The organism is Prevotella sp. OH937_COT-195 (assembly GCF_003932845.1).
Classification (GTDB): Bacteria; Bacteroidota; Bacteroidia; order Bacteroidales; family Bacteroidaceae; genus Prevotella.
This window is the reverse complement of sequence record NZ_RQZH01000022.1, coordinates 1-48,770: the sequence shown is the minus strand read 5'-3', so window position 1 is coordinate 48,770 and position 48,770 is coordinate 1. Positions and strand designations below refer to the sequence as shown.

Here is a 48,770-nt window from a genome sequence, read left to right as displayed (position 1 = left end):
CGTCGGGATGAAACGGCTGCGCAGATGTCAGCAAGCGGGCTAAAGCAGTCGGGAAGCGTAACGGCAATGGCAAATCTAAGCAAATGCGGTCTAATGACAGATTGGGGGTTAAGCATTCCGGTGGAATGACAAACACTCCTTCTTTTCTATTATAAGCATACTTTCCCAACGAGATAATAGCTGCCATGAATGAAAGAAGAGTCTTTTTTCCCGTATCAATATTATTTGCAAGTGCCGGCATGACGGCAGCATTTTTATTGATATAGTCTGCAACCGTGTTTTCGTCCAATGCACTTACATCATTAAAAAGCATATCTTTACGAATGATGGTGTATGAAACCTGTTGCTTCTCATATCAAGTTCACGTTAAATAAAGACACTTCTTATTTCTTGTTCGATTTTAATTGTCAATAATAATTGTGTGTTTACAGGATACGTCCCGAAACCCGTATTGTCATTACGGGATACACAGTTACTTTTGAGAGTGTTTTTATGAGTCCGCCATCGTGCCCGTTCAGATCTTGACTTTTCAATTTTACGTCTTCTCCGCTCTGTTTCTTGTAAACTGCAGGCTCCCCCCAGAACTGCATTCCGAGATCGCCGCTCACGCAAAAACGTCCTCGTGGCACGGCGCGCCCGATACCGATTCCCAAGTAAGGTTTGAACGATGCCACTTTTATCGAAGCCTTTGCTATGCCGTTTTCATCGGGTGATATGATGTAGTCGGCAATCTCGAGACCTTCGCCCGGGTCAAGACCTGTTATGGGAGTGTTGTTCTGTGCCGTGACAATCCCGTCTGTGCCGATATATGCACCTATTGTGGCGTGTAACGAACTGTTTTTGAACGGATATACGTCAACCAGCAACTTGGCGTTGCCCCAACTCAGTTTGCCTTCAATCTCGGTTTGATGCGAAGTGCCTTTCATTTTGTATCCGACATCTGTTTTGTAAGTGAATTTTGGAATAAAAGAATATCCCGCCCTCACTTGAACATGTTCTGTGACAGATGTCGCGATGTCTATTCCTATCCCCGAAGTACCAAGTGTCAATCCTGCCGAGAGATGGTCGAAGATACCGAATTTCGTTACTTGCTCTTGTGATTTTGCTCCGTGGAGGCAAAACATAAATGTCAAGAAGACTAAAAATATTTTTTTCATCATTAATATATTATATGTGAGTAATGCCGTGTATCAATTTTCTTTACTACGTTGTTTTCAACTTTATGTCAATATATTGCTTTGGGAAATGTTTTTTTTGCATCATGAGGCAGCCTTTAACTGCAAACAATACCCGAAACATATCAAACAACAAAGCGATTTCGCCGATTTTACATCGTAATTTCGGCGGAATTGCTTTACAATATCGCCGAAATTGTGACACGAAAGGATATCGGATGCGGACAAGTTGATACTTAAATCCAAATCGGTCATTATACCGCATTTGCTTAGATTTGCTATTGCGCGTTACGCTTCCCGACTGCTTTGGTCCGCTTGCTGACATCTGCGCAGCCATTACATCTCGACGCAGCCCGCTACGCCCTTGATGAAACGGCTGCACATCTGCTCAACAATCGAACAAAATAGGTTGAGGGTTCTAATGACCGGTTTGGGTTAAACAGAGAGCGAAAAGATATTTCCCGATGTCGTCGTTGGTCAATATCTTTTTTCAATATTGAACTCAGCACCTCGCTGTTGTTTATCATGCCCGTCCTCCCGACAATATCTCGTAGAACTTTTTCATGTCGATGTTGCGGCGTGCCGCCTCTGCGAGTTTGTCGTACTGAATGTTGTTGTATTCTGCCACGGTAAGATTTTCGTGTTCCCCTCCGCCGTTTTCCGGTGTCGCGAACGGTGCGAGCAGATGTTCGATAACCGCTGCGTTGTCGAGTATTCCGTGTATGTACGTCCCCCAGCAGTTGTCTTCGGCAAAGAAGGAGCGGTGCGGTGTGCCTTGCTTGTCAGTTGTCACTCCCATGTGAATTTCGTATCCGCGGCATTCTTTCCCTTTGAAATCGAATATTGTCTGCACCGTGGTTTTCTCTCCGCCCATTACAGTGGTGAGCGGCAGCAGTCCCAGTCCTGGCATTCGTTCCACGTTCCCCTCAACTCCCTCGGGATCTGCCACTTCCGTTCCCATCATCTGATAACCTCCGCAGATGCCTATTACCGTTGTTCCTTCTCGTTTTGCTCTCATTACAGCCTGTGCCACTCCGTTCCGTCTAAGTTCGATAAGGTCTGCCAGAGTACTTTTCGTTCCGGGCAGAATGATTACATCTGCCTTCATAATCTCCTCATTGTTGTTGGTGTAGAACAGATGTACCCGCGGGTCTCGTTCGAGTGTGTCGAAGTCGGTAAAGTTCGATATGTGCCTGAGCATAACCACTGCCACGTTGACTTTACCTTCCATTGCTTCTCGGTTTTTCAGTTCGAGCGACACCGAGTCCTCCTCTTCTATATGTATATCTTTCATGTACGGCAATACTCCGAGTACCGGAATCCCGCACAAACGTTCAATCATCTTGCGCCCCTCTTCGAATAGTGACATGTCTCCCCTGAACTTGTTTATTATAATTCCCTTCACCCTGCGCCTGTCCTCCTCCGGCAACAACATTATTGTTCCGTACACCGAAGCGAACACTCCTCCGCGGTCAATGTCGGAAACGAGTATCACGTCGGCATCGGCATGTCGCGCCATTGACATGTTCACGATGTCTATGTCGCGCAGGTTTATCTCGGCAATGCTTCCCGCTCCCTCCATGACGATAGGGTTGTGATGTGCCGCAAGTCGGTCGAAAGCCTCGCACACGGCATTTCGCAACTCCCCGCGTCCCTCTTTTCGGAAATATTCCGTGGCATGTTGGTTTCCCACGGGTTTCCCGTTGAGTACCACCTGCGATGTATGGTCGCTGTTTGGTTTCAGCAGCAAGGGGTTCATGTCGGTATGACATTCCAATCCTGCCGCCTCCGCCTGAACCGCTTGTGCCCGCCCTATCTCGAGTCCGTCGGCCGTGGCGTATGAGTTGAGAGCCATGTTTTGTGCCTTGAACGGAGCCGGCGAGTATCCGTCTTGTTTCAGTATCCGGCAGAAAGCCGTTGCCACCATGCTTTTGCCCACGTCGCTTCCCGTACCGGCGAACATCACGTTATGCAGTCTTCCGTCAACATGCTCCGTCTTTTCCGTCTCCTTTCTCTTCTCTCCCCAATAGTAGTGCATGTATCCCGCCACGGTATTCTTATATATATAAAAAGGTGTAATCTCGTTTTCGTTCTCCTCCTTTATCTCCGAATAATGGAACTCGTGTCCCCTCCAGCCGTTTATTTCGCGGTATCCGAGATGCAGTCGCGCTCCCTTCATCGTTGCATCTTTCTGCAATACTCCAACCATCGGGTATGCCTTTCCGTCTGTATCAATGATGTTTCGGCACAGATACATCATTCCTCCGCATTCGGCAAGGCATCGCCCCTCGTCTTCTATATATTTCTTTACGGCATTGCGCATGTTGTCGTTTCGGTTCAGTTCTTCAAGGAAGAACTCGGGGTATCCTCCCGGAAGATATAGCAGTGTGGTACCCCCGGGCAGTGATTTGTCTGCAATCGGCGAGAAAAACTCTATGTTCCCGAGTGTTCGCAGGCGGTCGATGTTCTCACGATACATGAACGAGAAAGCCTCGTCGCGTGCCACGGCAATCTTGTCATGGCATGCCTCGCCCCACGGGAACGACTCTTCTTGTGTCCACAGCGGTTCGGTCTGCCAATCCCGCCTGACGATTACCTCTGTCTCGGCGAGCATCCCTTCAATATCCACGGCGGCTCGAACAGCCTCGGCGGCATTCTCTATGAGCCGTTCCATGTCATTGCGTTTGTCGAGTGTCAGACCAAGATGTCGCGACGGAATTTCCATGTCCTTCACCCTCGGCACACACCCGAAGCATGTCATTCCGGCATCGCGGCACGCCTCGCGTAGCATTTTTTCATGTCGCGGCGAACCAACCTGATTGAATATCACGCCGGCAATGCGTGGTGCTTCCGGCATATCCAAGGGCATGAAGCGTCGGTATCCATCGACAAGTGCAGCCGCACTATATGCCATGCTGCGTGCATTTACGACAAGCACCACGGGTAGTGAGAGCAGCGATGCCACCTCTGCGGTGCTTCCGTGCCACCGTTCCTTGCCGTCCCATAGTCCCATTACGCCTTCCACCACATTTATTTCTCCGGCATAATGGGCAAATACTCTTCTCAAGTGTGACGGCGACATGAAGAATGTGTCCAAGTTGACACTCTCCGCGCTTGCCGCCATGCGGTGATACTGTGTGTCTATGTAGTCGGGTCCGCACTTGAAAGGCTGCACTCCGCCGCCGTTTTGCGACAACGCGCGCAGCAGTCCCACGGTAAGCGTTGTCTTGCCGCAACCGGAATTGGTTGCCGCAATCACGAACGCATGTACCTTTCTTTCGTGCGGAAACATGTTTTTACCCATAAAAAAAGAAGAATTTGTATTTTCGTGCAAAAATACGAAATAATTTTTATTTACTTATTCCTTATTAATAAATATTTGCTATCTTTGCAGCCGATAGGTGATGCCGTACTTTTCAAGAAACGGCATAAAAGGGAATCAGGTTAAACGCCTGAGCAGTACCCGCTACTGTGGACTCCGTTGGTTGGGAATGTCATTAGAGGCAAAGTCACTGTGGTACGAAACCATGGGAAGACGAGACATTCCGGGAGTAAGCCAGGAAACCTGCCGTCAGAACATACTGATTACGGTTGTCTCCGGGAATAGAGACATCGGCAAAATGCTTTTTTAAAACTAAAAAATAATATCTTAAATGAAAAAGATTGCAACAAGCATCATTTTCGCTGTCGCTTGTGCGGGTGCATGGGGACAGACAACCGTCTGTGGAATCGTTACCGATGCCGAGACAGGTCGTCCGGTTATGGACGCTTATATCCGTGTGGACAATAGTTTGGCAAAAGGAGTTACAAACTCGGAAGGGCGGTTTCACATAACAAATCTTCCCGACAAGAAGCATCAGTTGAGCATAACTCACGTCAATTATACTCCGGTGTCAATACCTGTAAGCACCACGGACGAGGTTAGAATAGACATGGTGCCGAGTGCGCAGAACATCGGTCAAGTTGTGGTTACGGGAACCGGAACACATCACAGACTGAAAGACAGTCCCGTGCCGGTGCAGGTAATAACGGCGAGCGAAATAGCATCGACAAACGCAACATCGCTTGTAGATGCATTGCAGAAACTTTCGCCATCGTTCACTACCATGATAAACGGAATGGGAACGACCGTTTCCATGAACGGAATGTCAAACGATTACTACATATTACTTGTCAACGGAAGACGCAGCACGGGAAATGACAAGTGGGAGCGGGTAAACGTAGGCAACATAAAGCGTGTCGAGATACTCAACGGAGCCGCATCGACATTGTACGGAACGAATGCCATAGGAGGCGTGATAAACATCATTACCAACGACTCCAAGAACTCCGTCGAGGTACAGAACGACTTTATGATAAAGAACAACGGGCGCATAAGCGAGTCTGCCAACCTCGACATTCAGAAAGGAAAGTTGGGCTCGTTTACTTCATACAAACATCAAGAGGCAGACACTTGGCAGTTGTCGCCATACGAGGAGAATAAAAAAGGCGAACTCGTAGAGACAAAGAAAATCGCATCGGCTGGCTTCCACGACGACGGGGTTACACAGAGATTTACGCTCGATGTCAACGACCGCTTGTCGTTCTATGCCGAGGGAAACTATTACCGTCATAAGACAGACCGTCCGGCAGAGGTATATAATTACGACATAAAGCATGAGTCATACGGATATGCTTTCGGAATGAAGATGATGGCTGCGAAGAAATCATACATTACTTTCGACTACAACACCGACATCTTCAACTCGAAATACGACTATTTCTCGGATGTAAAGAACAAGAAGGGCAAGATAACGATACCCAAGGGAACATCGCTGACGAGAAAGCGCACACGCTTCCACGAGGCGACATTCAAGGGAGTGTTTACACTTTCAGACCGGAACAAACTGTCGGTGGGCATAGAATACCAGATTGACGCGCTGAAAAGCGCAAGCAACAACATAAGGAAAGAGATGGCAAGCACGTTTGCCACATTCGTGCAAGACGAAATTACGATGACTCGCGGACTCAGTGCACTGCTCGGAGTGAGGTACATATATCACCAAAATTTCCACAGTTATGCTACACCGAACGCGGCACTGATGTACCGAATAGGCGGTCTGAACCTCAGGGCAAACTACTCAATGGGCTACAAAGCACCGACACTGAGCCAAATCTTTGCCACCGAAATTTCGAAATTGGTTGACAGAATCACAATAGGGAACAAGGCTCTTAAACCGGAAAAAAACAACTATTTCGGCTTCAATGCAGAATACCGAAACCAGTGGTTCACGCTATCTGGCAATGTGTTCCTTAACAAGATTCGCGACATGATTGACTATGTCACGATAGCACAGGGAGATGCTGCAATCGCACAATACGGTCATCAGACAGTAAGGCAGCGTCAGAACATAAACCGGGCATCCATACTCGGAAGCACGTTGGCAATGAACGCGAACTTCGGATACGGCTTCTCGCTAAATGCCGCATACACACATCTCAGGGCAAAGAACGACGAAACCGGTAAACCTGTCGACAAAACGGTAAAGAATTCGTGGACAATGGGGGCGCAGTATATGAAATCCTGTGGCTTCTATACGCTGTATGCCAATGTCAACGGGCGCATATACAGCCGCCGTTTCAGCGAAAGTTACGGCTATGCACCACACTATAACATGTGGGATATATCTACACGTCACACATTCAACCTCAAGAAAATTACCGTGGAACCGGGTCTTGGCGTGGAGAACGTATTCGATTGGACAGACGACCGGCCGTACAACAGCAATTATGCGACACTCAGTCCGGGACGCACTTTCTATGTCAGTTGTGCCATTAAGTTCAAATACTGACAAAACCACGGTTGCGGCACTGCAACATTCCGGAAAATTCCGGCAATCCGCAATAATCAAAGAAAAAAGAAAAATAACATGCGCAAGCAACTATCAATAATATTCCTCGCCTTGGCAATCACGGCAACGGCACAGGTGGAGAGCGACAAGGAGGTCGCACTCGACGAAGTGGTGGTTACCGGGACGGGAACGCAACATCTCTTGAAGAACGCTCCCGTGCAGACAGAGGTGATAAGCGGAAAACAACTTCGAAACTACGGAGCACGCAGCATATCCGACATACTCGGAATGCTGTCGGCTTCGTTCGATTTCAATGACAACGACATGGGGGCGAGAATGCAGATGAACGGATTGGGGAATTCGTACATTCTGATTCTCATAGACGGCAAGCGAATGCACGGCGACAACGGAGGAGAGAACGACCTCGGAATGATAGACCCGCATAACATTGACCGTATCGAAATAGTAAAAGGTGCGTCGTCGGCTCTGTATGGCAGCGATGCAATAGCCGGAGTGATAAACATAATCACTAAGAAACACGATGAAGGACTGCTGTTGGAGAACTCTACGAGGGTGGGGAGTTACGGCGATGTGCGACAGCATAACGGACTGGGAATAACACTTGGCAAACTGCAGTCGTTCACGAATTTCCACTGGCAGCACAGTGACGGTTGGCAAAACACCTCGGTAGAAGACATAAACCAGACCGAATTCTTGATAACAGATTCGCGAAACAAAACCGTCAACCGCCACACCAATTGGCAGATTGCCGAGCGTCTCACATATCAGGCGGCAAATAACGTGCAACTTTATGCCGAAGGTAGTTTCTATTGGAAACGTATCTTCAGACCGTCCGGAAAATACGCATCGACAGACGTGCATACATTCGACATGATGTACCGAAACGTATCGGCTGCCACGGGAGGGAAATGGAACATCTCAAAGACAGACTACATAACGTTGGATTTGAGTTGGAACAGGCATGCTTACTACTATCTGTTTACCGACACTACTCTGACAGACGGCTACCATAACGGGAAACTGACCCACTATTACCCGTATTTCCCCACACAACAACTGCTGCAAAGCGACCAGCAACGTACCATTGCCGAGGCGAAAGGAGTGTTCTCGCTGCCACACAACAACCGAATCTATGCCGGTATAGAATACCGCTACGACTGGTTGAAGGCACCGGCGAGAGTTATAGACGGCAAGGCAAGAGACTATAATCAGGCGGTGTTCGTACAGGACGAGTTCGACATGCTGCCGTGGTTGAACATCAACGCGGGACTGCGCCTGAACCATAATAGTAAGTTCGGCTTCAGACTCACGCCGAAACTGTCGGTAATGATGCGCACAGGCGAACATTTCAAATGGCGTGCGACATGGAGTCGGGGCTTCAAGGTTCCCACACCGAAAGAACTGTACTACCGATATGTGAGACAGATGCTCGGTGCGTACCTGTATCTCGGAAACAGTAATCTGAAACCACAGAGCAGCAACTATTTCTCGCTCGGAGGCGAGTATAACGGCAACGGTCTTTCGGTAACACTAACGGCATACCACAACAAGGTGGATAACATGATAACATTGGTAACAATACCAAAATCGGAAGCACCCGGAGAATATGTCGTGCAGTATGACCCCGTTGCAGTAAGACAGTTCCGTAACGTGGAAGATGCGAGGACAATGGGAATCGACTTTACCGCACGATACCGCATAAAGGAGTTCGGCATGGGTATAGGATACAGTTATCTCGACACTCGGGCAAACATGTACAACATCGATGACAATACACTTGTGCGTGTTATAATAGACGGAATGGCACACCACAAAGGCAACTTGTTCGCCACATGGAACCATACTTTCTCACGCAACTATGCACTCGGCGTGGGGCTGTATGCCAAAATGTCGTCAAAGAGATTCTATCAACTCAACGGCAACGGCAAGGGATACAACATCTGGAGACTGAACACTACCCACGATTTCGGGCATGGCAAGACGATGAAATATCGTCTCGAGGCAGGTATTGACAACATATTCAACTTTGTCGATCGCACACCTCACGGACTGCATCTCGGCACAACGACACCCGGAACGACAATATACGCCACGTTCACAATCAAATTTTCGAAAGGAAAGAAAGCCTCAAATAAGTTTAATACAAATTTAAAACAAAGAAACTATGAAGAAGATTAAGTTTTTGATTATTGCCATCATGGCAATAATCGGTTCCGTTTCCTTCACATCTTGTGGAGACGACGAAGAAACATGGGGTGGCATGTCTAATTACGACCGCTATCAGAAAGTAGTAAACGAAACAGTGAACAGCCATAAGAAGAACGACAAGGTTATCCTTCTCGTGGCATTCGGATCTACATGGCAACAGGCATTCGACACGTTCGACAGAACAAAGAAGGAGTACGAGAAAGAGTTTAAGGACTATGACGTGTACCTTTCGTTCTCTTCGGCAATCTGTATCAATAATGCCCGTGCCGGCGAACATAAGGCCGACGGTGCGGAGGTTCGCGAATATTTCGATCCGGAGCACTGGCTCACGGCAATCGGACTTGCTGGGTACAAAGAAATCGTGGTGCAGTCGCTGCAGATTATCCCCGGAGAAGAATACCGCCGTGTGCGTGACTCTTATGTAAAAGACTTTATGAACAACCACAACAACGACTTCACGGATAAGTACATGAAGAGCATCGATAAGAAAGTCATTGTGGGCACACCGCTCCTCGCAGAAGAAAGTGACGTTAATACGCTTGCAAACATTCTTATTAAGGAAAAAGACATTATAGAGGCACTCAACAATGGTATCGTGGCATTCATGGGACACGGTAACCCTGAAAACTATGATTATTTTGGAGCAAATGTACGCTACACCGACCTTGAGAAGGCACTTCTAATTCTGAAACCCGGCAAAATGTTCGTTGGTACGGTAGATATGCCTGACAACTACATTTCAGATGTTTACAACCGTATGTTAGCAGCCGGTATTAAGAAAGGCACTCGCGTACAACTCTATCCGTTGATGTTCATCGCCGGCGATCATGCTCACAACGACATGGCAGACCCGAAGGACGATGAGAGTTGGTTCAGTTTCCTCAATGCAAAAGGTTTGAAGGCTTTCGCATACGAGAAGAACTACCCGAAAGAATATGCTTGCTGGAAGGCTTACAAGCAAGGCGATGATTATATCCCGGCACTCGGAGAACGTCCGGCCGTACTCAAAATGTATATGGATCACACACGTGATGCCATAAAGAAAATTGCCGATGGCGAAGGTCTCTCCACTCCTACCACCGAAACCGGGGAATAACTTGACAAAAACTGCCGCCAAAATATTATACAAGCGGCAATGACATATAGTAAGACAATCCGTGCCATGACTTTTTGGCACGGACTGTCTTTTTTTGCAATTGGGCATTCAAAAAACAGTGGAAATAAATATTTGAGGTTTTTCTTGGTTGTTGTTTCGAAAAACATTAATTTTGCAAATGATATGCAGGTTCTCACATGTTGAGATTAATAGGGAACAGGGTGCAAATCCCTGACAGTCCCGCTGCTGTGAGCCGAACTTAGCATGGAGCGAACAAGAAAGTCACTGCTGTTATTGGGAAGACGTTCGTTGCCGTCGGCAAAGTCAGAAGACCTGCCTGCATAATTATGTCCTCGTAAATGCCCCCGGGGATGGGCTGCGACGGATAAAAGTCATGACAACAGTAACTACGCGTAAGGATTAGTGAAAAAAACACTGTGCTTGGGCTTCGTATGCCTGCTATGCTTCGTGTCCTCCGTTGCTGGCGGACAAACGGAGAGAAATCGCTTTGACAGCATTCAGAGTGTCGGCGAGGTAATAGTGTTGTCGCGTCTCACTTTCCGGGAAGTCATTCCGTCGCACTCTTTGAAAGGTAAACAGTTGCAACGTCTCAACTCTCACAGTGTTGCCGATGCACTGCGATATTTTGCCGGACTGCAACTCAAAGACTATGGCGGTGTGGGCGGCATAAAAACTGCCAACATAAGGTCTATGGGAACCAATCATCTCGGCATATTCTACGATGGCATCGAACTCGGAAACGCACAGAACGGGCAGGTGGATTTGGGACAGTTCTCGCTCGACAACGTTGAAGAGATAACGCTTTACAACGGGCAGAAGAGTGCCATATTTCAACCCGCGAGCGAGTTCGGCAATGCCGGTTCGGTATATATACGCACACGCCGTCCGCGTTTTGCCGTGGGCGAGAGAACCCACCTGAGGTTTAAAACAATGTACGGGTCGAGCGACATGGTGCGTCTCTCTGCTCTCTGGGAGCAGAAAATATCAGACGCGGTGAGTTCATCCGTCAGTGTGGGTTTTCTCTCTTCGAGCGGCAAGTACGATTTCCGATACCGACGGCTCACCCCCGACGGAACCGTGGCTTACGACACCACTGCCACTCGTAGTAACGGAGACATCTGGGCATTGCGTGCCGAGGCGAACATCAACGGAGTGTTCGGTCAGGGCGCATGGAATTTTAAGGCATACACATACAATTCGGGACGAGGCATTCCCGGAGCGATAGTTAACAATGTATGGCGGCGCGGAGAGCATCAGTGGGATCACAACACCTTTGCACAAGCATCTGTACAGAAAAGCATTGGGAATGTTTTCAGTACCCGGTTGCTTGCCAAGTATGCCTACTACAACACACACTACATCAACCGCGACACCACCAAGATGATTATCGACAACCGATACAGGCAGCAAGAGTTGTATATCTCATCATCGAACGTGTTCGAGATACTGCCTTCATGGAGTGCAAGTGCAGCTTACGATTTCCGTTGGAACAAACTCGACTCCGACATGAGGCAATTCGTTCACCCGCACCGCTTTACCAATGCCGTTAGTATTGCCACGGCATACAACCGCCCTTTGTTCAACATTCAAGGCTCGCTTCTTGCCACTTGGGTAAAAGACCATACCCGGCGAATGGTATCACGCACACACCGCACAACGTTGATACCGGCTGTCTTTGCAAATGTATTCCCCCTTGGCAACAAGACTCTGTCGGTAAGGGCATACGCCAAGCGCAGTTTCCGCATGCCTACGTTCAACGACTTGTTCTACACCGACATCGGCAATGCCGACCTGAAACCCGAATCTGCATTGCAATACAACATCGGCTTAGTATTTGAGCGACATTTTGAGAAAGGTCTTTTCAGGCATGTACGCTGGCAGACCGATGCCTATTACAACTCCGTACACGACAAAATCGTGGCATATCCTAAAGGACAGCAGTTCAGGTGGACTATGCTCAATCTCGGCAGAGTACACATAAAAGGTATTGACATCGAGGGAGAGACCACCGTTAAGGTTATTCCCGACATGATGCTTACCGCCCGCGTGCAATACACCTACCAAGATGCTCGCGACGTTACCGATGCCGGCGATACCTACTATCGTGATCAGATACCGTATATCCCGTGGCACAGCGGTTCGGCAATTGTCGGCATAGCCTACCGCAACTGGACACTGAACTACAGTTTCATCTATGCCGGAAAACGGTATAACCAGCAGGAGAACACGCGTTACAACTACATGCAGCCGTGGTACACCAACGACCTCTCTGCCTCGTATGCATTTCGTATCGGCACTGCCAACTGCCGACTGAATGCCGAAATAAACAATATCCTCTCGCAAGACTATGAAGTTATACTTAATTATCCAATGCCGAAAATAAACTTTCGGATGGGAGCAACTGTGGAGATATAGACAAATATGAAAGAGAATATATATTATAATGTGGTAAAAATGCTGATGGCATTCCTCTTCCTTACAACCGAACTTGCGGGAGGAGGATTGCTCGTGTCATGCCGTGATGGCGACTACATAATATATCCCGAGGAGGAAAAACCTGATGTGAATGTCTCAAAGACATGTATCGCGGGAATGTATGTGCTAAACGAGGGCAACATGGGAAGCAACAAATGCACGATAGACTATCTTGACCTCTCGGCAGAAGACGGTAAGGTACACTACCTGCGAAACATCTATCCATCACGAAACCCGTCGGTGGTGCGCGAACTTGGCGATGTGGGTAACGACGTTAAGATATATGGCAGCAAGATGTGGATCGTGGTGAATTGCAGCGACAAGGTGGAAGTTGTGAATGCCGACGATTGCCGGCGCATCGGACAGGTTAACATTCCCAACTGCCGCAATGTGGTATTCGACGGCAGATACGCATACATAAGCAATTTCGCGGGTCCCGTGGATCCCGGTGCCGGAGCGCAATTAGGCAGAATTTACAAGGTAGATACGCTTTCGCTGAAAATTGTGGAAGACATCGCCGTGGGTTATCAACCGGAAGAGATGGCAATCATCGGAAACAAGATGTACGTCGCAAATAGCGGAGGTTATATTTCTCCGATATACGACCATCGGCTGAGTGTCATCGACTTGCCGTCGTTCAGTGAACAGAGTAAGGTGACAATAGCCAAAAACCTGCATCACTGCCGTGCCGACAAGTACGGGCAACTGTGGGTAACGAGTCGTGGGAACTACGAAGACATTGCCCCGAAGATTTTCTGCCTGACACCCGACGGAGACGGGAAGATAAAAGCCAAGGACAGTCTCGACATCACCGTGTCAGGACTGTCGATAGTGGGAGATTCGCTTTATTTCTATGGCTCGCGATGGTACAACGATACGCATACCAGTACGTTTACCTATGGCATAATAGACATAAGGACACACAAGGTGCTATCGACGAAACTGTTCGATGCGCCGGAGATTGCCGCCATAAAACAACCCTATGGCATAATGGTGAATCCCCAAGACAAGGACTTTTATCTCATGGATGCAAAAAACTATGTTTCGAGCGGCGAACTGTTGCACTTCCTGCCCGACGGCACTTTCCTTTGGAAGGTTAAGACAGGAGATATTCCCGGACATGCAGAATTCTTATATAGGAAAAAGAAGACCGTAAAGGAAGGTAAATAACACCTTTCGCAAAACAATGAATAACAAATTATAAAACAAGGACTATGATTAATTTTTTTACTCACAATTTACGCATATCCGTTCGTGGAGCATTGCTGTTGACAATGATTCTGCCGAACCTCAACGTATATGCACAACAAATGACGGAAGGAGACACACACAGTCCTTACATATTGGCTGTGGATGAGTATTGTCCCGCTCCCGGACAGTTCGTTAACGAAATCCCGGAATATGCTCCGGGCGACGATGCTGCCACCATGGTACAGAAATGTACGGAGCTAATCGCTGGCAAGGATTTCGAGAGGATGATAACACTCGGTGCGTGGGGAGGATACGTCACGTTCCATTTCGATCACTCCATTGCAAACATTCCCGGCAAGCGCGATTTTTTGGTACACGGCAACGCATTTAAGTCGAAACAGTTCAACATAATGGGTGGAAGCAGCGAGTCAGGAATAATCATGGTATCGAAAGACATCAACCGTAACGGACTCCCCGACGACCCATGGTATGAGATTTCCGGTTCGTGCGACACCGACAGTGCCGACAAGGTGGTGTTCGACTACAGCGTTACATACACTCGTGCCGACATGCAAGACATTCCGTGGACAGACAACAAGGGAGGCAGTGGCAGTGTGTTACGCAACAAATATCACAAACAGGAGTATTACCCTCTGTGGGTAACCGACAACAGTCTGACGTTCGAGGGAATCAGACTGCCTGACAATGCCGTACTTATGAAACGCATTATACCGAATTTCGGGGAAATAGAAGAGTGGTGCCTGATGTTCTTCAGGTACGGATATACCGACAACCAGCCTGTCGATTTAGTTCCGCAAGACGGTGACGACCGCGACAACATAGACGCTTGCAGCATAGACATAGCGTGGGCGGTGGATAAAAATCGTCAATCGGTGAGTCTCGATTTCATCGACTTTGTGCGTGTATATAGCGGACTGAACCAAACCGTAAAATTGCTCGGAGAGACAAGCACGGAGGTGTCCGGAGCCGAAGACCTTCACCTCGAAGAGTCTCTCGCTGCCATCATTGCAGCCGGAATCGATGATGTCAACGACGCATACGAGGTAACAGAGGTGGCTCGCCACACTGCCGACGGCGTACGAATAACCACACCGCGACGCGGACTGAACATCGTGAAAATGAGTAACGGAGAAGTGAGAAAGATATTAATACCATAAAACAATAATATTTTTATACATTAATTAAACATCAATTTTTTATGAAACAGCAATTCTTAAAGTTATCGCTGTTGCTTCTGACTGTATTGTTAGGGGTGCCGTTAGAGATTATGGCAGACCGAGATGTCAATCAGTTGCAATTCGGAAAGCAAACCATCGAGGTGGCTTCCGATGAGGTAATCACGTTCTATGACCCTTGGGGTACGGAGAAAATCAAAGGAGAAAATAGTTACAACTGTCAGTCTTTGACAGTGTTTAAACCGGCAGAAGCAGGAAAGTCGATTCAAATCACATTCGAGAAAATCGACTTGAAGCAGCATAGTGATTCTTATTTCATGTATTTGAACATATATGACGGCATAGCCGATGCCGACAATACGTTCGATTTTGCACAGTCTGCTTACAGTGTAACTTCATCTTCAAGTTTCAACGGCATGAGCGGAACATTGCTCGAAGATAAACTGACCGGCAGTCATACGAATAAGATTTACTATTCTTCCACCGGTGACGGTGCTCTCTCGGTGGGCTTCATGCACCGTTATTCCAAGACTTGTGAAGGCTGGGTGGCAAAGGTTAAGTGCATTACACTGGAAAACCAAACCACTACCGGTGCAGGCTCAAACTACGACAACGTTACGGAAACGGTAACAAACAAAACCAATGTAAACCTTGCGAGAGCCTTTGTCACGACAACAGGCATATTGAACCCTGACAAAGTCACTTCCATCGTGTTCAATCTTGCCGAGAACGAAGGCGTGGTTGAACCTACGGCTCTGAAACTTTTTTATAACGACAATGCTGTCAATGCAACCGTAACACCGGACGGCAGCGGTTATAAATTCACTCTCGAACATGCTCTTACCACGGGAACCAACAACTTCGACATCAAGGGCGACATTCTCGGGACTGCCGCGGTAGGTGCAAAAGTTAGGCTTGATGTCACTAAGATAACAACAACGGCACATCCCGACGGAGTAAATCCATTCACTGCGGGTACATCGGTAGCGGTTAAAAATCCTGCCATAGTCATAATGACATCTACCCCGCAGACAGTTACCGTGGGCGAGACATCCATGCTGTTCTACGACGAAGGAGGAAAAGACGGCGGTATAGTGTCGAAGACCAACGGTCAAGTAACATTCCTGCCGGGTGTGTCCGGCAAAAAAGTAAAGGTAAAATTCAATGTCAACAAGATTTGGCATGGTACCCTTTACAATCAAGAATTGCGCATATACAACGGTAGTGAAGTAAAACCGGAGAATCTTATTCAGACTTTGCAGAAGGGTGAGTTGGGCGAGTTCAGTTCAACCTCCGTCGACGGTTCACTGACAGTGGCTCTGTTCAGTGATGCGAGCAACGATGTGCCCGCCGATGGTTTCGAGGCAGAAGTTTCGTTGTTCACACCGCAGGCAATGGTGGCAGGTGATGCCGAGACGGCAACTGCATCCGGAGAAACGGTATGTGCCGGCGACATGTCGCAGCCGATTATGAGTGTGAACATAAAGACACAAAACACCGATCCGGCTCTTGTGGCTCAGAAATTCGCGTTCACGACAAATGCCACAAATGCCAACGTGACACATGCTACGCTTTACTACACAAGTCGCAGCAATAAATTTTCCAATTCCGATAAATACAAGGTTGGTGAGACAGAAGTAACTTCCGATGCTTTCGAGATTACCACCACCGGAAAGACCGTAACCCTTAACGAGGGCGACAACTATTTCTGGCTTGCATACAACATCGGTGATGGGGCGCAAAACGGTCAGAAAGTGGCTGCCAAATTCGTAAGTGCAACGTTTACCAACAATACCACGGCAACAGCCACAACAAGCAATGTCGCGGAACGTACCGTGGAGAACATCGTCTATTCCTACAAGGATATGGGAACACAGACAAAAACCGTGAACGGCTCTCTGATGTTCAAGACGAAGAAGAACTCATACAACAATTACTGTGAGGGAGGTAACGACAATCGTATAAACATATTCAAGCCAAAGCACGAGGGCCACATTGTTCAGATAGACATTACCGAGTTTGATGTCTTGTATGCTCCAAATTCTTACGGAGTACGTTCTACTTTTAAGATCATAAGCGGCAACGGCACTTCCGGAGAAGTACTCTACGAACTCAAGTCGAGCAACGAACAGACAACAGGACCCGGCAAGATAATACGCTCCACAAGTCCTGATGGTGCTCTGACAGTGGTTTTCAACCCTAACAATACTTCTTATTACAAGAAAGGTTGGAAATCAATCGTAAGCGAATACAAGAGCAAGCCGATTGCATATTCATCGACTGACGTCACACAGACCAACACCGGTATAGTGTCGGTTGGCAACAAAGCACAGGAACTGCTCACGCTGAACGTAAAGGCCGAAGGCGATATGGGTACGTTGAACCTCGGAGAGATTGCACTCGACCTTAAAGGCACACAAGCCAACATCAGCAAGATAGAGGTGTTCTCTGTGGGTAAAACCGACCGCGCTGTCACCGAGACCGACGTTGCCGTAGCCACGGCGGCAACAGACGGAACGGCATCTGCTGTCAACATGGCAGCCGGAACACCGGTGGCACTTTCCGAAGGAGACAACTTCTTCCGCATACTCGTAGATGTGTCCGACAATGCAAACGTGGGACAGAGCATTGATGCAAAGGTAACATCTGTGAAAGTGAACGGTGAGACGAAAGCCGTGGCAAACGGCGACCCGGAAGGAGCACGTGAGATAAAGAACATCTATATCCTAAAGAAAGGGAATAACGGAGAAATAAAGGTTAAGCAAGGAGCCGCAATGATGTTCTACGATGACGGCGGTGCCGACGGTACTGTATCTAAGAATTTCGAGGGAACGGTAACATTCGTTCCGGAGTCTCCTGCCGACAACATCAAGTTAGATTTCAAGGAATGGAAACTTGTATATACGACGAAATTTTATCTTTATCATGGAGGCGAGGTCAAAGAAAAACCGGACGCAGTGTACGGAATGTATGACAAACCGCATGAGGAAGAACCTGTAACATCACAGTCGGAAGACGGCAAGATAACGATTAAATTCACTAACAAGACAAGCACTCCCGACGGTTTTGCCATCGAGGTTACTGCATATAAGAAGTCTGACGTACACGTTACAAGCGTTACAACCGAGGCAGTGGCAGTTCCCGAGGCAATGAAAGGAGAGACTGACGTGAAGATGCTGAAAGTCGTTGTAACAGCCGACGGCGAGAAATCAAGCACCGACATCACCGGATTCACAATCACGGGAACCGACGGTGCGGCGGTGAAAGCACATCACATCTATCAGACAGGCAATGTCGATGCGTTCTCGGCAAACGAGGAGTTCAAAGAGAAATACACCCTGAAACGTTTCGGAACATACTATTTCTGGTTGACCTACGACATCAAGGACGATGCAGAGGCAGGTCAGGCGGCAACGGCAACGGTGTCTGCAATTACCGTTGGCGGACAGACTGTCAACATAAATACACCGGCAACTGCCACTACCACCGTAAAGAGTGGAAAACACGGAACATTCACCGTGGGTAAGACCGATGCCGACTTCCAAACAATCAAGGCTGCAATCGACGACATCGCAGCCGTGGGTATCGACGGTCCGGTGGTACTTAACATCAACGCAGGCGAGTATAACGAACGCGTACTCATTGCAGGAATAAAGGGACTGAGCGCAAACAACACTCTCACACTGCAGACGACAAGCGGGAAGCGCGATGTTAAGATATTCGACAACAAATACACCACCGTCGGCGGATACGATCCCGATCAGTACAAGAATGGATATGGTGTGGTAACACTTTTTGGCGCAAGTTATGTCACACTCAAGAACCTCGAAGTCTCTACGGAAGATGTGTTTTACGATGCCGTGGTAATGGTAAAGAACGAGAGTCGCCATGTCACGATAGACAACTGTTGGCTGCATGCTCCAACCGAAACGGCAGATGGCAACTACAAGAAGTCAATAAACATTGTAGGTCATTTCGTGGAAGACTTGGCAAACAGAAACAATGACTTCCTTACTCTCAAAAACTCGATAATAGAAGGCGGCTACATAGGTATCCACATGGGTGGAACAATTTATGTTAAACTGCCAAAGGAAGTTGGCGGAGTAATTGAGAACAACGTTTTCAAAAACCAAGGATACAAGAGTATATATAGTTACGACGAACTCGGAGTGAAGATTCTCAACAACAAGATAGAGAACACTGTCACAAACAAGAAAGGTGCACAGGGCATGGACATCACGCTGAGGGTGGCAAGCGACCGCCAGACCGTTATCAGCGGCAACCGCATCTATATGGCACCGCAAGCATATTGCGACGGTATATATTTGCGCGAGCTCGCGGGAACGGCAGAAACACCGGTGCTAATCACCAACAACGAGATAATAATCAAACAGGCTTCTTCGTTAAGTTATGGTTTCGACATTGTTGATCCGGGAGAATATGTCAACATCGCACACAATTCTGTCAAAATGATGGAGGGTAGCGGACCGGCAGTTATGTTTACAAAGATAATGCACGGCAATTTCAACATCACGAACAACGTGTTGCAAAGCATGTCGAAAGGTTTTGTTTACGATTTAAAGAATGCGAAAAATTTCGGCAAGGTATTGTTGTCACACAACATCATCTACACCAATTCCACATCGCAGGAGATTGCACGATGCGGCTCTGCCAACAAGTACAAGTTTGACGATTGGGTTGCTGCAAGCGGTGAGACGGAAAGCATCAACAAGATGGTGAATTTCCTTACCGAGGAGGTGTTGGAACCCGAGAACGACCTCGGAGGCGACTTGCTGAAAGCTGTAAAACTCGACTATGTTACAACAGACATCAACGGAAAGTCCAGACCGACCGAGAATATATCAATCGGCGCATACGAGTACGATCCCAATGCAATGTCTGCACCGCATTTCGTCGAGGGGTATCCTGAAGTGAAATCATCGATAGACGGCAAGGCAAGTATAGCCGTAAAAGCCGATCTCGCATCCACCGCTTACTATATTCTGAAGAAAGCGGACGAGGAAGCGCCTACAACAGAACAACTGAAAGAAAGCGACAAGAAGGTGACATTGGTGGCTAACACCGAGGCCGCCGTCAATTTCGAGGGATTGGAAAATGAGACCAAATATAAGGTTTACTTCCAACTCGTGAGTCTGCGCAACATCGATGGTGACGCAAAGAACGCAGAGTTCACAATGACCGCCACACCACCGGAACCCGAATCTCCGGTAATAGTGGCTGCAGAGGACAAAACCATCAACGAGGGAGGTACGGCAAAACTCGAGGCAACACTTACTTCGGGAACCGCTCCTTACACTGTGACATGGATGAACGGCAAGCATAACACGCTGAAGACAGAAAATCTCAACGAACTGCCGACCGCCGCACTGACATGCGATGTTACTCCTACCGAGTGCGACGACTACTTTGTTACGGTAACGGATGCCAACGATCTCAAAGCGACAGACACCGTGCGAGTAATAGTAAAGGGTACTGCACAGACTGCAACATTTGAGAACCTGTATCTCGCCGAGAACAGTTTCTGGATGGGCGATTTTTCAAAAGGAATTGCCGGAAGCTCGTTCGTGAGTGGCTCGTACAAGTTCGACAACTATGCAAGCAACACGTGGGATGGCGCACCGTCGGCTCCTTACTGGGGCAATTTTGCCTATGCCAACAGTACTTCTAACATTTTTGATAATGCCGACTATTTCATTCACCAGTGGAACAATGCTGCCGGTGGAGGATTCGACGGCTCTGAGAATTACATGGTGGCATTTCCGCAGGGCGGAAAGATAACGGTGATGAACAACGACGAGGGCGACAAACTGCGCGGATTCTACATCATCAACGACGCATGGAACGTATATGCTTATACCGTGACAGACGGTTTTACGAAAAACAAGACAACCGGAAATGCCGAGTTTGGCATAGGCGACTGGTGCAAAGTCACAATAAAAGCAGACAACGGGAAAGAGAAAGAGTTCTATCTTGCCGACTACCGCGATGCCAATGCAGAGAACCACTACTACATAGACACATGGCAGTGGGTTGACCTGCGTGAACTCGGAACGGTAAAAAATCTGTCGTTCGTCATAACAAGTTCGCGCACAAACCAGTGGGGCATGACAACACCGGGATATTTCTGTGCGGATAACTTCAACGGCAAACGCACAGAGAAAGTTGCAGAGACGGTAAACGTGGAAGGCAGCAAGGAGATAAACCTTCCTGAACTCTTCACGCTCGTAGCATCGGGCAGTGCGGTATATACCATGCCCGACGGAATGCCGGAGGGCATCAAGGCAGAAGTAAACTTCGATGCAGCCAACGCCAAACTTACCATAAGCGGCAGCGAGGAAGAGATGTTCGACATAATCGTGGCGGTTACACAAAAGGGTAAGACGCAATATGTGAAGATGCCTGTAAACGTAATATTAGTTAACGGTATCGAGAACATTGACGGCAACGATGAGAATGTAGAGGCTCGCTACGGCGTGAGCGGACAACGTATTTCCGGAAAGCAGCGCGGTGTTCAACTGCAACGCATGAAGGATGGAACTGTCCGCAAGGTCGTGGTGAAATAATCTGCCACACACTGCAATAGAAAAAGGGGTTGCGGAGTCTGCAAAGGCTTCGCCGCCCCTTTCTCTTGTAATACGGGAAAAAGCATGATGCGGCGACATCAATTTTTCCGCTTGTCGCTTGTACGTTGTTAAATATATTTCGTATCTTTGCGCTCAACGAATGCTTCCCAAGTGCAATATCGGCGTATTTGCATACCAATATCGGCAGAATTGCAAAACAAATTCGGCAGGATTGCAATGCAAAACAGGCGGTTTCGAATGCACAGGCACATCGTATAAAAAAATAAAAGGAATATATCAGTATGAGAAAACTACTTGTCGCGGTATCAATAGTGGTCTTGGCATTGGTTGCAGGCACCGGTTGCACAGGTGTGATGACCGGTGGCAGTGCGGGAGACACATTGCAGATGAAATATGCCGAACGCATAAAAATAGTGGAACACGATGGATACAGCACGGTAATAATTGCCGACCCGTGGGAAGAGGGGCGCACGCTTCACACCTATCTGTTGGTGCCGAGTACTTCGAAAGAACTCACGGACGACAGTCTGGCGGGAATTAATCCGAACGCGACAATAGTGCGCACACCGCTGCGAAAAGCCCTCATAACGACAAGTGTGCACTGTGCCCTTGTGGAAGAATTGGGCTGTGCCGGTGCGCTTGGGGGTGTATGCGACCTGCAATACATAAACCTTCAGTGGGTAAAAGAGGGCGTGAAAGCGGGCAGAATACGCGACTGCGGAAGTGCGATGGAACCCACAATAGAGACTGTTATCGATCTTGCACCCGATGCCGTGTTCTTATCACCGTTCCAGAACAGCGGCGGATACGGGCGCATAGAGAACCTCGGCATTCCAATAATAGAGATGGCAGATTATATGGAAACTTCTGCCATGGGGCGTGCCGAATGGATGAAGTTTTACGGAATGTTGTTCGGTGCGGAACAGAAGGCACGGACAACCTTCGACAAAGTGGAGAAAGAATACGGCGAACTGAAAGAGAAAGGCGCTTCCGCCGAAAGCAAAACAGAGAGCGGCAAAGCAGCAGTAAAAGGTAAATCGGTAATAATGGACAAACTCGTGGGACCGGTATGGTATGTGCCGGGCGGAGGAAGTACCATAGGGAAAATGCTGAAAGATGCCGGATATGTGTACCCGTGGCAGGACGATGTCAGTGCCGGCTCGCTGTCGCTGTCGTTCGAAACGGTACTCGAAAAGGGCTTGGAAACCGATATATGGCTGTTCCGATACAACTCTCCGCAGACAATCACACGCAGTATTCTACTGTCCGAAAATGCCGGATACGCACAGTTCAAGGCTTACAAAACCGCACAACTCTACGGGTGTAACACTGCCACGAACACTTTCTATGAGGATACTCCGTTCCATCCGGAGAGATTGTTGCGCGATTTCCTCACCATACTGCGCCCCGAATTGGGTCTGGGCGAACCGAAATATTTCATTAAGGTAAAATGAAAAAAGGGCTTACCATAGGTCTGTTAATGCTTCTGCTGATAGCGGTTCTCTTCGTAGTCAACCTCTTCGTGGGGGCAGTAGATATTCCGGCAGTCGATGTTTTGTCGATTCTCTTCGGCTCCGACGACAGTTCGGGCGTATCCTCGTCCGTCCCCTTGTCATGGAGGTATATCGTTATGCAGAACCGCCTGCCGCAGGCACTTACGGCCATGTTGTGCGGCGCATCGCTCGCAGTGAGCGGACTGATGTTGCAGACGGCATTTCGCAATCCGCTTGCGGGTCCCGGCATCTTCGGCATCAACAGCGGTGCTTCGCTCGGTGTGGCACTTGTCATGCTGTTGCTCGGCGGCAGCATAACAACCGGTGCATTCTCGCTTACGGGCTTCGTCGCAATACTTGCCGCCGCATTTGTGGGGGCAATGACGGTCATGGCAATTATAATGTTATTCTCGACATTGGTGAAAAGCAACATAATGCTGCTCATAATCGGCATTATGATAGGTTATGTCACGTCGTCGGTAATATCGTTGCTGAATTTTTTCGCCACAGAAGAAGGGGTGCAGTCGTACATGGTTTGGGGATTGGGCAATTTCGGAGGCGTTACCATGCAACAGATGCCGGCATTCGCATCGGTCACCATTCTCGGTCTCGTGGCGGCACTGCTGCTGATAAAGCCGCTCAATGCCATGCTTCTTGGCGAACAATATGCAGAGAACCTCGGTGTCAACACAAGGCGCATACGCAACTACCTGCTCTTCGTGACGGGGATACTTACGGCAGTAAGTACGGCTTTCTGCGGGCCGGTGGCATTTATCGGACTTGCCGTACCGCATGCCGCACGAATGATTCTCGGCACCGAGAATCACCGCCGTCTGCTGCCTGCCACGCTCTTTTGCGGTGCCGCCACAGCCCTGCTGTGCAACATAGCATGCGTACTTCCCGGCAGTCGCGGCATAATTCCGCTCAACGCAGTTACCCCGATAATGGGCGTGCCGGTAATAATCTATGTCTTACTGAAACAACGTGCGTGATGACATATAAAGAGATTTGCAACATGTTGCGCAGCCGTTACGACGACGGTGAGGCGCGCGCCGTGGCGCGATACCTGTTGGAAATGAGTTTCGGATTGCAGATGACAGACATTCTTTGCGGCGCAACGGAACAACTTCCAGATGACAAACTGCAATCGAAAATAAACCGATTGCTCGACGGAGAGCCTGTGCAATATGTTACAGGAACGGCAGAGTTCTGCGGACGATGTTTCAATGTGGCCCCCGGAGTGTTGATTCCGCGCCCCGAGACAGAGGAACTTTGCCGACTTGTGGAAGAGGACGAAAGAGCGAACGGAGAAAGAAACCGGCATATTCTTGACATCGGCACCGGCTCGGGGTGTATCGCAATCACCCTTGCGTTGGACATACCGGGTACACAAGTGGAGGCATGGGACATAAGCGACGAGGCATTGGCAATTGCACGGAAAAACGCAATGGAACACAAAGCCGTGGTTAAATTCGAGAATGTGGATATACTTAAGATGCCGCCGAACCACCCGAATGTTGAGACAAACAGTATGAGGGGAGCATGTGTGACATACGACAAAATAGTATCAAACCCTCCGTACATCGTACCGTCGGAGGCGTCTGAAATGGAACATCACGTACTATGCCGTGAGCCGGGCATTGCACTATTTGCCCCGGAGAACAATCCGCTACTGTTTTATGATGCCATCGCCGTATATGCGATGCAGGCTCTGCGACCGCTCGGAAAACTTTTTTTCGAGATAAACCCGTTGTTTGCAGAGCGACTCGGGGAAATGCTTGCAGGGCGTGGATTTACGGATATAACTTTCGGGGACGACCGATTCGGACGCAGAAGATTTGCCATTGCCACAAAACCGGAATGAAAATGAGAAAACAATCATCAACATACAAACAATCGCCGAGTGTGAGCGAGGAGCAGGCTCTTTCCCGGCTTACCGCTCTTTGTGCCCGTGCAGAGCATTGTTCGGGCGAGATGCTCGACAAAATGTCACGTTGGGAAATACCCGCCGAGGCTCAGGCGCGCATAATGGAACATCTTGTTGATAACAAGTATATAGACGACGAACGATTTTGTCGTGCTTTCGTGCGCGACAAAATGGAATATAACCAATGGGGGCGGCGCAAAATAGAGCAGGCCCTTTACGCCAAGCGCATCGACCGCGAAATGCGAAATGCGGTATTGGACGAGATTGACGATGACGATTTCGTTGCCATATTGCGCCCGCTGATTGCCGAGAAACGCCGTCGGACACAAGCCAAATCGGACTATGAAATGAATATGAAACTAATGCGTTTTGCCGCTTCGCGCGGCTTTACTTTCGACCAGATACATCGCTGCATGGATGTTCCCGACGAGTTTTAGTTGGCAAACGGACAAAAAACAGCCCGGAGATGGTGACTGAAATTGCCTTGTCGCCATCTCCGGACATTTGATAATAGTCAAAGTTTAATATGTTTTTTTGTTAATAAGCAGGTGTTCGCAATTAATTTTATATATCGAGTGTTTGGTTCTTTATTTTTTACTTTGCCGGTATATTTACGTTTATATTCCGTAATTATGCTGTCCGTAATAAATCGTGCAGTCTGCCGCACTCTTTCTTTCGTTCAACTAACAGACTTGAAAACAAACGTAGATACCCCGGCGATTGATTTTGAACACACACTTAAAATTTTCATTTCACGTGGGAAAGCCTTGTAAGGCATTCCCACGGAAACATTTATTTCTGTTCCAATTTTATGGAAGTCTTGTCCTTTCTGATTTTTCCCATGTCGAACTTGGCAACACCGTTGGTTACGCCAAAGTTGATGCGCTTGCCGAATTTGCCGACCGGTGCGCCCGGAGTTGTTCCAGCCGGGGTGGTAAATGCTTTCTTAACGAATTCGCCCCATTCGTCTTTCGCGTTCTTTGCTATGCTGCAAGCATAATAGCCTGTTGATGGTTTCACTATCCAATAGGCATCGTCAACACCGTATTGGTTCCAATTAGGATCGTTGGGATTGTCGGTTTTCAGCATTGCTATCACGCCGGTTTCACCCATATCGGGCTTTTCGTAAGCCTCTTTTTCAATAATAATGTCGCGGTGTAATGAAGCCTGATCGTTCGGGGTATATATCACTCTTTGGAGGTATAAATCTTCTTCTTCCATTTTAAAATCCTTTATCTCTATGGTTACGGTTGCAAGTCCGTTGCCTCCGAGTTTCTTTGTCGTAACATAGAAGAACTGTGGTTCGGCGTAAGTACCGTCATTGTCCCATGCTTGTACCACAACTTCGTAATCTGTTCCCGGTGTCATTTTGAGCCATTCGTTTGTATGTTCAAAGTTGTATTCTTTCTGACAAAATCCTTTTATCATGTCACCGAAAGTGGTATATCCGAACATTGCTCCCCACTGTTCGAATTGTTGTATTGCAGTTCCTTTCTCAAAGGAGCAGAAAGCGTAACCTTTGACATCGTTGTTTGGAGTGAATTTCATCGTGAATCGGTCTGTTCCCACATTTAATATTTCGCAATCTACTTGCGGATTACCGATGAGTGGTTTTGCAGGAGTTTTGAAATCGGCTTTCGACATGCTGCAAGCGATGCCGTACTTGTCGTATCCGAGTGTCAATATGGTATATTCTGCATTTGCGGGGAAAGGTTTGTCAAAGCCTGTTATTTGTCCGTTCTCAAAATCTTCACCATAGGATGTCCCTCCGATTCGCTCGAAATACCTCTCTGCTATTTCGTCGCTCGTGATATTATTTGCAACAACTTTCGGTATTACGTTTAGTTGAAAAAGTTTGCATTCGGGAGTTCTTTTTACGTTTACCCATATAGTGTCGCCACTGGAACCGTTGTTGTATTTTAAGAAAGTGACATCTGCGGCAACTCTGCCTTCTACTGTCGTGAAGAAAACCGAGTCTATGCGTTCTACAAGGAAACCCTTGTGCAAGTTCGGCTTCTTCATAACTATCATTCGGTTTGGTTGTGTCTGTGCGAGTGCAGAGAGACTGATTAGTGCCATAAGGCACAATGTTATTATTTTTTTCATTGTCTTACGAATTTGAATGTTGCATTGTTAACTTTGATAATATAAATTCCTTGGCGTAGTTCCGCGATGTCTATCGGCTGTCTTTTGGCTGTTTTTGTGCGCAGCAATGTTTTACCGCTAATGTCGAAGATGGCAGCATTGGCATTCGTTTCCGCCTCCAATCCGTGTACATAGAGCATGTCGCCGTTTTGCGAGATGCTCATTTTGCTCATCGAGTTGTCATTTACTTGACTGATGTCCGTTACGACATTTGCGAACGTGATGGTTTTGATTTCCGACAGGCTCCACACCGGTTCCGGCACGATATTTGCGCCGATGATATGCATTCCATCTGCTCCGAAAACGATTTTGCTGATGTCCTGCAGTGCGTATTCACTCGCTTTACTTCCATTTTGCGGAGTAACAACGAGTTTTACCTGAGCCTGCAACGGAGAGACTGTCATTGTCATTATAACCGTTAAGACTTTGATAAATTGTCTTTTCTTCATAATGTGTGATGATGATATAGATTTTAATTAATTTTAAATTTGACGGCAAATGTACGAAAAAAGATGCTTTTGTTGCCGAAAAGCATCTTTTTTCTGATTTCTAATTCGTGAAATAGTAATTGATTTCGGTGTGGAAACATGTTTTTTGCTGTGCGGTTTAATCGTTGTCGATTGCCGCCATATCTTTTTCGCGCGATATTTTTTGGAACACCGATGGCTTTATTCCTGTTTGTCGGGTAAATACATTTATGAAATTGGACTGCGACTTATAACCCACACTCTCTGCAATCGCCTTGATGGTGTATTTCCCATAATTCTCGGTGTCATTCATTCTTGTCATTGCTTTTTTTACTCTAAACTCGTTTAGGAATGTCCGGAAGTTTTTGGAATATACGTCATTAATGACCTGCGAGACGTATTTCGAGTTTGAACCGACCAATGTCGCAAGTCTTTCGATGCCGAAATCACTGTCGCAGAATTCCTCTCCGTGTTCCATTACATGCATTATGGAATCGAGCAATGAGTTTCTTAGCTCTTCCGGAATCTTTGTCTGTGAGCGTGTTTCGTCTGTGTTCGGTTCTTCGCAGGGCATCTCTTGGACTTTACGTCCTTCCTCGTTGTCGCTTGTAGGTTTGCCGACTTCCTTTACGAGTGTCTGCAATGGTTTTTCATCGGATGCCTTCTCATTGTTTTGCAACCGATCCATTCGCTCTTTCATTTCTCTTATTCTGCGTGCGTATATCTTGTCGGTGGCAAGTTCTTCTTGATTTTTATGGAAAAGATGGCGGTAAGACCGGCTCAGACGTCGGTTCTGTATATATGCCAGAATGACGAGAAATACAACGATGACGCAGAAAATCGCAAGTGTTAAAAGCCATCGCCGCTGCATTATAATCTCATGTATACTTGCGCGATTGGTCTCCGACAGCGAACTGATTGTTTTCAGTTTTTCGTCCATCTCGTAATAGTACAAGGCATTTCTTATTCCGTTAAACTCGTTCATGTTGAATATAGAGTCGCTCAGTGCAAGGTATTCCGATTTGTATTCGAGTGATTTTCGTTCGTCAATGTTTCTGTATATTTCTGACAATTTGCGCAACGTGATAATCATGAGCGCCGGATTTTTTATTTGTTCGGCAATCTCCTTGTTCTTGTACATGTAGAAGAGTGCCGAGTCTCGGTTTCCCATTGCCTGATAGGTGTTAGCAAGACTTATATATACAGATGCGATGCTTAGTGGCGACATTTCGTGTTTGTTGACGAAATCCAACGTCTTCTTGAAATACGTTATTGCTTCCTCGTTCTTTTTCTCATAACTGAGTATCATTCCCTTGTCCATCAACAGGTCGTACTTATATCGCATGCGGTCTTCCTTGTAACTGCACATCTCATTGTAGTATTCCCAATATTTCTTTATTGGTGTTTGTGGTGTGTATGCGCATATAAGGTTGCTTAGCAATTTGTTCACGAATACCCGATCGCCCTTTTTTCGTGCAAGGTCGAGAGCTTTGGCATACAGTGTGCTGCTGCGCTGGTAGTCATTGAACATGCTGTATATGTTACCGATGTCTTTGTAGATTTCCGGCAGAAGGTCGTTGATGCCGTTCTCTTCGCATACATGCAGGCTCTCCATGTAACTTTCCATGGCTTTGGCATACGAACTGCGGGTATAATAAGCCTTGCCGGTAAAGTGCAGGCTCTTTGCATAGATATTCTTGTCGGCGGGTTCTCGTTTGTTTATCAGTCCGAAGCACAGCAACGCACTGTCGGAGTTTCCCTCTGCCATTAACTTCTCTCCATGTTTCAGAAGTTCGGTATCGCTCATATTGCCGAGTTCCACACCGTTCATTTCTTTTTTTTCGGCACCGGCATCTGTTGTCGCCAGTGAAAAAAAGAAGGTAAATATTATAATTATAGAATAATGTCTGTTCATCTTCATCACACAATGCTGTCATAAATTGCCCGCACCTTGGCAATATGGCTCAAATCACTTGCAAATATACATAAATTTACTTGTGTGGCAAAACGCGTGGCAAGATTTTTTGGAAAGAACGTTTTTTGATGTCATCAGACATGAAAAAATATATATAATTTCATGTTTTTTGCGATTATCCGTTATTGGAATAATGTTTTGCAAACGGTAAAAAGCGGCTTTATGCTGTATGACAACGATTTTTTTAGGCTGTTGCCGGTGTTGTTTTTTCGTATTACGGGTGTGTGGGCAATTCGTAATATCCTGCTTGTCGGTTGATGATTTGTTTTTTATACGAGACATTTTTTTATGCATGATTAACTTGTGTTTTCGGAAATCATTCACTATCTTTGCCGACAATACGGCAACAGCCATAATATATCAAGAAACAAAAAACATTCAAGACATGGATAAAATGAAGAAGGCTTTTGCCTCGAAACTATTGGAAATAAAAGCTGTAAAGTTGCAACCGAACAATCCGCTCACATGGGCTTCGGGCTGGAAATCACCGTTCTACTGCGACAATCGCAAGACTCTCTCATACCCTGGGTTGCGCAATTATGTAAAACTCGAACTCACGCATGCCGTACTCGAACATTTCCCCGAGGCAGAGGCTGTGGCAGGAGTGGCAACGGGGGCAATAGCACAAGGAGCGTTGGTGGCGGACGCGCTTAACCTGCCGTTCGTATATGTGCGCTCAAAACCAAAGGATCACGGCATGGAAAACCTCATAGAGGGAGAACTTAAGCCGGGAACTAAGGTGGTGGTGGTGGAAGACCTGATATCGACCGGAGGCAGTTCGTTGAAAGCGGTAGAGGCAATACGCCGTGCAGGAAGCGAGGTGATAGGCATGGTTGCGAGTTATACCTATGGTTTCCCCGTGGCAAAAAAGGCGTTCGAGGATGCGAAAGTGCAACTCGTGACGCTGACAGACTACGAACATGTCGTGGCAGAAGCACGCGACACGGACTATATTGCAGACAGCGATGTGGAAGTGTTGGACGAGTGGCGCAAATCGCCCGCAGAATGGAAAAAGTGAATGTCGGGAATTAACAATAAACAATGGGAAATTGACAAATCATAGAAATGAGCAAATTTGAAAGTAAAATAAAGCAAGTGCCGTACCCGCAGAAGAACGTGTTCGACATGTTGAGCGACCTGTCAAATATAGAACGCGTGCGCGACCGTATTCCGGAGGACAAGATAAAAAACCTTACATTCGACCGTGACAGTGTGTCGATTTCTTCGCCAATGGGACTTGTGACACTGCGGGTGGTGGAGCGCGATGAACCGAAATGCGTGAAGTTCGAGACAGAGAAGTCGCCGGTGCCAATGAACCTTTGGATACAGATGCTGCCCACGAGCGACAACGAGTCGAAACTGAAAGTGACTATAAGTGCCGACCTGCCTTTCTTCATGGCCGCAATGGCAAAGAAACCGTTAGAAGAAGCCGTGGAAAAAATCGCGGAGGCATTGGCCATTATACCATACGACAAAACAAACATCTGATTGGTAAGACCTATGGGGAAAATCAAAATAACGACCATCTTTGCGGTATTGTTGCTCATGCTGCTTACGGCATGCAGCAACGCCGAGTTCGAATTCAGCAAGCAACAGTGCTATTTTGTATTCGACAATGCCGAGCATAACGATCCGGCATTGACGAGTGCACTGATAGCGGCATCGCCCGGAACATTCTGTCGCATTTACCTGAAAGGTTCGAGGAAATTCGGTTTCCGCACAAACAGAGGACTTGAGAGTGAAACCACGATGAACGCAAATGACGCAAAGCGTACCTGCATACTCGGAGTGTATAACGAAAGCGGAATAATCGTGGGATACGGTACGTTCGGCGGTACGCTGTATGCGTACGATGCGCAGTGTCCCAACTGTTACGCCGAGACCGGAATGCCGCGTTACATGCTGACAATGACAGATGGGGGGCATGCCAAGTGCAAAACATGCAGTAGAACGTACGACATGAACAACGGAGGCATTGTCATTGCTAATGGTCGCGGGAACGATAAGAAACTGATACGTTATCGCGCCACATACAACGACTCCGGTACTCACCGCGTGCTAAGCGTAAACAACTGAAAACCGAGAACAACGCTATGTGGAGTTTCAAACATATACGATTACAATTTCCCACGGTGTTTTTGCATAGGCAGAAAATATTCCGTCTTTTACTTACGTCAACCTTTGAGGCGGGAATATATCCGTGCCGGGTAGTATCAACAGACTGTGTCGAATGTTCCAAATAAGAAAAATGATATTGGCAACACACAATTTTTCCACGTTCAATAAGGAGTTTCTCAAATATCGTTCGTGATGTTACAATCAGCGGTTGACTATTTAAAAAAATAAAAAATCAAACATTGAAGACAAAAAATCTGTGTTTTACTTGCATATTTCACGGAAAAGAATTACCTTTACACCCGAATTAATGCACAAGTGTATAATATTCGCCGGACTTGTAGCTCAGTTGGTTAGAGCAACAGACTCATAATCTGGAGGTCCCAGGTTCAAGCCCTGTCTGGTCCACAATGAAAATCAGTAACTTGCAGACATCTCAAGTTGCAGATTTTTCTTTTTGTTGAAATATAATTCGAAAACATTTTCTTTCCATTATAATTAAATGTCAATTTCTTGAATACTATTGTTTGTTCCATTATTATTAATGTGTGTGGCAGTATTCATCATAATCATTTCGGTTGCATTTCAACTTGTGACTTACAATGTAGTTGGCTTCCTTCATGAATTTTGTCACATATATTTTCTCTCGGAATTTTGAACTTTTGATTATTTTCCATATATTTGCAAACGGAAACAATAAGTAATTGATTTAAGCATTCAAACGTATTAAACCAACGAAGTATTATGAAAAGGGAATTTACCTTTGCAGCAGTTTTGGCAATAATGTTGCTTGCTGTTACTGCGGCATGCTCACAGCCTAAAAAATATCCGGCAAAGGAGAACGCCGAGGAAGTTGCCAAAACATTGTCACGCAAAAAGAAAACAGACATTAACGCGGCTCGGATAATGCAGATGTATATAGATCAAGATTACACTGCTTTGGCAAAGACAGCCAAACATCTCGGAATGGAATGTCTGGGAAAAGACATAAAGGTGAGAGAAGACTTGTTGATTACAATCTTTGCACGCGGCATTGACTACGATGCCAAAACCGACAAGTACAAAATAATTCGGAAAGACGGGGCGGCAATAGCCGTTTGCAGAAATACCGTAGATGGTGTGTCGTGGGAACTCATACTCGCGGATAATGCCGAATACAAAGAGATAATGAAAAATATGGAAAGCGAAGATGAATACAAGTTGGACACCGATATGATGGATTTGTTTAAAGACGATCCGGAATCCAAAATTGACAAAATCTTCTGTAAAGGCGTATGTAATGAAGAACTGAGCAAGAGAGAAGGCATGAGGTTAGGCACTATTTATGACATTTTTTTTGATGGAGAAAGAGACGGCTACTATGTTGTGTCTTTCTTACATGGTAACGGAGACACGAATATTTAGTATGAGCATGAATTACAAGACTTCACACACCGATATCCGGAAAACTTTCTGTATCGTATTTCCCTATTTACATTAATTTTATTATCTTTGCACCAAGGATTTTCTTTAAATTAAATTTACTATGGCATATACACGTATTACGGCAGCAGAAGCCGCCGCACTTATCAAAAACAACGAGAACATCGGCATGAGCGGATTTACGCCTGCCGGCACTGCAAAGGCAGTGACACGCGAACTCGCAAAGAAAGCCGAGGCCGAACATGCCGCAGGCAGACCATTCAAGGTGGGAATATTCACGGGAGCATCAACGGGACAGAGTACCGACGGAGTGCTGGCGAACGCAAAGGCAATAAAATACCGTGCACCATACACCACCAACGGAGACTTCCGCAAGAGTGTAAATTCCGGAGAAATAGCATACAACGACATACACCTGTCGCAAATGGCACAGGAACTGCGCTACGGTTTTTTCGGAGACATAGATTGGGCTATAATCGAAGTTTGCGACATTGAGGAGGTCGGAGACAAGATACGCTGCTACCTTACAGCGGCAGGAGGCATCTCTCCGACAGTGGTACGCCTTGCGAAAAAAGGCGTGATACTCGAACTGAACAGTTTCCACAGTCCTGATGCAAAGTTCATGCACGACGTATATGAACCGCTCGACCCTCCGTATCGCAAGCCGATTCCGATAGAACATGTGGGAGACCGCATAGGTACACCATACATAGAGTTCGAAGCAAGCCGACTGACCGGAGTTGTGGAATGTAACCTGCCGGACGAAGCAAGGGCTTTCAAAGACAGCGACCCGGTCACAGACCAAATCGGAAACAACGTCGCAGAATTTCTCATTGCCGACATGCACCGCGGCATTATACCCGACACTTTCCTGCCATTGCAGAGTGGTGTGGGTTCCACTGCCAACGCCATTCTCGGCGCATTGGCACAGAACAAGCATGTGCCGGATTTCAACGTATATACCGAGGTAATTCAAGACTCGGTGGTAGATATGCTCCTTACGGGGCGGGTGAAAGATGCCTCGGCATGTTCGCTTACCGTATCAAACGAGTGTCTCATGCAGATTTACGACAACATGGACTACTGCCGTAAGCATCTGACACTGCGACAGAGCGAAATATCGAACTCGCCGGAAGTAATACGCCGACTCGGAGTTATTGCCATAAACACTGCGATTGAGGTGGATCTCTACGGAAATGCAAACTCTACGCACATAAGCGGAACAAAGATGATGAACGGCGTGGGAGGCTCGGGCGACTTCGAACGCAACGCTTTCCTCAGCATCTTTACATGCCCGTCGACGGCGAAGAACGGGCTGATTTCTTCCATTGTGCCTTTCTGCTCACATCTCGATCACAGCGAACACGATGTGAACATCATTGCCACAGAGCAAGGAGTTGCCGACCTGCGCGGAAAAAGTCCGTATGAGCGGGCACAGACAATCATTGAGAATTGCGCCCATCCGGATTACAAGCAGTTGCTTTGGGACTACCTCAAGATTGCAAAGATGGGGCAGACGCGCCACAACCTGCCTGCGGCATTCGCAATGCACGACACATTGGCACGCAAGGGCGACATGCATCTTACCGACTATGCGGAGTATGTGAAATAAGCATGAGACATTTTGTCTTTAAGAAAGCGGAAAAAAGCGGATACGCAGGACAAATTTATTTTTTACGAAAGTAATATTTGCTAATTCACAATTACCAATTTACAGTCAAACGGGGACGCATTCGTTGCGTTCCCGTTTTTTATTGATTTGTTCAAAACATAGAGCCTTAATCATGCCGGAAACAACACCTCGTAAAAAGTAATTCCGCATGGCACCATTTGTGCATGTTTTTTATTGACACAAGTTCTGTCGTGAGTTGATAACGAGCATGTTTATCATTCGATGTAAACTATTCGCCAATTTAGCCGAAATTGGAGAGTAAAATCGCCTGAATTGGTCGCTAATTTAGCCGAAATCGCAGCACGATTTGACACAAACAAGGAATCGGTTCGGGGGTGAAAACTGCGTAAATAGTTCGAAACCTTCTGCAAGCATATTTACTTTTGCAGAGGTCTCGAAATATCAATGCCTGCCACGAGAGACTGTATGGCTTTCAAAAAACAATACTTTTTCATCGTGTTTTTCATTTTGTAAATGTCTGCATATCTGTAAACATTGCATGTTGTTAATCACGTATTTTGTGGCAGAAAATTGTCATTTCGACAAGTAAAATCATAAAACATCTCCCCGAATGTGATTTTTTTAGTTATTTTTTTTGTCGTTACAAAAGAAAAAATTAAATTTGCAAACTAACAATGACATTATATGGATTGCATTCATTGGATGAAAACATCAATAAATCTCTTGTCAGATCCCTATCTGTTCTATGAAATATAAATGAATAAACACTGATAAAATTATTAACTACAATGAAACGTTACATGATTGTGTTGTTGCTGACATTATTGTTTGGCACGGCAGCAAAGGCTCAACTGCCAAAGGTTGGTCTCAAAAGTATTAATGGAAAAGAAGTTCGTACAGACACTCTTAGCAACAATGGAAAGCCGATTATCATCAGTTTTTTTGCCACTTGGTGCAAGCCATGCAACCGTGAGTTGAAAGCCATAAGCGAGGTTTACGATGACTGGGTTGACGAAACGGGAGTGAAATTGGTGGCAATATCCATAGACGAGGCTCAAAACGTAAACAAGGTTAAACCGCTTGTAGATTCCAACGGCTGGCCGTACGAGGTGCTGCTCGACCCGAACCGCGATTTCAGTCGTGCCATCGGCGTGCAGACCGTTCCGTTTACTATTATCGTTGACGGTCAAGGCAACATCGCATATAAGCACAACGGATATACCGATGGTGCGGAAAACGAATTGATTGAGAAAGTGCGCGAGATGGTAAAGTAATCTTTCAAGTGTAATTTTATAACTAAACAAGGAAGACGTTTTCGAAAACGATGAGACAGTATAATAAACTATTTTTGGCATTTTGCATGGCATCTTTCGTGTCATCGGCATGGGCACAGACCGATGACGACGGCAAGAAGGTAACTCTGAGCGGAAGTGTTCAGAGCGACATTCTTATACCTACGACGAGCAGACAGGACGACAAGTCAAACGAGGATTTCCGTACAAATACATACGTAGATGCCAATGTAATGAACAAATATGTTGATGCCGGTCTGCGATTCTCTTATCTCGAACACCCTTTACCGGGTTTCGAGAAAGATTTCAAGGGATGGGGCGTGCCGTTCTTCTATGTCAAAGGAAAACTTAAGAATGTCGAACTCACTCTCGGACACTACTACGAGCAATTCGGCTCGGGTTTCATCCTGAGAACATACGAGGAGCGCACACTTGGAATAGACAACTCGTTGCTCGGCGGACGGTTGGTGGTAAAACCTTTCAACGGGGTGCAGATAAAGGCTCTCGCGGGCAAACAGCGGAGATATTGGTCGCATAACAAGGCTTGGATAAGCGGTGCCGACATGGAACTGAACATAAACGAATGGTCGAAAAAGATGCAGGAGAGCGGCACGTACATAACGCTCGGAGCATCATGGGTCAACAAACACGAGGCTGCCGACTACGAGGAAGTGTTTGTCGATGCCACCCACAAACTGAAATTCCCTTGCAATGTAAACGCGTACGATTTTCGAGCAAGATTTCAGAAAGGCGGATTCAGCGTACTCGCAGAATATGCCGGCAAGACACAGGATCCGTCGTTCGACAACGGATACAACTACCGTAAGGGATATGTTGCCATGCTGTCAACATCGTATTCGCAGAAAGGAATGAGCATTCTGTTGCAGGCAAAACGGTCGGACAATTTCGCATTCCGCAGTCGTAGAAGCATGGCGGGGACATCGTCGTTCCTCAACCATCTTCCGGCATTTACCGAGAGTCACACTTATGCTCTGCCCGCCATATACCCGTATGCGACACATCCCGCAGGCGAGTGGGCATATCAGGCACAATTCGGGTATAAGTTCAAACGTCGCACAGTGTTCGGTGGACGCTACGGTACGAGTCTTAAGATAAATTTCTCACACGTTCATGCAATCAATCAAAACCCACATCTGCTCAACGGAATATACACGAAAGGTTCCGATGGATACGGATCAAGTTTTTGGAAATGGGGTGACCAAACCTATTACCAAGATTTGAACTTAGTGATTGAGAAACGTTTTACCAAAGGATTTAAACTCACGGCATCCTATATAAACCAATTCTACAACAAGACAATCGTGGAAGGAGAGGGTGGCATGATACATTCGGACATTTTCGTTGCAGACGCAATGTTTACAATAAGTCCGAAGGCGAAACTCCGAGCCGAAGCACAATATCTCGCAACGAAAGACGACGAGGGTGACTGGTTGTTCGGACTTCTCGAATTGTCGCTCGCACCGAAATGGATGTTTACCGTGTCCGACATGTATAACAGCGGTGTCACCAAAACCCATTACTATCAGTCATTCGTGACATACAACCATGGTTCACACCGCATTCAACTCGGATGGGGACGTACGCGCGCCGGTTACAACTGCTCCGGAGGAGTATGCCGATATGTTCCGGAGTCAAAAGGATTTACCGTATCATATAACTATAACTTCTAAACCAATGTCGCTGCCACTTATGTGGAGGGCATATAAAATACTTGAAGACGATGAAGAGGATTATATATATATTAATAGGTGTGGCGATGACGTTGGCATCATGCAGCGAAATCGACGAGAACGAACGGCTGCAGAATGTTGATAAGCCGGAAAATAAAGATTCGGAAGTGGCGAAAAAAGTTCTCATTGAGGATTTTACCGGTCAATTTTGTGTCAACTGTCCAAAGGCTGTTGACGAGATAGAGCGAATACAGAAAGACTATGGTGCCGACACAATTATTGCCGTGGGAATACATTCCGGAAAATTAGGATTTAAAGGAAATGACAAGTATGTCGGTCTCGCCACTGATATAGGCGACCAATATTACAACCATTGGAAAATAGAATTTCAACCTGCCGGACTTATTAACCGGCAAGGAGGAATATTCAAGCACCACGATTGGGCAATGGCGGTTCATAATGCCATTTCTCAGAAAGCACACCTGAGCATTAAATTAGAAAACAACTATAACGAGGTAGACAGAACTGTCAATGTAACCGTTAAGACAAAAGGAATCGGCAATAGCATCAATGGCAAATTGCAGTTGTGGGTTATAGAAGACAACATCATCGCAATACAGAAGATGCCTAATGGAACCAACAACTTGAAATATGTTCACAACCATGTTTTCCGTACCACGGTAAACGGTATTTGGGGCGATGATTTCACGATTCAACGTGACGAGGAAAAAACGGCATCATATACGTTTAAATTGGACGATAAGTGGGTACCGGAAAATGTTTCCATAGTTGCTTTCGTATATAATGGCGGTGGTGTGCAGCAAGTGGAAAAGAAATCAGTAAAATAAATAAAAACAAAAAAGACGATGAAAAAGATTTTTACATTATTATTAATACTTGCAGCCGGCACGACTGTCTCGTTTGCGCAGGGAATTGACAATGTGTTGCAGTTTATAGACAAGAACGGCAACGTTATTGCAGACGGCACTACGTTGACGCGGAACGAGGTGTTTGACGATGGATTCGAACCTCCGATGATTAAGGCTGAAATATCTGTCAAGAATACATCTGCTCAGGAACAGGGTGTTTGCCTCAAATTAAACATAACCAAGATTGAAGGTGGTACAGTTCAGGCTTGCGTTGGCAGTTGCAAGACGTTTGATGCAGAAGGGAATTACAATTCGGACAAGGATGTTGTTTCTGCGGGCAGCACGATGGATCTTGCCACTGAATGGATTTTGGGCGACGCTGCGGAAAATGCCAAATGTACCGTGACATACCAATTGGTAAGAGTTGAAAGTCTTGGTGGATTCCCCCCGAAATTTGGCAATGAGTATCCCGGCGCAACAATTACCATTAACTATGTCAACTCCAAGACACCGGCAGGCATAGATGAAATCTCAACCGACGGTGATGCAAAAGTAGTTGCCCGCTACAATGCAAACGGACAGAAAACAAGTCGGCCGGTAAAGGGTCTCAACATCTTGAAACTTTCAAACGGAAAGACTGTGAAATCCATAAATAATTAACTTTTTAATCAAACTTAAATCATGAAAAAACTATTACTGACATTCGCAGCCGCATTGATGGCTGTCGGGCTTAGCGCACAGAGCGTTATGCCGCGGGACATTACCGCAGGGAAGGTTCTCGTTGAAAGATCTTCTGTAAACAGCGGAATGAAGAAAAATGTTGCAAAGAAAGTTACATTGGCAGACAATCAGCGCATCATGGGTGCATACAAAACCGACCAACTCGCAGAGAGTGGTCTTGGAGCACCGGGAAAGACCGGCATAATGAAGGCTGTCACAAAACTGCCTAACTCGATGCTGGCAAAATTCTCGGGTGGCAAGATTGTTATGCTCCGCATAGGTCTGTGGTATGCCGCTGAGAATTTCAAATTGTATATCGCTTCGATAGATGCTAACGGAAAAGAAACTGTACTTGTGTCGCAGGATGCCGGTACCGGTAAAAAGGGTTGGAACGAAGTTGCCATCAACAACCCCTGCACTATTGACGCAAGCAATGTAGAGGCTCTTTACCTTGGTTTTGAGTACAAACAAAAGAGCACAAATTCCGGTGGTAAATATAAAGACGAATGCTATCCTTTGTCATTGGTCGAAACACCGGTTATGACAGACTTCCTACTTTACGGCAATTTGGGTGAAGGTGCCAAATGGTATAATTTCGGGACAGAATATGGAACGCTGAGCATTCAGGCCGTAGTGGAACTCGACAATATTCCGAATGATTATATTACACTGAACAGTCTTACAATTGACAAGAAATATGCCAAAGCCGGCGAAAAGTTGGGATATAAGGTGGCTCTTGATAATTTCGGAAAAAACAAAGCAAACAATTATGTACTCGACTTAGCCATTGACGGAACAAAAGTTGGTTCGTTCAACAGCACCGCTCCGCTTGAAGTTAATGCCGATTATGATGCAAATGGTGAAATAACAATTCCTGCCACACTTGCCAACGGAACACACAAACTTTCTGTTTCACTGGCGAGCATCAACGGTCAAGCTGTTTCATATCCTGACAACAAGTGTGAGGCAAGTTTCATTTCCTACGAAAACAGTGTTCCGCGACAGAAATTGCTGTTGGAGCAATTCACCTCGCAGTATTGCACATGGTGTCCGTTGGGTGGAAAATTCTTGAAGGCTTTGTGTGATTTGCGCAAAGATATGGCATGGGTGGCAATTCATGGAAACATGCAGCAAAAAGACAAATTCAACAACCGTCAGTGCGATTCCATAATGGCTTACATCAAACCATCCGGATTCCCAACGGCTTCATACAACCGATTATTCATCTCTGAACTTTTAGATGCACAAGATGCTGCCGACAACATTGCTTATGTTTGCGCATACAAAGAGCAATACATAAATCAGGCAGCCGAACAGATTTCAGGTCTTCTCAATAGATATACCGCTTCTCCGGTATTAGCTCCTATAAATATTAATTCAAACTACGATGAGACGAGCCGCAAGCTCGACATTACCATATCAGGTCAAGGCGTTAACGGCGCAGGAGAAGCACTCGCAGATTACGGCATATATGTATATCTTACGGAAGATGGATTGAAAGCTTATCAAACAAATGGCGGTTCAAACTTTATACACAACAACACTTTCCGTGTTGCGCTCGGAACGGTAAAGGGTAACACAATCTCTTGGAACGGTGATGCCTACGAGAATAATTTCTCATATACCGTACCGGCAGAATATGTTACGAAGAACATGCACGTAGTCGCTTTCATTGCCCCGAAAGTGAACATTACAAATCCGGATCATTTCAACATGGAAGTTCACAACTGTGAAATTGTAAGCCTTGAAACACAGACAGGCATAGAAGACATTGCAACAGAAGACAAGAATGTTGAAATAGTTGCACGCTATAATGCGGCGGGTCAGGAAATCAATGTTCCGGAAACCGGTGTAAACATACTTAAACTGTCTAACGGCAAAACTGTTAAGGTGGTGGTAAAGTAATTTCTGATTAGGAATTAACTCTTTATTGGGAGTCAATACGGCAGTCGAATTAACCGGCAAGGCATAACCGGAATAAAAGACTGATGTATTGACTCCTTGATTTTTTATACACCCGATAATATACCGGTTAAACCCAAATCGGTCATAAGAAGCCTCAACCGATTTTGTTCGATTGTTGAGCAGATGTGCAGCATTTTCATCGAAGGCGTGGCGGGCTACGTTGAGATGTAATGGCTGCGCAGATGTCAGCAAGCGGGCTAAAGCAGTTGGGAAGCGTAACGGCAATAGTAAATCTAAGCAAATGCGGTCTAATGGCCGATTTGGGTTAAATCACGGTGAAACCACAAAATTACCCGATTTTATTACCGTGGTTAAATATTGTTAATGCCGTTAAACATTATTAAATTAACGGAAAACTATCGTTTTTTCTGTGCGGTGGTATTTTTATTGATTAACTTTGCATCGTAACCAAATTATTTAATACTATGGGCACTGTACGGTGCCATAATTTAACTAATAATCAATAATGGCAAACGATTCAAAGAATTTCAGAGTAGAATCTGATTTGTTGGGCGAACTTCAGGTTCCCGCCAATGCTTATTATGGCGTACAGACCCAACGCGCTATCAACAATTACAAAATCTCAAACACCCGAATGATGGACTATCCGGAGTTCATCATAGCAATTGCATACGTCAAAAAAGCAGCCGCGATGGCAAATGCCGAATTGGGAGAACTCGACCCGAAGATCGCAGAAGCAATATGCCGTGCGGCAGACGAAGTAATCGCCGGAAAACATTGGGATAATTTCCCCGTGGATATGATGCAGGGCGGAGCCGGTACTTCTGTTAACATGAACGCAAACGAGGTGCTTGCCAATCTCGCACTGGACATCATGGGATATGAGAAAGGCGACTATCAGCATTGCTCGCCCAATGACCATGTAAACTGCGGACAATCTACAAATGATGCTTACCCCACCGCCATACACTATGCAGTTATACGAATGAACAAAGGTCTCGTAAAGAGTATTGAAAACCTTGTTGCAGCATTGCGCGTAAAAGCAGAGGAGTTCAAGGACGCAGTGAAGATGGGACGCACGCAGCTTCAAGATGCCGTTCCGATGACATCGGGACAAGAGTTCAACGCTTATGCCAACAGTCTGCAACAGGAGATTGCCAACATCGAGCGCAACGTCAAATTGCTGCACGAGATAAACATGGGAGCAACAGCCATAGGTACCGGACTTAACGCAGCACCGGGCTACGATGACTTGTGCACCCTCCGCCTGAGCGAACTGACAGGCGAGAAATTCGAGAAAGCATCAGACATGATAGCAGCCACACCGGACACCGGAGCATTCGTAAGTTACTCTGCGGCATTGAAGCGTCTGGCAGTTAAACTGTCGAAGATGTGCAACGACCTGCGACTCATGGCTTCCGGTCCACGTTGCGGACTACACGAAATCAATCTGCCTCCAATGGCACCGGGCTCTTCTATCATGCCGGGCAAGGTAAACCCCGTAATCCCGGAACTGATGAACCAAGTATGCTTCAAAGTTATCGGCAACGATACCACGGTATGCTTCGCGTCAGAGGCAGGGCAGTTGCAACTCAACGTCATGGAACCGGTCATAACCGAATGTCTGTTCGAGAGCATGACATGGCTCGTAAATGCAATGGACACCCTGCGCGAGAAGTGCATAAAAGGAATTACCGTAAATGCCAAACACAATCTTGACATGGTTAAAAACTCCATCGGTATCGTAACCGCACTCAATCCTTACATCGGCTACAAGAACAGCACCAAGATTGCAAAGGAAGCGATGGAAACCGGCAAGAGTTTGGAAGAAGTGGCAATCGAAAAAGGACTTCTTACCAAAGAACAACTCGACGAAATGCTCGATCCCAAAGCAATGCTTGAGGTACACAAGAAGGTAAAATGACAACGGGACACAAAGCGGGAGGCGAAATGAAATTCTTATCCTCTAAACGTGTCCAATCATAACTAATACAAAAAAGGTTCATCTGACAAAGAGATACTTCTTGTCGGATGAACCTTTATGTTAAACCCCAATCGGACAAAAGCGGTTGGGAAGCGTAACGGTAATGGCAAATCTAAGCAAATGCGGTCTAATGACCGATTGGGGTTAAAAGATTCTGCTCGTAAAGTGTTATTCGATGCGGTTGACTCTTTCTATTTCATATTTTTTTAGTTCGTTCTTGCTTGTGCTGATATAGAGCATAAACTCATCGAAAGCAAGATATATTTTGCCATTCATGAGCATTGTACCGACATTGTCCGAAATATGAACACGGTTAAATCCTTCATAAGAAGATTTTGGAACCTTGTAGTATTCACCGTCGTTTTCTGATGGGATATACAAATGAGTTTTAGTTATTGCATACAGATTTGGACGGAAATCATATTCTAAGTGCTGATATTGTTTTATGATTTTACAATCATGATTAAGCCATGCCTCATATCTTGCAATCACATCGCTGTCAGAACATCGTGTGAGGTTGATATTCAATTTCCATACTCCGGAAAACATAAGTCGTTGCAATGGAAGTTCTGCGGGAGTGTCGTCCAACATTTCGGTTTGATACCATACATGATCATTATCTTTATATTGCAGCCCCTCCATTCTGTGCTTAATTGCTTCCGGGTGAAGGATGTAGTAAATAAGATTGCCATCTGTACCTTCTATGATAAAAAGAGAGTATCTGATACCGGACAGGTTATTATCTGCATCCTTTTGCCAATAGGTTAAAAAATATGTTCCGTTGTTAAGAGCATTCTCTATTTGCCAAAAATTAGTATATAGCAACTTGCCTCCACATTCATTCCAATATCCTGCAATATCCAAATTCACAGTACTATTCTTAATATCATTAGCCAAACCATAAAGATTTTCCGGTTCTGTGTAAGACTCGTATATGTCTAAGATTTGTTGCACATAGAATAGCAGCATAAGTCGGCTCTTCTGTGTTTCTTCTCTTGCCCTAATAATTATTGGGAGTAAACCGAACTGTGAAGTACCGCTAACGAATTTCTCCATTAAATGTATCACACATTCATATTGGTGAGGCATATCTATCACATCCCCTTCTTTTGAGTCGTAGCCGGGAATGGCTTTCATAAGCATAAGAATCAAGAAAGGCACATTGATTTCCTGCTCCGTAATTTTTTTAAATATGGCACGTTTCTTATTACCCAATCCGTTGCGAACGTATGGTGAGTAACAATATGACATGATTTCTAAAGCAATACGTTCGGGATTTGCACGTCTGTAAAGATGGTTGTGAAAGAAAATCCATGCTTGTTTATAATGGTACATGATGCTATACAAATCAAATATACCATCGGTTTGCAACTCCACCTCCATATTGAGGTCTCTGAAAGCGGAGCGAAGTTTCTTTTGTGTCACAAAACAACGCTTGATACCATTACTGTGTATCGAACGATTGTCAAAAAACTGTTCCAGTTCTTCCATAGTGTTATATACAAGGCGGGTGTTGGCTATCGTTGTCAACCATTCTTCATACCTTATTTGCTCTTGTTTCATTGTTAAAATATTTTGTTGAGACAAAAATACTCCTTAATATTACTAATAACAAAAAAGCAGTTCGGATATTATTAAAAACAATATGAAAATGTTTGCATTATGTGCCATTCTACGCATTGGAAGCGTTTTTGCCACTCCAATGAACATGATTGATAAAGAACTGAGGCTGTATGATAACTTTGCATCAAGTTAAGAAAACAATAAATTCAAGTAATATGCAGGCGGTAAAAATCATCACCGAATGAAACGCAGGTAGTAAAAACGAAAAACCATGATATTTGGAATTACGATATAACCTCTGCGAAAGTAATTGATTCGGCATAGTACCATCTGTATATGTTTTTTATTGGTATGCATTCTGTTACTAATTGATAATAAGTATGTTTGTCATTAGATAGAAACTGCTTGGCAATTTAGGCGAAATTGGTGAGTAAAACCGCCTAAATTGGTGAATAATTTCGGTGATATTGCAGTACGATTAAGTACAAATGAGATGCCGGTTCGGAGGTAGAAACATGATAAATAGTCAGAAGCCTCTGCAAAAATGATTAATTTTACAGAGTGCTTGTATTATCATTTTGTTTTACGTATGAATCAATTTTTTACACCCATTTGTCTCGTATGGCGATGTGTACCAACTCTGCGGCATTTTTCGTTCCCAATTTTAGAATCAGGTTTTTACGGTAAGTCTTGATGGTTTCGATACTGAGGAACATGCGGTCGGCGATTTGTTGATTGGTGCAACCGTTCACGATATGGCGCAGCAACTCCTGTTCGCGGGCGGTAAGCCAAACGGAATGGTTGCTGCGTTTTTTCATCATACGGTCTATGTCATTGCTAAAATATTGTCTGCCCGCCATGACGGTTTTTATGCCTTCTATTACTTCTTCTGACAAGGCATTTTTCTGTATGTAACCCGATGCTCCCGCTGCCACGGCACGACTAACCATTGTATATTCGTCGTAGGAAGTGAGCATCAGTATCTTCATGTCGGGATATGTTTCGTGTATCTCTTTACAGAATTCGATACCGTTGCCGTCGGGCATGGAGATGTCCAAAAGAAGCACGTCGGGAAGTCTGAAACGTAGTGTTATACGACAAGATGCAAACGTGTGCGACGTGTCAACAACCTTGGCTATGCCTGATTCTTCAATGGCGACCTGTAATCCTTCGACCAGCATGCGGTGGTCGTCCGCTATGTGTACCCGTATCATATCTCACTCCAATTCTATTTCGATGGTTACTTCCGTCCCTGCATCGGGAGCGGAATACACGTTGATTTTCCCATTATAGGCGGCTATGCGGTTGCGCATGTTGGCAAAGCCTGCTCCGTATGTCACGGTTTCGGTGTCGAACCCCTTGCCGTTGTCCTGCACTGAGAGTGACACAAGACGTTTGTCCGCCGTCAGTTGTACGTTGATGAGTGTGGCTTCGGCATGTTTCATCGCGTTGTTGACGAGTTCGCATGCGCAGCGGTATATGAGTACTTCAAGTCGGCTGTCGAGACGTATATTTTCGCCGAAGAACTGAAAGTTTGCCATCGGGACAGACCGGCAGAAATCTTCCACCGAGGTTTTTATACCGTAGCGTGAAAGCGATTCGGGCATCAGATTGTGTGCCACATGGCGGAGTTCGTTCATCAGTTTGTCGAGCATCTGCCGGGCTTTATCCATTCGTTCCATATCCGCCTCCGTCAGTGCGTAGGCACTCTTAATGCCATATAGGTGCAGTCTGACAACCGAGAGCATGCTGCCCAGACCGTCGTGCAGGTCGCGTGCCAAACGGGTGCGCTCGGCATTCTCTCCATCTAAAAGTGCGAGCGTGGATATAAGTTTCCGTTCCTGCTCCAACTGTTTCAGTTGCTGTTCTGTAAGTTCGCGTTTCTTTCTGATCAGGCGGTGTCGGTACACGAGCAGCCCTATAATCAACAGCAGAATGAGCAGTCCCGACAGGCTTACCATGATATAAAGCCGTCTTTCTTTTTCGAGAGACGTTATCTGTTGACGGTTATTCTCTGTCTCGTACATCACTTCCATCTGCGACAATGCTTCGTGGTAGTTCTTGTCGGTTCGTTCCTTCATCATGCGTTCGTATGCTTTGAAGAAATGTGCCGCCTCGTGCGTTCTGCCGAGTGCGGCGGAGGCGAAAGCAATGTTGAACGCCGATACCGGAGCGGTGTTCGGCGACACGGAATCGTTGTTCCATGCTTTCAGAGCGGTGGTGCGGCATTCGGCGTATCGTCCTTGGGCGCGGTAGATGTCTGCGTAGGCATTCCACGTCAATGTGCGTATATACGGGTCGCCCAATTGCAATGCGGCCTCCTCGCATTCGGCGGCACATGCCAATGCCTCTTTATATTGTTTTTTCATAAGATATGCTTTGACAAGGGCTTCGTTGAGATCTGCATGATTTACCGGTGTTCCTTTCTTTTTCGGTTTTACCTTAAGCATATATTTCAATGCCTTGTCCGCATCGCCCAATGCCAAATATACATATCCCAATTCTCTGTGCGCCTGCCCTATGGCGGTAGGTTCGTTGTACTTTTCCGCCAGCACTCTTTCCCGCTCCAGATAGCCCAGTGCCCGCTTCGGATTATCCAACCTGCGGTAGCACTCGCCGATGTTGCCGTGTGCGATTATATAATCGCGACAGCTTTCATCACCGTCGAAATGTTTCAACACGTTGAGATAACTCTCGATTGCAAGAATGAACAATCCCTGCCGGGCATAGAAATTACCCTCGGCCTGATAGGCTTTCTGCACGAGTTTCGGGTTCTCCGTTGCCCGTGCGGCAGTTATCTGCAAATCCAAATAAACTTTTGCGGTATCGTAAGAGCAGCGGTAGGTGTATGTGGAACCGATATAATTGTAAAAACGGAATATCAGTGTCTTGTCATCGCACCGCCGGGCTGCGTTCAACCCCAGCGTACCGTACTTTAAAGTATTGGGCATGTCGTGGGCGCAATATGATTCGGTAATGTCGGCATACATGATTGCCATTTCGCGGTCGGTCAGTTGTTTTTTCTTCATCAGATGCAGCAAAGAGTCGGCATACCGGTTTTCTCCCCGCATTGCTGCGGAAAAGGCAACGAGCGTAATCAATAGTATGACGGCAGTTCTCTTCATCTTACAAGGAATTTGACGTTCAACGATTTCGTTGCAAAATTATGTTTCCCCGGCCGAAACGCAATACCCCACTTGTGGGAGTTTTTCGGTATGTTTGTCATTTTCCTTACAATAGTTCCGGCATGCGAGTTCATAGACATGCCATTTCGCTTCATCCGCTATGGGGAGTTTCGTTCACTAACCGGTTATTTTACCACAAAGATAATATTTTTTGTTTGTAACCGGTAAACTTTACGTCAGTATTCCGTTTTTAATTGCGTTTTTTGTCTCTCTCGTATAAAAACTCCCACAAGTGGGGTATTGAAAGATATGGAGACAGTATAATTTTGCAACATATATATAAGTGTATGTAAAACGATAAAATTTCAAGACTATGAAACGAATTTTGTTTGTCGCTCTTTTGGGTATCATCGCAGTGAGCCTTGTCTCCTGCGGAGACGATGACGAAGCGAGAACGTACTACACCGTAACGTTCGATGCCGACGGCGGTACGCCCGTTCCTGCAGACCAGAAAGTGGAGGAGGGCAAAACGGCAACCGTTCCTTCGCCCGCACCAACGAAAACAGGATTTGTTTTTGTTGCATGGACTACCGATGGAACAAAC

General features: G+C 46.1%; 31 protein-coding genes, 1 tRNA gene, 1 pseudogene and 2 riboswitches. Of the genes and pseudogenes, 24 read left to right on the top strand and 9 right to left on the bottom strand.

Annotation, left to right across the window (positions count from 1 at the left end; genetic code table 11):
* From EII32_RS08840 to EII32_RS12835, 3 genes and pseudogenes are all read right to left on the bottom strand, one after another.
* Window positions 1–313, bottom strand: a pseudogene (locus EII32_RS08840) (hypothetical protein); the annotation flags it as partial.
* A gap of 112 nt (window positions 314–425) precedes the next feature.
* Window positions 426–1,133: a hypothetical protein gene (locus EII32_RS08835; protein ID WP_125235062.1), complete on the bottom strand. Its 708-nt coding sequence runs from the start codon at window positions 1,131–1,133 to the stop codon at window positions 426–428.
* Between the two features lie 565 nt (window positions 1,134–1,698).
* Window positions 1,699–4,467, bottom strand: coding sequence for a cobyric acid synthase (locus EII32_RS12835; RefSeq protein ID WP_410524578.1), 2,769 nt, complete (start codon window positions 4,465–4,467; stop codon window positions 1,699–1,701).
* 93 nt (window positions 4,468–4,560) lie between these two features.
* Window positions 4,561–4,763: riboswitch (cobalamin riboswitch) on the top strand.
* 65 nt (window positions 4,764–4,828) lie between these two features.
* Between EII32_RS12835 and EII32_RS08825 the strand changes: the two genes are divergently transcribed.
* From EII32_RS08825 to EII32_RS08775, 11 genes are all read left to right on the top strand, one after another.
* Window positions 4,829–7,006: a TonB-dependent receptor gene (locus tag EII32_RS08825; RefSeq protein WP_125235060.1), complete on the top strand. Its 2,178-nt coding sequence runs from the start codon at window positions 4,829–4,831 to the stop codon at window positions 7,004–7,006.
* Window positions 7,007–7,084: 78 nt separating this feature from the next.
* Entirely contained in the window at window positions 7,085–9,205 is a 2,121-nt protein-coding gene (locus EII32_RS08820; RefSeq protein WP_125235059.1) for a TonB-dependent receptor plug domain-containing protein, read from the top strand.
* Window positions 9,192–10,331 carry a sirohydrochlorin cobaltochelatase gene (locus EII32_RS08815; RefSeq protein ID WP_125235058.1) on the top strand — a complete coding sequence of 380 codons (1,140 nt, stop codon included), beginning with the start codon at window positions 9,192–9,194 and terminating at the stop codon, window positions 10,329–10,331. The genes EII32_RS08820 and EII32_RS08815 overlap by 14 nt, the downstream gene beginning before the upstream one ends.
* A 170-nt stretch (window positions 10,332–10,501) precedes the next feature.
* Window positions 10,502–10,687, top strand: a riboswitch (cobalamin riboswitch).
* A gap of 67 nt (window positions 10,688–10,754) precedes the next feature.
* Window positions 10,755–12,767 carry a TonB-dependent receptor gene (locus tag EII32_RS08810; RefSeq protein ID WP_410524577.1) on the top strand — a complete coding sequence of 671 codons (2,013 nt, stop codon included), beginning with the start codon at window positions 10,755–10,757 and terminating at the stop codon, window positions 12,765–12,767.
* A 6-nt stretch (window positions 12,768–12,773) separates the two neighbouring features.
* Window positions 12,774–13,997 carry a YncE family protein gene (locus tag EII32_RS08805; protein ID WP_233582356.1) on the top strand — a complete coding sequence of 408 codons (1,224 nt, stop codon included), beginning with the start codon at window positions 12,774–12,776 and terminating at the stop codon, window positions 13,995–13,997.
* Between the two features lie 44 nt (window positions 13,998–14,041).
* The gene (locus EII32_RS08800; RefSeq protein ID WP_233582355.1) at window positions 14,042–15,196 is read left to right on the top strand and encodes a hypothetical protein; all 1,155 of its coding nucleotides are present in this window, start codon (window positions 14,042–14,044) and stop codon (window positions 15,194–15,196) included.
* A 41-nt stretch (window positions 15,197–15,237) separates the two neighbouring features.
* Window positions 15,238–21,798, top strand: a complete 6,561-nt coding sequence (locus EII32_RS08795) for a DUF4465 domain-containing protein (RefSeq protein ID WP_125235057.1) — start codon at window positions 15,238–15,240, stop codon at window positions 21,796–21,798.
* A 302-nt stretch (window positions 21,799–22,100) separates the two neighbouring features.
* Window positions 22,101–23,273, top strand: a complete 1,173-nt coding sequence (locus EII32_RS08790) for an ABC transporter substrate-binding protein (protein WP_233582354.1) — start codon at window positions 22,101–22,103, stop codon at window positions 23,271–23,273.
* Window positions 23,270–24,304: a FecCD family ABC transporter permease gene (locus EII32_RS08785; RefSeq protein ID WP_125235056.1), complete on the top strand. Its 1,035-nt coding sequence runs from the start codon at window positions 23,270–23,272 to the stop codon at window positions 24,302–24,304. Before EII32_RS08790 ends, EII32_RS08785 begins: the two co-directional genes overlap by 4 nt.
* Window positions 24,304–25,176: a peptide chain release factor N(5)-glutamine methyltransferase gene (gene prmC, locus EII32_RS08780; protein ID WP_125235055.1), complete on the top strand. Its 873-nt coding sequence runs from the start codon at window positions 24,304–24,306 to the stop codon at window positions 25,174–25,176. Before EII32_RS08785 ends, prmC begins: the two co-directional genes overlap by 1 nt.
* A 2-nt stretch (window positions 25,177–25,178) precedes the next feature.
* Window positions 25,179–25,676: a regulatory protein RecX gene (locus EII32_RS08775; protein WP_125235054.1), complete on the top strand. Its 498-nt coding sequence runs from the start codon at window positions 25,179–25,181 to the stop codon at window positions 25,674–25,676.
* Window positions 25,677–26,031: 355 nt separating this feature from the next.
* On the opposite strand, the gene EII32_RS08770 is transcribed toward EII32_RS08775, so the two are convergent.
* From EII32_RS08770 to EII32_RS08760, 3 genes are all read right to left on the bottom strand, one after another.
* Window positions 26,032–27,345 carry a hypothetical protein gene (locus EII32_RS08770; RefSeq protein WP_125235053.1) on the bottom strand — a complete coding sequence of 438 codons (1,314 nt, stop codon included), beginning with the start codon at window positions 27,343–27,345 and terminating at the stop codon, window positions 26,032–26,034.
* Complete coding sequence (locus EII32_RS08765; protein WP_233582353.1) at window positions 27,342–27,833, bottom strand: T9SS type A sorting domain-containing protein; 492 nt, start codon at window positions 27,831–27,833, stop codon at window positions 27,342–27,344. Before EII32_RS08765 ends, EII32_RS08770 begins: the two co-directional genes overlap by 4 nt.
* A 157-nt stretch (window positions 27,834–27,990) precedes the next feature.
* The gene (locus tag EII32_RS08760) at window positions 27,991–29,682 is read right to left on the bottom strand and encodes a helix-turn-helix domain-containing protein (RefSeq protein WP_158611163.1); all 1,692 of its coding nucleotides are present in this window, start codon (window positions 29,680–29,682) and stop codon (window positions 27,991–27,993) included.
* Between the two features lie 529 nt (window positions 29,683–30,211).
* Here EII32_RS08760 and pyrE point away from each other — a divergent pair.
* From pyrE to aspA, 12 genes are all read left to right on the top strand, one after another.
* On the top strand, window positions 30,212–30,844 hold the full coding sequence (pyrE, locus tag EII32_RS08755; RefSeq protein WP_125235051.1) for an orotate phosphoribosyltransferase: 633 nt from the start codon (window positions 30,212–30,214) through the stop codon (window positions 30,842–30,844).
* Between the two features lie 47 nt (window positions 30,845–30,891).
* Window positions 30,892–31,314, top strand: coding sequence for an SRPBCC family protein (locus EII32_RS08750; protein ID WP_125235050.1), 423 nt, complete (start codon window positions 30,892–30,894; stop codon window positions 31,312–31,314).
* 12 nt (window positions 31,315–31,326) lie between these two features.
* Window positions 31,327–31,902 (top strand): hypothetical protein, encoded by a 576-nt coding sequence (locus EII32_RS08745; protein ID WP_125235049.1) that lies wholly within the window; start codon window positions 31,327–31,329, stop codon window positions 31,900–31,902.
* 373 nt (window positions 31,903–32,275) lie between these two features.
* A tRNA-Ile gene (locus EII32_RS08740) sits at window positions 32,276–32,349 on the top strand.
* Between the two features lie 336 nt (window positions 32,350–32,685).
* Complete coding sequence (locus tag EII32_RS08735; protein ID WP_125235048.1) at window positions 32,686–33,345, top strand: hypothetical protein; 660 nt, start codon at window positions 32,686–32,688, stop codon at window positions 33,343–33,345.
* A 121-nt stretch (window positions 33,346–33,466) separates the two neighbouring features.
* Window positions 33,467–34,975, top strand: coding sequence for a succinate CoA transferase (locus tag EII32_RS08730; RefSeq protein ID WP_125235047.1), 1,509 nt, complete (start codon window positions 33,467–33,469; stop codon window positions 34,973–34,975).
* An 809-nt stretch (window positions 34,976–35,784) separates the two neighbouring features.
* On the top strand, window positions 35,785–36,270 hold the full coding sequence (locus EII32_RS08725) for a TlpA family protein disulfide reductase (protein WP_125235046.1): 486 nt from the start codon (window positions 35,785–35,787) through the stop codon (window positions 36,268–36,270).
* Between the two features lie 50 nt (window positions 36,271–36,320).
* On the top strand, window positions 36,321–37,979 hold the full coding sequence (locus tag EII32_RS08720) for a DUF6029 family protein (protein WP_255416459.1): 1,659 nt from the start codon (window positions 36,321–36,323) through the stop codon (window positions 37,977–37,979).
* 50 nt (window positions 37,980–38,029) lie between these two features.
* A complete protein-coding gene (locus EII32_RS08715) occupies window positions 38,030–38,827 on the top strand; it encodes an Omp28 family outer membrane lipoprotein (RefSeq protein WP_125235045.1) in 798 nt (265 codons plus the stop codon).
* Window positions 38,828–38,845: 18 nt separating this feature from the next.
* Complete coding sequence (locus EII32_RS08710) at window positions 38,846–39,508, top strand: hypothetical protein (protein WP_125235044.1); 663 nt, start codon at window positions 38,846–38,848, stop codon at window positions 39,506–39,508.
* A gap of 21 nt (window positions 39,509–39,529) precedes the next feature.
* On the top strand, window positions 39,530–41,473 hold the full coding sequence (locus EII32_RS08705; protein ID WP_125235043.1) for an Omp28-related outer membrane protein: 1,944 nt from the start codon (window positions 39,530–39,532) through the stop codon (window positions 41,471–41,473).
* 526 nt (window positions 41,474–41,999) lie between these two features.
* Window positions 42,000–43,418 carry an aspartate ammonia-lyase gene (aspA, locus tag EII32_RS08700; protein WP_125235042.1) on the top strand — a complete coding sequence of 473 codons (1,419 nt, stop codon included), beginning with the start codon at window positions 42,000–42,002 and terminating at the stop codon, window positions 43,416–43,418.
* A 228-nt stretch (window positions 43,419–43,646) separates the two neighbouring features.
* On the opposite strand, the gene EII32_RS08695 is transcribed toward aspA, so the two are convergent.
* The 3 genes from EII32_RS08695 to EII32_RS08685 all read right to left on the bottom strand — a co-directional run bounded on the left by EII32_RS08695 (window position 43,647) and on the right by EII32_RS08685 (window position 48,166).
* Entirely contained in the window at window positions 43,647–45,041 is a 1,395-nt protein-coding gene (locus EII32_RS08695) for a hypothetical protein (RefSeq protein ID WP_125235041.1), read from the bottom strand.
* A gap of 602 nt (window positions 45,042–45,643) precedes the next feature.
* The gene (locus EII32_RS08690; RefSeq protein WP_125235040.1) at window positions 45,644–46,255 is read right to left on the bottom strand and encodes a response regulator; all 612 of its coding nucleotides are present in this window, start codon (window positions 46,253–46,255) and stop codon (window positions 45,644–45,646) included.
* Window positions 46,256–46,258: 3 nt separating this feature from the next.
* Window positions 46,259–48,166 carry a sensor histidine kinase gene (locus EII32_RS08685; protein ID WP_125235039.1) on the bottom strand — a complete coding sequence of 636 codons (1,908 nt, stop codon included), beginning with the start codon at window positions 48,164–48,166 and terminating at the stop codon, window positions 46,259–46,261.
* A gap of 373 nt (window positions 48,167–48,539) precedes the next feature.
* On the opposite strand from EII32_RS08685, the gene EII32_RS08680 reads away from it, so the two are divergent.
* Window positions 48,540–48,770 (top strand): InlB B-repeat-containing protein (locus EII32_RS08680; protein WP_148096820.1); only part of this gene is annotated, 231 nt, incomplete at its 3' end.

What these genes read in the sequence shown, in the direction of transcription:
- EII32_RS12835 (WP_410524578.1), bottom strand. Translation starts at nt 4,467, where the DNA reads ATGTTTCCGCACGAAAGAAAGGTACATGCGTTCGTGATTGCGGCAACC.
- EII32_RS08825 (WP_125235060.1), top strand. Translation starts at nt 4,829, where the DNA reads ATGAAAAAGATTGCAACAAGCATCATTTTCGCTGTCGCTTGTGCGGGT.
- EII32_RS08820 (WP_125235059.1), top strand. Translation starts at nt 7,085, where the DNA reads ATGCGCAAGCAACTATCAATAATATTCCTCGCCTTGGCAATCACGGCA.
- EII32_RS08815 (WP_125235058.1), top strand. Translation starts at nt 9,192, where the DNA reads ATGAAGAAGATTAAGTTTTTGATTATTGCCATCATGGCAATAATCGGT.
- EII32_RS08805 (WP_233582356.1), top strand. Translation starts at nt 12,774, where the DNA reads ATGAAAGAGAATATATATTATAATGTGGTAAAAATGCTGATGGCATTC.
- EII32_RS08800 (WP_233582355.1), top strand. Translation starts at nt 14,042, where the DNA reads ATGATTAATTTTTTTACTCACAATTTACGCATATCCGTTCGTGGAGCA.
- EII32_RS08795 (WP_125235057.1), top strand. Translation starts at nt 15,238, where the DNA reads ATGAAACAGCAATTCTTAAAGTTATCGCTGTTGCTTCTGACTGTATTG.
- EII32_RS08790 (WP_233582354.1), top strand. Translation starts at nt 22,101, where the DNA reads ATGAGAAAACTACTTGTCGCGGTATCAATAGTGGTCTTGGCATTGGTT.
- EII32_RS08785 (WP_125235056.1), top strand. Translation starts at nt 23,270, where the DNA reads ATGAAAAAAGGGCTTACCATAGGTCTGTTAATGCTTCTGCTGATAGCG.
- prmC (WP_125235055.1), top strand. Translation starts at nt 24,304, where the DNA reads ATGACATATAAAGAGATTTGCAACATGTTGCGCAGCCGTTACGACGAC.
- EII32_RS08775 (WP_125235054.1), top strand. Translation starts at nt 25,179, where the DNA reads ATGAGAAAACAATCATCAACATACAAACAATCGCCGAGTGTGAGCGAG.
- EII32_RS08770 (WP_125235053.1), bottom strand. Translation starts at nt 27,345, where the DNA reads ATGAAAAAAATAATAACATTGTGCCTTATGGCACTAATCAGTCTCTCT.
- EII32_RS08765 (WP_233582353.1), bottom strand. Translation starts at nt 27,833, where the DNA reads ATGAAGAAAAGACAATTTATCAAAGTCTTAACGGTTATAATGACAATG.
- EII32_RS08760 (WP_158611163.1), bottom strand. Translation starts at nt 29,682, where the DNA reads ATGAACGGTGTGGAACTCGGCAATATGAGCGATACCGAACTTCTGAAA.
- pyrE (WP_125235051.1), top strand. Translation starts at nt 30,212, where the DNA reads ATGGATAAAATGAAGAAGGCTTTTGCCTCGAAACTATTGGAAATAAAA.
- EII32_RS08750 (WP_125235050.1), top strand. Translation starts at nt 30,892, where the DNA reads ATGAGCAAATTTGAAAGTAAAATAAAGCAAGTGCCGTACCCGCAGAAG.
- EII32_RS08745 (WP_125235049.1), top strand. Translation starts at nt 31,327, where the DNA reads ATGGGGAAAATCAAAATAACGACCATCTTTGCGGTATTGTTGCTCATG.
- EII32_RS08735 (WP_125235048.1), top strand. Translation starts at nt 32,686, where the DNA reads ATGAAAAGGGAATTTACCTTTGCAGCAGTTTTGGCAATAATGTTGCTT.
- EII32_RS08730 (WP_125235047.1), top strand. Translation starts at nt 33,467, where the DNA reads ATGGCATATACACGTATTACGGCAGCAGAAGCCGCCGCACTTATCAAA.
- EII32_RS08725 (WP_125235046.1), top strand. Translation starts at nt 35,785, where the DNA reads ATGAAACGTTACATGATTGTGTTGTTGCTGACATTATTGTTTGGCACG.
- EII32_RS08720 (WP_255416459.1), top strand. Translation starts at nt 36,321, where the DNA reads ATGAGACAGTATAATAAACTATTTTTGGCATTTTGCATGGCATCTTTC.
- EII32_RS08715 (WP_125235045.1), top strand. Translation starts at nt 38,030, where the DNA reads ATGAAGAGGATTATATATATATTAATAGGTGTGGCGATGACGTTGGCA.
- EII32_RS08710 (WP_125235044.1), top strand. Translation starts at nt 38,846, where the DNA reads ATGAAAAAGATTTTTACATTATTATTAATACTTGCAGCCGGCACGACT.
- EII32_RS08705 (WP_125235043.1), top strand. Translation starts at nt 39,530, where the DNA reads ATGAAAAAACTATTACTGACATTCGCAGCCGCATTGATGGCTGTCGGG.
- aspA (WP_125235042.1), top strand. Translation starts at nt 42,000, where the DNA reads ATGGCAAACGATTCAAAGAATTTCAGAGTAGAATCTGATTTGTTGGGC.
- EII32_RS08695 (WP_125235041.1), bottom strand. Translation starts at nt 45,041, where the DNA reads ATGAAACAAGAGCAAATAAGGTATGAAGAATGGTTGACAACGATAGCC.
- EII32_RS08690 (WP_125235040.1), bottom strand. Translation starts at nt 46,255, where the DNA reads ATGATACGGGTACACATAGCGGACGACCACCGCATGCTGGTCGAAGGA.
- EII32_RS08685 (WP_125235039.1), bottom strand. Translation starts at nt 48,166, where the DNA reads ATGAAGAGAACTGCCGTCATACTATTGATTACGCTCGTTGCCTTTTCC.